The sequence below is a fragment of the Alphaproteobacteria bacterium genome (assembly GCA_019746225.1).
Lineage (GTDB): Bacteria > Pseudomonadota > Alphaproteobacteria > Paracaedibacterales > VGCI01 > VGCI01.
Window position 1 is genome coordinate 1 of the sequence record JAIESE010000026.1, and the last position, 57,671, is coordinate 57,671.

The following is a 57,671-nucleotide window of genomic DNA, read 5'->3' on the forward strand; positions in this document are numbered from 1 at the left end:
TAGTGCGAGCGGACTGGAAACAATTGATCCAAGATTTGGTGTCCGAAATTCAAGAGATGGACACCACCTTAAGTTTGGCAGAACAGCTCAATGAGATTTTAGGGACCCTTGCGTGCCATAATAGTGTGCGGGCGGGGCGCCAACTCTCCATCGAAGAAATGAATGCACTTCTTCGTCAAATGGAGGCCACGCCCTACTCCGGCCAATGCAACCATGGTCGACCAACTTACGTCAAACTCCACCGTGCGGATATTGAAAAACTTTTTGGTCGGCGATAGTTGCAGCAAGAAGTTAGGAATATTCAAGAGATAGCCATAAATAATCCTAATTTCTTTATATTCTAACTCTGTTTTCCCCTGAAGATGTCCCTTAACACCTACTTGTAGAGTTAAACTTGAAAGAAGACTCTTGATACTTGTCCAGGCTCACCTTTTTCCCGACTTATTGGAATAACAATAATGGTCAGATCAAGGGGATATAATCTTTAGTTTTTGAATGCGCGCTTTTGTCGCGAAATCATTTGACTGAAGTTTTTTCGTAAATTTTTCAAAGCGTTACACTCTCTTCCCTATAACTCTAAATAATAATATTGCGTTTTAGATAAGCTCGATTTAAAAATTTGCCTTGCAACCATTTGTATGGTTCAGTTACAAAGTGTTAGGGGCTATGGATAATAAAAAAAATAAGAAATTAGCCCCGTATACCTCTCCTCTAAATAATAATGAAAAAAAATATTTTTTCTGAGGCTTCTAGAAATAGTGGGCCTTTCTTTTTGTTCACATGTATACTCATTGTGAAAGGATGAGTGTCCCTATGAAACCAACTAATTCTCAACATACGTCTCTCCACACCCCCCCCAAAAATGACATACCTGCTCCCATCAATGACACCCTCAAATCTATGATTCGGGTCAATCAGGCGGGCGAATATGGAGCCACCCGCATCTATGCAGGGCAATTGGCAATCCTAAAGGGAACTCCAGTTGGCGAGACGTTGACGGAAATGGCTACCCAAGAAAAAGAGCATCTTCAAAAATTTAATCGGATGATCATTGAGCACCAAGTACGTCCCACCCTCTTGCAGCCTCTGTGGCATGTGGGCGGCTATGCTTTGGGCATGCTGACCGCCATGATGGGGGAGAAAGCCGCACACGCCTGCACGATTGCTGTTGAAGAAGTCATCGATGAGCATTATCAGGGACAGCTAGAAGAACTGAACGCCTCACCTGCATCTTCTTCGCATGCCCCTTTGGCGAACCTCATTGAAGCGTGTCGGCAAGATGAACTGGCCCACAAAGAAACCGCCATTGAACTCGGCGGGCGCGATGCCCCCGCTTATGAGCTTTTAACGACGGCCGTGAAAACAATCTCCCGAACCGCGATCTGGCTTTCATCGCGGATTTAGGGCGTTCCTCCTTAAAGGAGCTTTGTTGAATAATTGCCTAATTTAATGCCTCTTTATACTATGCAAATGAAAATAATCGTCGTCATTGCGAGGCGTTAAGCCGTAGAGATTAGCGGAGGCAAACGAGGTGGCAATCCATGCATTTGATTCTTCGAGGTATTCTATGTGGACGAAGGGATAGAATACATGGATTGCCACGTCGCATTCGCTCCTCGCAATGACTACTGACTCCCCACAGGGTCTTTCAAACGGGGATGCGCCTCATCCATAAGAGCATCAACCCAGCTGTCGCAGGATTCTTTGTCTTTATAATAGAGACATTCTTTCAAACCAAACTTCGCAGAAGGCCCTTTGGGTAAGGGCTGACCAAGCCCGCCAATCTTGAAAGCCTCGTTATCATAACTCCCGGGGTCCCCCTTCTCGTCCACCAAAACCGCTTTTGAGGAATGGGGAGCGGACCTTCTGTTCTTAGGAAACCCATCCCGCTTGAGGCGAATCACACACGCCGGCTGGGCGTGATTCTGGCATATTTCCTGATGAGCTACTCCCCTTTCATGAGGATCTTGCGTCGTCGTGTTGTCTGTTTTTAAATACCTTAAAGAAGCAGCTAATGGATTCTCAGCAAGAGGCCTTACCACACAGGTATATCCGAGTGTCTTTAACTGTTTTAAAATTTCTTGATGGCTCAATGCTTTGGTATTGAGTTGTTTCAGACTGTTACACAAAGCCCCATTTTCAACTTGTTCGATTTTTTTCTTAATGGGGGGATTGTTTGCCAAATATCCCTTATCCCAAGCGCTTTCAGAGGATATGGCAGAAACGGAAAGCTGTTTTATCACCAATTCTTGAGGGGATAACTGAGTCTGTGAAAAATAGTGCTGATAAATCCCAAGACCTACGATCGTCGGAATAAGGAACAACCAGAGATATCGGTTTGATTTGAGTTTCATAAAGACTCCCCTAGAATTTTCCTTATCTTCTACCTCTACATCAGAAAGCTTCCTTTCACAATTCCATTTTCTGGACTATCAACGCCACCACGACCTCATCTTCATTGACGTCCCGGCCAAAATCATGCTTTATAGGGAGCAGTTACATTTATCAACCATATAGGTTCCTTGTTTATGACCGAAACATTGCCTGCGGTTCCCCCGATTGCTCCGTCTCTGTCGCGCCTTCCTAGCCATGTTGCCATAATAATGGATGGCAATGGACGTTGGGCAGACCAAAATAAGGTTTCGACGATTTCTGGCCACCGGATAGGAGCAGAAGCCACTCGCAAAATCGTCCGTCATGCGGCAACTCGAGGCATCAAATACCTTACGCTTTATGCGTTTTCTTCTGAGAATTGGTTGCGTCCGAAAGGTTGGGTTGAAGAACTTATGGGATTGCTGCGATACAATCTCAAAAACCAAATTCAAGAATTAGCCGACAATGGGGTTTGCTTGAAAGTGATCGGGGATCGCACAAGACTGCCTCCCGACATTGTTTCTCTTATTGAAGAAAGCGAAGCCAAAACATCTCAAAACAATCAAATCACGCTTATTATGGCCTTAAGTTATGGGGGGCGAGACGAGATCCTCTTCGCCACCAAGAAAATTGCCGAACAAGTCAAAGAGGGCTCATTATCTATAGAGGACATTACTCCAGACACCTTTAGTCAGAACCTATACACAACTGGCATTCCAGACCCAGATCTCCTTATCCGAACAAGTGGTGAGAAAAGGGTCAGCAATTTCCTCCTCTGGCAAATGGCTTATACTGAGTTTGTCTTCTCTCCAACCCTCTGGCCTGACTTTTCACCAGACGATTTTGACCAAGCCCTTGAAACCTTCCAACAGAGAGAGCGTCGTTATGGTGCCGTTATCGCGTCCAAAAAGTAGTTTCGAAGACAGTAATTTTGGTAAACGTATTTTATCAGCCGCCATTGCAGGCCCCATCGCTTTGGGAGCTGTGATCTTGGGAACTCCTTATGTTGATATAATATCCATTGTTCTTTTGGGAATCCTTTTGTGGGAGTGGTCAAAAATGTCAGGCCTTCCCTGGTCTCACCCCATGAATGGCGTTGTAATCGTGCTGCTTGGCTCCCTTATGTTCGGGCCTGGCACGTTTCTGCCGGCCTTCTGCATTGTTTCTGCCGGCATATTGTATACCATTTATTACCATCACCAAATTGGGGCACGTCTTACCCCTTCCTTGATTTTATTCTCCGGTCCTTTATATGTTGGACTTGGAATGGCCGCAATTTTGAGCCTGGCCAAGTTTAACCCCCTTCTCTTGTTATGGGCTTTAATGATTGTTTGGGCAACCGATACAGGTGCTTTTGCTGTTGGCAGCCTTGTTGGGGGGCCAAAATTGGCACCCCGAATTAGCCCCCACAAAACCTGGGCCGGGCTCATCGGTGGCTCTATTATTGGATCAGCCCTGGGGTTCATCATTGCTCCCTATTGCCAAGTTGGCATCGAAAACCCAGTCTTTCTCATTTGTTTAACAATCGTTGTTACACTTGTTGGACATACAGGAGATCTTCTGGAGTCTGCTGCGAAACGGCTGTTTAAAGTTAAAGATTCAAGCCACATCATTCCAGGACATGGTGGTCTTCTCGACCGAATTGATAGTTTGTTGCTGGTCGCGCTCTTTCTGATCATGCTTAAATTTTTCAAAATATTCTAAGGTAAATTGATGTCCCGTTCTGTTACCATTCTCGGAAGCACTGGTTCTATTGGAAGAAGTACCATCGACCTTCTTCTCAAAAATCCGGAAGCATTTGCGGTCGAGGCTCTGGTTGCAAAAAAAGATGTCGCAACTTTAGCCACACAAGCATTAGCGCTGAATGCTAAAATGGCCGTCGTCGAAGATGACTCTTATTATAGTCACTTGAAGGAAGCCTTAGCAGGAACAGGGATTACTGTGGCTGCAGGAATGTCTGGTGTTATTGAAGCTGCTCAAGCGCCTGCTGAATGGGTTATGTCTGCAATCGTTGGTATCGCTGGATTACGCCCCACTTATGCCGCCATTGAACGCGGAGCAATCATCGCCTTGGCCAATAAGGAATCCATGATATCTGCAGGACCTGTTGTTTTAGAAGCTTTGAAAAAATATAAGGCAACCCTTTTGCCCGTGGATTCAGAACACAACGCCATATTTCAAGTATTCCAAGAATCCCACCGGGCGCATGTTGAGAAGCTCATCCTCACCGCATCGGGAGGTCCCTTTCGAACTTTTTCTCCTCAAGAAATGACTCATATCACCCCAGAACAAGCCTTAAAGCATCCGAATTGGTCCATGGGGCCAAAGGTCACGATTGATTCTTCTAATTTAATGAATAAGGGATTGGAGATGATTGAGGCTGCTTATCTTTTTGGTTTCCCAGAAGATCAAATTGACATCCTTATCCATCCTCAGTCTATTGTTCACTCTTTGGTTGCCTATCGGGACGGATCCGTCTTGGCTCAGCTGGGTATTCACGATATGCGCGTCCCCATTGCGTACACATTAGCTTGGCCTGCCCGCATGGAAACGGACTTACCCCGTCTCGATCTGTGTGCCATCCGTCAACTGACTTTTGAGGCCCCTGATGCGAAGAAGTTCCCAGCGATATCTCTTGCCAGGAATGTTCTCAAAATGGGCAAAAATCGCCCAACGATCTTAAATGCTGCCAATGAAATTGCCGTTCAAGCTTTTTTGGATAAGAAGATTTCTTATCTTGATATTGTTTCGACCTGTAGTGATGTCCTGGATCAAATATGCGAATCGACTGCCGTCTCAATTGAAGATATTTTGCTGATAGATCAACAAGCTCGGCATGTGGCCGAAAAAGTTATTCACAAAAAAATGACATCTTAGTGCTTTTGCGGATTTTCATAATGATCATAATCAGCTAAGGTTGCAAATATTCGAACTTTTATGAAACGAGGTTTACGCTCATGGCTTCCCTGATCCCCTCTTCCCTGATCAACTTTGCGGAACATGTAATTCCTTTCCTCATCGTTTTAACCATCCTTGTTTTTGTTCACGAACTTGGCCATTACCTCGTCGCTCGCTATAATAAAGTGAAGATCGAGGTTTTTTCTATTGGGTTTGGCCCTGAATTATTTGGTTGGAATGACAAGGCTAGAACGCGTTGGAAAGTAAGCATGATTCCTTTAGGGGGATACGTGAAATTCTTTGGGGATGCGGACGCCAGCAGCCGGCCCGATACTGAGTCCCTAGAGAGCATGAGTGCTGAAGATAAATCCAGCACCCTTCACAGCAAGCCTGTTGGCCAACGCATGGCTGTGAGCGCCGCAGGCCCATTTGCAAACTTCTTGTTTGCCATTGTGGTTCTTGCAGGATTGTATATGGTAAAAGGGGAACCCTTCATTCCAGCCACCGTTGGAGCTGTTGCTCCTGGCAAGCTTGCAGAAAAAGCAGGACTTAAAGAAGGCGACAAAATTCTAAAACTAAACGATGTGTCTGTTTCAGACTTTCATGCTTTACGAAAAGTGATTGTCAACAATAAAGGGAAAGAGGTTGATATTCGCATTTCACGTGACAACCAAGAGCAAGTCATACATGTAAAAATGGTTGAAACAGTTAATGGTGTAGAAAAACCCGTTGGGGTTTTAGGTATCGGCCCTACGCTTCCCGAATATCGTGACGTAAACCCCCTTAGCGCAATTACTCATGCCGTTGGCACAACCTGGACCGCAAGCGTTGATACATTGATCGGTATTGGCCAAATGATTTCAGGAAAGCGTTCCGCTGACGAAATGGGTGGTATACTCATGATCGGAGATTTGGCAGGCAAAAGCGCCAAAGGCGGTGTTGCGGCTCTTCTCGTCTTTATGGCCTTTTTATCTATCAATCTCGGCCTCATTAATTTGCTCCCCATTCCTGTTCTCGATGGAGGGCACATATTGTTCTATGGTATTGAAGCTATTGTTGGCAAACCTGTCCCGGAAAAGATCCAAGAATATGCTTTTATGGTTGGGTTAGCGATTGTTGTCAGTGTCATGCTTTTGACCACATGGAATGATGTCGTCCGTTTTATTTTGAACTAAAGGGTATATAAAATGTTTTCAAGAAAAAGAATTATAAAGTTATTCGCTGTTAGCAGTCTAATTTGCGCAACTCTTACAATGGCTGTCTTTGCAGACACAATTCAGTCAATACAGGTCACTGGCAACAAGCGTATTGAGGCTGAAACGGTTAAGTCAAATCTTTCCCTTAAAGTTGGTGATTCGTTTGATGACATCCAGCTCAATCAAGCCTTGAAGGATCTTTTCGCGACAGGCTTCTTTGCCGACGTTAAAATACACCGCTCTGGCAGTGGGCTCGTCGTTGAAGTTATTGAAAATAGTTTAATAAATCGCATTTCCTTTGAAGGCAATTCAAAATTAAAAGATGATAAGTTAACCGAAGAAATTCAGCTGCGTCCAAGAGAAGTGCTATCCCGCACAAAGATTCAAGCAGCTCAACAGCGTATTCTTGAGATTTATCGTCGGATGGGGCGTTTTGATGCCACCGTTGAGCCCAAAGTGATTCGTCTTGAGGAAAATAGAGTCGACTTGGTTTTTGAAATTAATGAAGGAGAAGTTACTTACGTTCGCAAAATTAATTTCATTGGAAACAAACATTTTACGTCCTCTCGACTCGAAGAACAACTGTACACAAAACGCAAGCACTGGTACCGTCTCTGGGCAAGCGATGACACTTTTGATCAAGATCGCTTTACAGCAGATCAACAAAACCTACAACAATACTATTTTGACATGGGATACCCAGATTTCCGCCTCGTGTCAGCGGTTGCTGAATTGAGTCCTGACCATAGAGATTTTTACTTAACCTTTACCGTAGATGAAGGAGAAAAGTATACCTTTGGAAAGGTTGAAATTGTTTCCCATTTGAAGCAAGTCAATGCAAATGATCTGAAATGCTATATCGATATTCAAACTGGGGATCAGTTTTCACGCAAACAAATTGAACGAAACGTGACAACATTAAACACCCATGTTGGAACCTATGGCTACGCTTTTGCCGACATTCAACCTCGAATTGAAAAAAACAGAGAAAAGAAAACAGTCGATTTAATTTTTGAAGTCAAAGAAGGCCCGCGTGTCTATATTGAACGGATTGATATCCTTGGTAATGACCGTACTCAAGATGAAGTCGTCCGCCGTGAACTTAATATGCTGGAAGGGGACGCTTATAACACAACAAAAATAAAGCGTGCTGAAAAGAATCTTAAGGATCTAGGCTACTTTAAGAAGTCAGAGATCGTAACAGAGCAAGGTACGGCTAATGACAAAGCTCGGCTACTTGTAAAACTGGAAGAACAGCCAACCGGTGAAATGGGCGTCGCAGCCGGTTTTTCCACCCTAGATGGTATATTAGGGAACATTAAATTCGCTGAGAGAAACTTCATGGGAACTGGCCGCATTGTTCATGCCAGTGTCACCATTGCCCGCCGCAACCAAGAATATGATATTGGTATTACAGACCCTTACTTCTTAGGGTATAATCTTGAGGCTGGGTTAGATATCTTCCGGGTTCGCTCTACACGATTAGAACACTTTATCTCCGCATCGAATGGTATTACACCTCACATTGCGTACGTTATCACCGAGAACTTGTCACAAACTCTGACTTACGTATTAAAAGATGACCATGTCAGCCACGTTACACCAGATGCCTCGATCTTTATTAAACAACAAGCTGGTAAATTCTTAACTTCAGCCGTTGGTCAATCCTTGCTCTATGATCGTCGGGATAGTCGAATCGACCCAACCTCAGGCTATTTTATTTCCCTAAGCAACCAATATGCAGGTTTGGGTGGCAAGGTGAATTATCTAAGAAATACCCTCACGGCTTCTTTGTTTTATTCTCCTGTTGAGGAAATTGTCTTGAATGTCCGGGGCTCTGCTGGAGATATTGAAAAAGTTGGCAAAAAAATAATCCGTATCGTTGATAGTATCATGCTTGGAGCCGATTCGTTCCGTGGATTTGAGTTTGGAGGTATAGGCCCACGTGACCGGATAACGGGCGACCCTCTGGGTGGTACGCGCTTCTGGACGGGAACAGTTGAGATGCTATTCCCCATTGGACTGCCAAATGAATTTGGTGTTAAAGGAGCGGTCTTTAGTGACTTTGGTACTACATGGAAGCCCGGTGCATCAGGCCCACAAATCATCGATAACCGCTCAATTCGTGCCTCTGTCGGTATTGGCTTGTCTTGGACATCACCATTCGGGCCTTTGAAAATTGACTACGCAATACCAGTAAGGAAGCAGAAATTTGACCAAACACAACGCTTCTTGTTCGGCTTCAGCTCACGCTGGTAAAAAGGATTATTGGTCTTGAAGGAGGGCGGATGATAAGGGGGAAATATAGGTTGTGGGGACTCATTTGTCTTGGCCTTGTGGGGGCAATAGCCTTGAGCACCTACCATAACCTTTATGCCCCTTTGCCCTTCTTGCGTCCCTCCCCCAAGCAACCCACTGTTCTCGTGTCTATGGGTGTTGTAGACATTAACCGATTTAAGAAAAATTCAAAAGTTTTTCAGAAATTTCAGTCAGTTGTGGAAAGCTTAAATGAATCTGTTCATAAGGAAATATTCGAGAAAGAAACAAAACTTCGCAGCGAATATGAACAATTTAAAAAGCAAGAAGATGAAACGAAAGAACCCACCCAAGAAACTTTAAAGCAAAGGTTGGATCTTGATAAAAAGCATGCTTCCCTAGAGAAAATATTTCGCGTCCGCAAAGAAGAAATTGACAGTGTGTTAAGCAACGGCCTTACCACCATAAAACAAACTCTTAAAGAAATCGTTGATGACCTTGGCAAATCCTACGGATTAAATATTATTTTGAACAAGTCCATTGGGGAGGGAAGTCAAATGGAACAATCCATCGTTTTGTATTGTAACCAGGGACTAGATCTCACGGATGAAGTTATCAAACGTTTAGATAAAAAACTTATCTCAAAAAACTTTGAAGAATAATTTATTTAGCTAATCTTCATACTTAAATCAACCTGGCACATACCAGTTCAAGCTTAGTCTCACCCTAATTTTGGGGTACGCCCCTTGTAAGCACAAACCGATACTTTAAAAAAAATCTTCCAAATTGATGTTAGGGAATATTACACCCTTGTCTCCTTTGTCTAATCTGCTCATACTATAAAGAAAGGATTTTTGTTAAATTTTTTGTAACACGCGTGGGTATGTGAAAAAGGGGAGGATGACAGGATGACAAAGACACCTGTAATACCAGAGATTCAGTGGCATGAAGGCATGTTGCTATCCCCGCAACATTTTCAACAAATGGAATTGCGTAACGCCCAGATCCTTAAATATCATTTGCATCGTTTGTCGCCCTTTTATTGGGGAATTCACCATCTCAAACTTGATCCTGTTGTTTTGAGCTCAGGACTCTTCAGGCTTCTTGAAATTGATGCTGTCATGCCTGATGGACTAATCGTCAACCGACATAGTGACTCTGATGCACCTATAGAACTTGATCTTACTCCCCTCAAAGAGGATCTTTCAAAAGAGGAGCTAACGGTCTACCTTGTTGTTCCGGAGAGAACAGTTTCAGGTTCTCCTATTTCGGGTGAATGGCCAAGGTACATTTCGGCGGATGGTGCGGAAGTCATTGATGACAATGCGCCCGACAATGTTATTCGCATTCCAAGATTAATTCCAAAGGTAAGTTTAATGGCAGGCCCTGTCCCCCCTGCCCGTTATGAATACATCCCATTGGCACGTATGACCTATCAGGATGAGTCTTATATTTTAACCCCTTTCATCCCTCCATGCTTTATAGTTCACCAAAACTCTCCCCTTGGAGATCGCTTGGCCACACTAGCCATGAAAATGCGTGAGAAATCATCTTATTTAATCGAAAAATGGCAAACTCAAGTTGGAACAGAATTGTTAAAAGAAACAGGGGAGCTTTTGCGTCCTCTTGCAGAATCCATCCCAATCCTTGAAGCGATTGTGGGTACAGGAAAAACTCATCCGTTTGACTTGTACTTAACCATGTGTACGATTGCCGGACGTCTGGCCACTTTACGCCTGAGTCAAGCTATTCCCTCTTTTGCCCCATACCACCATAATGATATTTTAAGCACAATGGTACCGATTCTGGATTGGATGGATCGTGTTACAAGAAGTATTGAGCAAACTTATGTCATCGTTCCCTTTATTCAAAATGATCGATTGTTCTACCACAAGCTTAGTTCAACTTGGTCAGAAGATAGCCTCCTCATCGGTGTGCGCATTCCGACCACTATGGATGCTGCTGAAATGTCCGAATGGGTCCGTGAGTGCGTCATTGCTTCTGAAAGCCATCTTGAATCTGCCCGAATGCGTCGTGTAACAGGGGCTGCTCGACTTATCATTGAAGGAGATGAGCTGGCGGATCTGATGCCCGGAAGCGGCTTACAACTGTATCGCGTTCAAATGGATCCTCAATATATTAAGCCAGGTGAAAAACTCATGATTTTCCACGCAGCTGACCAACCAAATATGCGTCCTTCTGGAATTGTTTTGTATGCAAGAGGTCCCTATTCCCTTGAAAACGAACCCACTGAGCAAGAGGGCTAGGTCAATACTATGAGTCGGGTAAAAATAGCCTCCCAATCTTTTCTGGTCCATAACTTTCACGAGTTTTTCAATCTGCTCTTGAGGCAGAAGGAATTAGCTTTGCGCGCCAACGAAGGCAATGACCCCTTTAAACTTTCTCAGATTCCGCAACAGCTTGAAGAAACCCCTCCAGATACGAAGGAACCCGTTGACCCGATAAAGCTCGCTGAAGAAATGCTAACAAAGCAGCTCCTCAATCCTGAAGAACCCTTGCCCGAAGAACCTGCTCCTGAAAAGGCTAAACCGGTAGAACCTTCAATTCTTCAAAAAAAACAACAAGAAGAGTCCGATAATTTATTGGTGAATACCATACAGCGACGCTTGAGTTTGATTTTGGAAGACCAAGCCATCCAGTCAACCATTCAAGCGGGAGAATTTGCAGCCAGTTCCTACCAAGATTCCCTTTACGCGATGGTTGCCTTTGCTGACGAGATTTTCTTGAATATTCCCTGGGCAGGACAAAAACATTGGGAAAATAACCTGCTCGAAAGCCGCTTTTTTCAAACGCAAATAGCAGGGGAACTTATTTTTGAGAAAATAGAAGAACTTGTCTCCAATAATGACCCGATGCGCGCAGATTTGGCCATTGTCTATCTGTTGATCTTAGGTCTTGGCTTTAAGGGCCGATATCGAGGTGAGGAAGCCAATGTTGAACAATTGTCCTTATATCGTCACCAGCTCTACAGAATGGTTAATCGACATCCATCAACCCTGTATGATCCGGGACGCGCCCACTTAATGGAGGATTGTTATGAACACGTCTTGGATTCGACGATTAGTCGAGGTTTGCCAGAAATTCGGATGTGGTTTCTGACCTTCTTAGGCATTCTAGGCGTTTATCTCTTTGCTTCTACTGTCTTATGGTACAAACTTGTCAGGGATATGGATTCATCCATCGGTAATATCCTTAATCAAGCTCAACAAATGGGGCTTTCATGACGTCGTTTTTTCACTCCCTTTCTCATCTGGGAAGTCGAATTCCTGAAATCATCCTCATCTTGACCATTCTTGCCGTTGTGCTGATCCTGGTCCTTGGGTTTATAACGACTTATTCCATTAAACAAGCAGAGAAAAAGGGTCCGGCAAAGCCGAAAGAGACGACCCCTAAGGAAAAAATAACCCCTGAATATAGAATGCCCCCCCTGGGTGGACTTCTGGCGCAATTTTTGACCTTACGCGGAACATTTCGCGTCGGGGACATTAGTTTGTCATTCTTACGCGTCCTTGCTTTTTTGCGTAGTCGCCTTGATCGACTCACCTATAAATATCAGCTTCCTTGGTATTTAATGGTCGGAGCGAGCGCGTCCGGCAAGTCAACCTTACTAGAATGTTCTGGTATGAGCCTGCCTGTCGGTATGCCAGATTTTGGTCTCAAGAATCCTCACACAGCTTGCCGTTGGTGGTTTTACAACCGAGCCGTCGTTTTAGATATTCACGGATCTTTGGTGATAGAAGAACACAAAGCAGCAGCAGATGAACATGGTTGGCGAACCATTTTGAACTTGCTCGGAAGATATCGTGCCAAACGTCCTCTCGATGGTATTATCCTCACCATATCTGCATCAGAATTGTATGGGAAGGAACGCTTAAGCCCCGAAAATATCAATGCACGTGCCAAGTTTCTTTCACAAAAACTCACAGCTGCCCAACATCTCCTCGGTCTTCGTTTGCCTGTTTATGTGATCATCACAAAATGTGATATATTGCCCGGATTCCAGAGCTTTTGTCATGAGCTTCCCGTCGCCCAACACACCAACATGCTTGGCTGGTCTGTCCCGTATGCTCTTCACTCCGCTTATACACCCCAATGGGTGGATGAAGCCTTTCAAACCATTTCTGATGATCTATCAAACGTTCAATTGGAAATGTTTGCCAACGGTGTTGCTGCAGAAAACGGAGACGGTATCCTCATCCTTACAAATGAGTTCACATCCCTTAAAGATGGTTTAAAACTTTACTTAGATCATATTTTCAAAGGAAGCGCTTACGAAGAATCCTTGATGTTGAGAGGGATTTATTTTACCGGCGACAGCGGTTTTGTGCCCTCAGGGATTTTGATGACCGAAGACTTAGAAAATAAAGAAGAGGACACTGAATTAAGGAATGAATTATCCCTCTCTACCCAACCTCGTTCTATCGCGGATGATTTCCCACAACTTTGGGATGAACACAATGATACCCCCAACCGCCTAACTCGACTCAGTCGTCTCACGAGTGGGCAAGTATATACAACTGAGGAGTCTCAATATTCTGACTCTCCTACGCATCATATTTTTTTCGGGAAAGATATTTTTGAAGATAAAATATTCTTCGAATCTGGCCTTGCTTATCCTATCTATAGTCGTCTTGTCTCTGCAAATCGCAACATAAATTTCGCCAAAGCTGGAATGGTTGCTTTTGTCGGTATCGGAACATTTGGTATGATAAATGCCTATGAAAATTTTATGAAGAACCGGGACTACCTGATGCCTGTCTTAGGAAAAGTCAATTCCCTCTTGCAACAACTTCCAACTGCCCAAGCTGGAGAAACCAAAGCCCCAGAGGCGATGTTTACGAATCAAGCAAAAAGCTTGCTCGAAATGATGAATCACATCCAACGCGCAAGTTTCTTTTCTTTCTTCATTCCATCATCTTGGTTCAGCCCTCTTCAAGATCAACTGAATAGCTCCTTAAAGATATCCTATGAGCAAATTATCTTACGGACCATTTATATGGATCTTCTCTTGCGTGCCCGGGACATCTTGAACATACGTCCCGGTGATACTGCCCTTGGATCCCAACCTAAGACGACAGCGATCGGCACGCTCCTCAATCCCTTAACCACGTCCGAATACCAGCAGTTTAAGAACTATGTGGACGAAATCGGCATGTTGGTTCAAAACATTGATAAATACAATCGCTTGCGCGAGACACCGGAACCGAGTGTATTGACTGAATTAATTGAATACACTTTTAATATACAACTGCCGCCAGAGTTTTCTGCCTCCTATGAGAAATTCCGAAAGGTTCTTCAAGAAGCGCCCTATCCACCCATTGATTTAAAATCATACTACCCTATTGCTCAAAATACGCTTCAAGCATTGTATATGAATTTTTTAAGTGTCTTATTCTCACCGGGAGATCCCATGTCCCTCATCGGTCAGTTGCGCTATTTGACGTCAACAATTGCAAAAGCTCAAACAAATGCACCCCTTAACCTTGATTTGATTCGTGGATTTATCACGGGCCTTGGTCAAAGCCTTCCAAACCTTGGAGAAGTCGGACACAACTGGATTGATGGGGAATACTTTAATCCCGGCCCAGAATTTTCTGAGATAATGGGAAAAATCGACAGTCTTCCCCCATTTGGTTCAGCTATTGTTGAGCAACTTGCCCAACAAACAAGTACTGTCTACAAAGCCTTCCACGAAGAACTTTTGCAAATGAATACCCTTTTGATCAATGCGGCGGCCCCGGGGGCAAAACCATCTCTTCCGTCAGAAGGTATCTTTAACTTAGAGAAAAACCTTCATAAGCTGTTTGCCGAACCCTTTATGGCAAAAACGAGTGGACAAATGTTTACAACACAAGTTCCCGAAAACAAACTTGCATTGTGGAACCACAATCTCATTGAAGACACCATTAATTTGATAAAGCGATACGAAGCTTTTGTGGAAAAGGATCTGAATTCTTTTCCCATCCACTTAAGGGAAACCTTTAAGCAAATTGCGTTGCAGAATCTTCAACAGAATGTCATTAGTGACATCGCAAGATCTCAAAGCTTTATTGATATACCAACGGGCATGCAAGTTGGAGACACTAATGAGGAGGTCTTGCGCACAGCTATCGGTGACATCAGCAAAAGCACTCCTGCATTTATCAAGCTATTGGAAACTTTGAACAAAATGCAAAACGGCACGGTCTTTGTTGAGATGCAAAACCTATTGGGGGTTTTGGCAACACGACTTCTTGAAAAGGTTGATGCTCTCTTAATTGCATATCATCCTTACACCGTTCGTGATAATAGTTTTGATTGGTGGGATGGAAAATCATCGGTATTTTTGGATGGATTTGGTGTCAAAGACCCAGATGAACTGAAATCATACCTTGACCATCAGCGCCAACAAATTTCTCACCTCGCAATTGATTATGCTCAACCCCTGATCAAGCTTCTCGGTTCGGATATGATGAAGGCTTTTGCTGGCAAGAGAGCCCTCATCAATCGCTGGACACGAATTATTAATGACCTTTCCGATTTTGATAAGAAGAAGCCGGATAATGCGGTATCCACTCTTGAAAACCTTATTGAAAAGGATGCTAACAATCTTTCCATGAGCAATTGCTTTGAAAAGTTTACCCTTGTCAGTGCTAAAAAAACATCCGGTGACTTCTTCAAAGATCGGCGTCTCCAACTTCAACGTGCCCTTATGTCACGATGCGAAATTGCCAAACGTCAGGACTCGATCAAGAATTATGAAAAGTTAGTTCAAGTGTTTAATGATTCCTTGAAAGACAAGTTTCCCTTTGTGGGAGAAGGTGGCACAACGACTGATCAAGCAGAGGCCGATCCAGAGGATATCAAGACCTTCTTTAAGCTATTTCACGATTATGGTAATACCCCAAAACATGTGTTAGACCAAATCTATCAATTAGGTGCATCCGCGAAAGAGCCTTACCAATTCTTAAAAGATATGGAAGGCGTTCGGGAGTTTCTTCAAGTATATCTAAACTCTAAGCTACCTGGAGATACCCCTTCTTTTGACTTTACCATCGACTTCCGGGTCAATAAGGAAAAGGAAGTCGGGGGGAATATGATTATTGAATGGTCAATTGCCCCAAGTGAAAACTCTACCATCACCAATAATGATAAAAAGAAAACGGGTCGATGGACGTATGGGAGTCCCGTCACCGTAACACTCCGGTGGCCAGATTCAGCAGAAATGCAACCATTTCTCGATGAAGCACAACCCTATATGGCGGTTGATGAACAAACGGTCACATTCACCTACCCTGGTCAGTGGTCAATGTTACAGTTGCTGCGATCCCAGCAATCAAGCAGTAGTGATTTTGAGTCCATGAAAGATCAAAACCCCTATACCTTGCGCTTTGAAGTCCCCAATGGTCCTGAAGAAAAGACAGTTGTGTATAATCGTATCGTTCTAAATAAACCTGGAAAAGGCAAAAAACCAGGAGCTGTAGTCTCCGTTCCTACTTTTCCAACGGAGGCACCTTCCCTGGATCAGAATATTCTGGATATGTCAGAGAAGCCTGCTATCGTCCAAGGTTTGGTAGAACCAGACCCTGAAATTATTGAAGACATTGAGAAGAGAGAAAAGGAAGCAAAGAAGGAACCTAAAAAGAAGAAAGCTGAAGAAGAAGCCCCAGAGGAACCAGCCCCAGAGGAAAAACCTGCCAAACCCGAAAAGGGGGGTTAAGGGATGACAGCCTCTACGTCTTCACCCACTTTGAGGAAAGGATTCCTCAATCTTCCAGATGTCTTCAAGGATTTATCTCCTGAAAATCCTGTTGGACCCTACTTACGATATGACCCTGTATATGATGATATTCGCCTGGCTAGAATAGAAGACGATCCCCGTCTATCTATGGGGATATGGAAAACGGAGCTGAAACGCGCGGATTGGAATCTGGTTGAAAATTTATGTATTGAGACACTTACAACAAGATCTAAAGATCTTCAGCTTGGGGCATGGCTAACAGAAGCCTGGACAGCCCTTGATGGTGTCGAAGGGTATGTCCGCGGTATCCAGCTTTTAACCACCTTAACAGAGACGTTTTGGAAAGTTATTCATCCTCAACCTCAAGAAGATGATGATATGGAAAGTCGTCTGATGATATTTGAATGGATGGACACCGTTTTTTCAGACCGTCTTCTCCTCGTGCCCTTAACAAAATCAAAACTTGATCAAACAACTTTTGGCTTGGGATTTTATAAGTCGGCTCAACACAGCGATGCGACCCAAAAGCGTCTTTCTCCAAACAATGCCCCAAGCCAAGTTGATCCTTCAAAGACCATTGGGACACTTGAGGATTTCCAAAGGAGCATCGATCAAACATCGGATGCCTATCTCTCGACGCAACTCGCGAGTGTTTTAGAAGCAACTCAAGCATCACAAACCTATAAAACATCTCTTGCGGGTTTATTGGGGAATACCTCTCCGAGCTTTTCAAGAATTATCAGAACATTAAAGGAAATGGAACGCATTTTAACCAACAACCTTCAAACACGCGTACCCCCGACCCCAGAGCCAACTCCAGAACCGGAATTCCCTCGAGAAGAACCCATTGAGGAAATTGAGGAACCAGAGTTGATTGAAGAAGAAGTAGCTGAAGAAGAAGCAGCTGAAGAAGAAGTAGATGAGCCAGCGCCTGAAGAAGAGCCTGAAAATGAAGTCGTTATTCCTGAACAAATTGAAGAGGCACCCGCAAAATCCGTTCAGATTAAAACGCGAGAAGATGCTTACCGTCAACTCGAGCTCATTGCTACGTTTCTGGAAGAGCATGATCCTCAAAGCTTTGCTCCCCGGCTCTTGAGGCAAGTCATAGGATGGGAAAATGAAAATATTCTCGATATCTTGAAAGAAATTGCCAAGACACCCAAAGAATACGAAATCCTTATGAAATTCCTTGCTCGTTCGCCTAAAGAATAGACCTTATATCAACTCTTGATCACAAGGCCTTCACGGTCGGTTGAGACCGTAATGGTGCTCCCTTCCGAGATGCTTCCTTCAAGCAATTTTAAGGCCAGAGGATCTTGAAGGGTCCGTTGAATCACGCGCTTCAAGGGACGGGCGCCATAAAGGGGGTCAAAGCCAGCTTCAGCGAGCCATTCCAACGCTTTATCATCCAGAGTCAGGCCAATTTTTCGCTCCGCCAAACGATTCGTCAAGTTTTGGAGCTGGATTTTGACGATTTGTGCCATGTTTGAGCGGCTTAAACGATGGAAAATCAGCACCTCATCGAGGCGGTTTAAAAATTCTGGCCGAAAGTTTTGTTTTACCGCCATCATGACTTGATCTCGCATGTGTGGCGTTATATCCCCTTCAAGATGGTCCGCAAGCGCATCCGCCCCAAGGTTGGAGGTCAAGATAATCAAAGTATTTTTAAAATCAACGGTGCGGCCTTGCCCGTCGGTTAGGCGTCCGTCATCTAGGACTTGGAGGAGGATATTAAAGACATCCTTATGGGCCTTTTCCACTTCATCAAAAAGAATGACCTGGTAGGGGCGCCGACGCACCGCTTCGGTAAGCTCCCCTCCTTGTTCATAACCCACATAGCCGGGAGGCGCCCCAATCAGACGTGAGACTGCGTGCTTTTCCATATATTCTGACATATCAATACGAATCATATTCGTCTCGTCATCGAAAATGAACGCCGCAAGAGCCTTGGTTAACTCCGTTTTTCCAACGCCGGTGGGGCCTAAAAAGAGGAAAGATCCCATAGGGCGGTTCGGATCCTGCAAGCCCGCACGGGCGCGGCGTATGGCATTGGTGATGGCTTGAATGGCCTCATCTTGCCCAATGACGCGTTGGCGCAAGGCATTTTCCATGCCCAAGAGCTTTTCTTTTTCCCCGGTCAGCATCTTCTCAACAGGAATCCCTGTCCAACGCTCTACAATGGCGGCGATGTCCTGGTCAGTGACCTCTTCCTTTAAAGAGCGTTGCGTTTGTTTGGATTCAATCTCCAGAAGCTTGTGTTCAAGATCCGGAATCAGCCCATACATAATTTGGCCGGCTCGTGCAAGGTCACCCTTGCGTTGAACCATCTCCAACTCAGAGCGCAAGGAATCGAGTTGTTCTTTCAGTTTTTGGGCTTGGGAGAGGACTTCTTTTTCCGCACGCCACACCGTACTCAAACTCAAGGACTTTTCTTCGAGATCGGCCAGCTCCGTTTCTAATTTGACCAGACGTTCTTGTGACGCCTTATCACTTTCTCGCTTCAAGGCTTCCCGCTCAATTTTCAGCTGAATGATGCGCCGATCCAACTCATCAATCTCTTCCGGTTTTGAGTCCACTATCATGCGTAATCGACTGGCAGCCTCATCCATCAAGTCAATGGCTTTATCTGGCAAAAAACGGTCGCTGATATAGCGGTGGGACAAGGTGCATGCAGCCACAATGGCGCTATCAGAAATGCGAACGCCGTGGTGAAGTTCGTACTTTTCCTTCAGTCCGCGAAGGATCGAAATCGAATCTTCAACTGTGGGCTCTGCAACAAAGACGGGTTGAAAACGGCGGGCAAGAGCCGCATCTTTTTCAATATGTTGGCGGTATTCATCAAGGGTCGTGGCGCCAAGACAGTGGAGTTCGCCACGGGCAAGGGCCGGCTTCAACATGTTGCTGGCATCCATGGCTCCATCAGCCTTCCCTGCCCCGATGAGGGTGTGAAGCTCGTCAATAAAGAGAATAATATCCCCTTGAGCATGGGTAATTTCATTGAGGACAGCTTTCAGGCGTTCTTCAAATTCACCCCGATATTTAGCGCCGGCAATAAGAGCCCCCAAATCAAGGGACATGAGCTGCGTTTCCCGTAAGGTTTCAGGGACATCGCCGTTCACGATGCGTTGCGCCAGCCCCTCAACAATCGCGGTTTTCCCCACGCCTGGTTCACCTATAAGAACAGGATTATTTTTTGTGCGACGGGAAAGTACCTGAATGGTCCGTCGGATTTCCTCATCCCGCCCAATCACCGGATCAATCTTTCCCTCTCGCGCCGCTTGGGTGAGATCCCGCGCATACCGCTTCAAGGCATCATAAGAGTCTTCTGCACTGGCGCTATCCGCTTTGCGACCTTTTCTCAATGATTCTATGGCCTGGTTCAGAGTATCGGGGGTTACATTGGCTTTGGCAAACAGACCCTTTGTAGGCTCGACCATAGAAAGAGCCAAGAACAACATCTCTGCGGTTACGAATTTATCACTTGCTTTGTCTGCTGCCTTTTCGGCAGTTTCAAATACTTGAGCAACTTCAGGAGCGAGATACACCTGGCCTGACCCGCCACCGGAAACCTTTGTTTGCTTCGCCAAGGATTCTTCTATAAACGATAACAGCCTTTTAGCAGCATCTTTTCCAGGGGCACTCAATTCACACAACTGACCGCACAACCCTTGGTCATCATCGAGGAGGACCTTGGCAAGATGTTCTGGCGTGATCCGTTGGTGGCCTTCTCTCAAAGCCAACATTTGGGCTGATTGAATCATGCCTTGGGCGCGCTGGGTATAGCGTTCTGTGTTCATGGGTAAGCCCTCCTATAAGCCGCATTAAATCCACCTGATGGGAAACATTCATTTAACGCTAAATTATAACAGAAATTTTACAAAAGAGGGAGGATATTATGAGGTGTTATTACAAATCCATGCATGGAATATAGCTTGATGTTGATACCCACTTTTGAAGAGCACAGAGGTAGAATAGTCATTAAAGCAGGGGTTTAAAGGAAGCTTCCCTCTTGTATCCCCAAAAAGTCACAGACTTCCTTAAAATACAAGAGGGAGTAGTCATATTATTGGTTTGCTTGAGCAATCGCCAATTCTTGTTCAATAGATAATTCAAAGTCATTTGCTGGAGGAATCATTTCTTCTGGAATAGAAGGTGTCTCAGAGCGCGGAAGCACGAGAATATTCTCTTTATATTCATTGTTGAGGCGCAAATAATGCTCAGCTTGTTGGAAATAACTTTCAGCAAGCACCCGATCACCAGTCAACATCGCTTCACGAGCGAGTGTTGTGTATTTTTCAACTGAATTCTGAACATTAGTACGAATATTTCCACGTAGATTATCCCCTTGAGAATAGTCTGATTGGTTGTTTTTCATAGAACCTGACTGTTTTGAACGAGTTGTTGGTGCTGGACGTGTACGAGCACGATTCATCATCATTTGTTTCATCGGGGGTCCCCATTAATTTAAAGCCATTTGGTAAATTTTTAGCCGAGGTGATGTCGTTTTTTGTTATCAACCTCAAACTATATTAATACTCTATCCTAATTTTTTTCATTTGGCAACACAATTTTGCATGTCTTTTATGCTAATAAGGCAGTCATTGAATCACAGGTGAAAATTAAACACCTTTCTATTTTATTAATGTCAGGGGAAGATGCGACACACTTTGTGAATGAAAACAATGCTTTAACGTCATTCGACTGCCCCTTCCCTATTTCTAGGACAATGGTTGTCCCCTGTTTAGCGAGCCTTGGAATTTGTTCTGAAAGTGCCCGATAACAGCTTAATCCATCCTCTCCCCCATCCAGGGCTAATTGCGGATCATACAAAGCGACTTCAGGAGGAAGGGGTTCAGATGACCCAATATACGGCGGATTACTTATAATGACATCAAAAGTGCCAACAATAGCCTCCCCCCAGCTTCCAACCATAAAAGCGGATCGTTCCTCTAAATTAAGACGTGAAGCGTTTTCTTGGGCAATCAAAATTGCCCGTTCACTGAGATCAACACCAACACCCGTTGAATGGGGATATTCATGGAGAAGACTTAAAAGTAGGCAACCTGTTCCGGTCCCAAGATCAAGAATTCGCAAAGGATGAGTCTTGTCTGGGACGCAAGCAACCACAGCTTCAATCAGGGTTTCACTGTCGGGTCGAGGGTCCAGCGTATCCCTGGTTACCCGAAAGGGAAGGCTCCAAAATTCACGATGTTCCTTAATTTTAGACAGAGGCTCCTTTTGAAGACGCCTTTCGATAAGCGCCTTAAAGCTATTCTCTTCCTCCTCGGATATGAGATGTTCTTGAGAAACGTAGACTTCTTCATAGGTTGTGTTGAGGGCATGGGCCAACAAGAGTCGGGCCTCTCGCATTGGATTTTTGGCAACGGCTTTAATCTCTTTAGCCGCTTCATTGATTCTAAACTGAAGCGTTTTCATTGTTTGAGGTCAGGTGATGATGTTCGAATGACAAAAACAAGGCATATGGAGGCAAGGACGGTGAAAACCGCTCCCCCATAGAAGCAACCTTGTATAGCGAATGCATCTGCAAGCCGTCCAGCGATAATATTCCCAATCAGAACGGACCCACCGATGCAGAAGTAATAGAGACCAAAAGCCGTACCGCGAAGGTCAGCCGGCGCTTCGTCTGCAATCATCGCTGACAACAACCCTTGAGTCATGCCCATATGAAGTCCTACGGTCATCACGCCCAGCAAGGCTCCCCACCACGTTGAGGCGGTTATTAAGATCAGATTTGCGATAAACAGGATACTCATGCCGATCAAGAGGAGTTTTTTCCGATTGACCTTGTCTGCGAGCTTCCCCATGGGGTACGCAACAACCGCATGCACCAGCTCATAGGCCACAAAAAGCAAGGGCAACATGGCAATTTCCCACCCAACCGACTTTGCTTGTAAGTTTAAGAAGGCTTCGCTAAAGCGCGCGAGCATTAAGATGCTTGTCACACCAAGCAGGAGCCAGAAGCGGTAAGAAAGAAATTTGATATCCCGAAAATTCCACCGCAAGGTTCTTTTGGGAATTTCATGGCGAATTTTAGGTTGCCGAATAAAAGCGAACAAAATAATCAGCGCGATAACGCCTGGAATGGATGCCAACATAAATACAGTCCGAAAACTGTTGCCTGACAAAACCATTAAGCCTGTCGCTAATAGGGAGCCGAATACAACGCCTAAAGGATAAAGAGTTTGACGAATACCGTAGCTTTTTCCGTGGGTTTGGTTGGTTGAAAGGTCGGCGATCAATGCATCCGTAGGGGAGGAGCGAATTCCCTTGACCAAGCGATCAATACATTTTGCAAAGAAAACAAGGTTATAGCTGGTGGCCGCCGCAAACATAAACTTTACCAAAACACCGAAAAGGCTTCCAATCGCAATCATGGGCTTTCGGGTCCTAAACACATCGCTTAAGACCCCAGAGATGATCTTTGAGGCAAACATCAACGCAACAGCCACCCCTTCCAAGACGCCGACTTTTGTATGAGACGCGTGAAGCACTTCCGTTAAAAAGGTTGGCAACAAGGAGGCCACCATGATTGTGCTTGTGCTCCAAAAGAAATGCATCCACCCAATCGCCCAGATGGCGCGGTCTCCGAATGGCAGCAGGCTTGCAGAAGCGTCTGAAGACCTTGCGTTATGTTGAGCCTTATGCGGCATCATCATTTCCTTAAAAGTGATTGGCTAAAGTAAGACATATATTTCAAGTATGTACCCTGTTTTGCTGGAAATTGCAATCAAATGAGTAGAAGGGGGTCTGAAAAACGTCATCTCTCAAAGTCAAATATCAAAGTATCTGGCTTAAGTCAGTTTCTTTTTCTTGTTGTAATCCGACACTTGTGAAATGAGTGTCAGCGAGGGTTGGGGGGATTGTTCGCGTATGGTTTTAAGGGCACATTTAATTTCATTACTCATAATTTTATGGTCCCAAATGGGATCGTTTTGAGTTTGAAGATATGACCTCAGCCAAAAGGCAAATGGGATGGATCCGGGGCCTCTGTGCGCAACCAGATTTTTGCAATTTAAGTCAAAATTGGCATTCAATTTCCAAGCAAGGCGCACCGGCAAAGATGATCTTAAATCATTTGAATAGTAGATGGCATTAGAATACATCGAATGGCTGGTCCATAGAAGAACGAGGGCTGCACTCACCGTGGTCGCAAGATAAGAGAAACGAAATCGGGGAGACGCTGGGGTTAACGGCTCCTCTTTCAGTTTGACAGTGATGGGTTTGGGAATATCCATGGTCATTACAGCTGAAATAAACAAGGGAAAGACAGAGAGCATCATAAACCAGCCGTGATGAAGAAGCATGACGATGAGGCAAGCTGTGAAAAGGAAACCTTTTTGTACTTCTTGTTCCGAGGTGCTTTTTTTGGGACTGAAATAGCTTTTTGTCATTAAAAAAGGCGAAAGAGGAATGAGAAAGCAGAAGATGGCGCCCAAAACCCCAAGAGAAGCAAAAGCATCTGACGTTTGATTTAGGCTCGATGCATCATATCGCCCAATCCCTTCCCATGCCGCTTCTTGAGCACTTGCCGCCTTAAGAGCAGGCAGCTGTCTTATAATCCCATCACTCATCTGCCCCCACCCCATGCCAGTAAAGAGATTTGTAACAGGTGCTTGGATAAAATCTTGCCAAAGAACTTTTACAGAAATAAAACGAGAACTTAAACTTGGCAAAACATCCCATGAAAAAGCGATATATTCAACGAGCAACAAACAAAATGGGGCAGCGAGAAGAACTGTCAGCAAGGATAGCCATTTCTGTTCTGGGTGTAAAATTTTTGATATAAGAATGTAAGCCAAGGGGCCTAGGATAAGAGCCCCAATCGCAATTTTATTTTGGGATAATAGAATGGCGATAATAGCAGCAAGTTTTAAGATAATGGACGCCCGTTTCTGGTGACTAAGACTCAAAAGAAATAACACAGCTCCAACCCAGCCTAAGTGCGCAGTGAAATGGTATAAGCTCCAATCTCCCGTCGTGTTGGCATAGGTTGGATGAGCAAACACCACAAGACCGATGTGCGCAAAACACGCAAGTTCGGTGCTAATTCGGATAGCTTGTATATGGCCTTTATGGGGATCATTTTGCCTCAACCATAAAAAAAGAAGAAGAATCATAGACAGAGAAAGCCAAAGCCATCCGCCAATCATTTGTTCTGGATGACCAAACCAGGAGAGTTGATAATCATAGGAAAATGGAAGTGTGATAATGGAAAGGAGAGCCAATCCCATAACCCCAAGCAATATTGGGTTATGTTGAAAGCTCTCAAACTTCAAAACCTTCTTCAAATTATTGAGAGGTGTAGAATACAAATTCAGGCAAATCAAGATTACCGCCGCCACGACACCGAGGGAGGCTATAGCCAAAGCCACACCTTCTGTATCTGTCCAGACACCTATTCGCAAAGGGGGGAGGGCAAAGATAAAGACCCATGGAAAAAGAAGGGTTAATCCCAAGCACCATCTCACAAGAGCGTTGTGAATCAATTCTTGGTTAAGAGCTCCTCGATCAAGTCTCAATCTGTTCACCCTCTAAAGATTGAATCCGAAGATAAATCATTCATCCTATGCTCATTTTGGAACTTGAAAACACAATATACAATTAAAAATCTCCATCATCGGTGAACTGCCGATGAAGGAGATTTGATGATCATTCGCTGTAAAACAGCTTTCAACTGAATAAGCCGATTTCAATTTTAACTTCTGTTTGGCAAGTGATATGGTTTTTATGCGTTCTAAGGCATTGTGTGTTATCCGCTGACGCATAGGCATGGATTCTCCCTTGACCAGCTCTTGACATTTTCATTTTATATGGCTTTTGCGCAGCTGTTGCGTCTTCACCACCAAATGCAAAGAATCCGACGATTAGTCCAAGGGCTGACAAAGTCGCTACTGTTTTAGATTTTGATACGGACATTTCAGTTAACTCCTAGATATGAATGTTAAAACTTTCTCAAGATTGGCCAACGGCCCAATCATTAACATAGCCTAGCATCTAAACCTTAATATTAGGTAAAGCCTAGGTTCTACAACCCTTTGCGTGGCGTAACACTTTGTAACATTCTAGTGTTTGCCCTTCACAAATAAGTGGGCCATCCTAAAGATAGGTTTAATTTATGGTTGAGAGTTTTATATCGTGGAACCGATGGGAATTGCTTCTAAAAGCCTCAAATCTACGGCGCCTCAAAGGCTGCCGATAGCTGTTCCATTAAACCACCCTACTTGGCAGCATACGATTGCAAATCCTATTTCATGCTCTGGCATCGGAGCGCATTCAGGGAAGCCAGCCACCCTCACCCTTCGCCCCGCCATTGCCAATTCCGGATATGTATTTATGCGCACCGATGTGCCTGAACATTCCCGCCGCATTCCTGCCCGTTGGGACACGGTATCCAACACAGCGATGTGCACCACAATAACCAATGCCCAAGGGATTTCCGTTTCAACGATTGAGCATGTGATCGCGGCTCTCGCAGGCTGCGGTATTCATAATGCCATTATCGAAGTCGACGGGCCTGAAGTTCCCATTATGGATGGCAGTTCCCGTGAGTTTGTGGAAATGATTGAAAAAGCTCATACTCGCCAACAACGCCAGACTGTGCGACGAATCAAAATTTTGAAGACGTTGGAAGTGAAAGTCGGCACGGCAACAGCTATCCTAAAACCAAGTGATGAAACCGAATTCACGATGCAATTTAACGCCAATGGGCGTCTTGCCAATCAATCTTGGACGTTGACCTATTATCCCGATCATGACGATTTTGGAGATCTTCTGTCTCAAGCACGGACTTTTGGCTTTTATGAAGATGCCGAGAAACTCTGGGCTCAAGGCTTGGCCAAAGGATCTTCCCTTGAAAATGCTGTTGTGATTAAAGACGGCGAAGTCATGAATGAAGAAGGTTTGCGGTATTCTGATGAGTTTGTGCGTCACAAAATGTTAGATGCAATCGGCGATTTTGCCTTAGCAGGTGCCCCCATCCTTGGACAATTCATTGGCCATAATTCGGGTCATGCGGTAAATAATCAGCTGTTGCGCGCTCTTTTTGCGGACGCTTCAGCCTGGTCTTATTAAGCATCAACTTTCTTAGAATAACTTTCCTTATACCACTTGAGAACACCAAATAAGCTGATGCCGAGCCAAATGATCTCTATGAACACGGCTGTTAAATTCCATGCATTGGCTAAGGAAAATAATATCAAAATGGCGCCAATTAAATTTAATAGAGAATAGATCAGACTATCCGCGGACATCTTTTTGGCTTGAAGAAGAAAATAGGCAATTAAGATCGCAATAGCCCCAGAAAACCCAACAAAATCATGAAACTCCATAATCATACTCATACTCCCTTTGTTGTTTCTGACGCGCTTCACCTTTTATAGCAGAAGACACCTCATATTAGCAAGGTTAAGGGATTATGGGATTTGTCATATCGTAAAGCGTATAGAATAAGTCGTGTAAATTTGCTAAGTAGTATACAATGCCTCGCTTAAGAAAGGTGCCTTGATAAAAAGATGGACAACCCGCTAGTCTATACCTGTCCCATGCATCCCGAAGTCCACCAAAATAGCCCTGGCGCATGCCCTATCTGTGGCATGGCTCTTGAGCCGGAAAGTATTTTGGCGAGCGATGACGATCTAGAATACCAAAACATGACGACGCGATTTTGGGTGGCTGCCTCTCTGTCCATTCCCTTGCTTCTTCTCACCATGGGAGGGCACGTTCTGCCCTTAAGCTGGATTCGCTTTTTGTCGCATACATCTTATGGTCAAGGACTCCAATTCCTCCTTGCGACCCCTGTCGTTTTGGGGTGTGGGTGGCCTTTCTTTCAACGCGCTTGGATATCCGTTCGAGATCGCTATTTAAATATGTTCACCCTCATTGGGATGGGGGTTGGGGTTTCCTACCTTTATAGTGTTGTGGTTTTGCTATTGAACTTTAGAGGTTCCACTTTTGATGTTTATTTTGAAGCGGCTTCCTTCATCACAACTCTTGTTCTCTTAGGCCAAGTATTTGAATTACAAGCACGCTCCCACACACGTCAAGTAATTCAACGGCTTCTCGGCTTGGCGCCACCAACGGGTCGCCTTGTGAAGGGGGGCCAAGAATATGATGTCCCGTTAGAAAGAGTCATGGCAGGGGATCTGTTACGTGTGCGCACTGGAGAGAAGATCCCGGTGGACGGAGTGATTTCTGAAGGGTCAAGCGTGATTGACCAATCCATGATGACCGGAGAGCCCGTCCCCGTTATCAAAGGCCCTGGTGATGTCCTGATGGGTGGCACCCTCAATGGGACGGGGTCCTTTATCATGCGCGCAACGGCTGTTGGACAGGATACGGTATTGTCTCGAATAGTAGAGATGGTCTCAAAGGCCCAACGCACGCGCGCCCCCATTCAACGGCTGGCGGATACTGTTTCTGCGTATTTTGTACCTCTGGTTATCTTCATTGCGCTCCTGACGGGCACAGGCTGGTACATCTTCGGGCCGGATCCAAAGATCGCTCATGCTCTCATGACCAGCATGGCCGTTGTCATCATCGCCTGCCCTTGCGCGCTCGGATTAGCAACACCGATGTCCATTATGGTCGGAACGGGATGTGGGGCACGGGTTGGTGTGTTGGTGAAAAATGCGGAAGCTTTGGAAACATTGGAAACCGTCGACACTCTTGTTATTGATAAAACAGGAACGTTAACCACGGGAAAACCTTACCTTATTGATCTTATTCCTTTAGGCCGAGATAAACGCAATGCCCTGCTGATCCTTGCCGCAAGTTTAGAGCAGGGAAGTGAGCATCCTTTGGCTGAAGCCATTATAAGGGCCGCTCAAGAGGAGAACTTGAACTTGTCAAAATGTTCAGATTTTCAGTCCCTCACAGGCAAAGGCGTGAGGGGAATTATTGATGACCATGAAGTTGCCTTAGGGAATATGGCGTTCATGCAAGATTTAGGTATTGAAATGACCTTTATCCACCCGGGCATTGAAAAGGCACGTGCAAAGGGACAAACGGTCATGCTGCTGGGGGTCGACCGCAAGATGGTGGGCATCTTAATTTTAGCTGATGTTATCAAACCAACAACGGCTTATGTGATCCAAGTATTAAAGGAGCAAGGCATACAAGTTATTATGGTGACTGGCGATAATACGATAACGGCCCATGCCATCGCTAGGGAAGTAGGCATTGATCATATCGAGGCGGAAGTGCTCCCTCAGAATAAACATCATATTATTGAGGAGCTTCAAAGGCAGGGTCACAAAGTAGCAATGGTCGGGGATGGCATCAATGACGCTCCAGCTCTGGCGCAAGCTGATGTTGGTATTGCTATGGGTACGGGAACAGACGTGGCCATTGAGAGTGCCGGCATTACGCTCATGTCAGGGGACTTGATGGGAATTTTGCGCGCGCGACACCTCAGTCAAGCGACCATGAGGAATATTCGTCAAAACCTCTTCCTTGCCTTTTTCTACAATACTCTCTCAATCCCCCTCGCCGCAGGCCTTTTGTATCCCCTGTTTGGATGGCTTCTCACCCCTATTGTTGCAAGTATGGCAATGACCTTGAGCTCTGTGTCCGTGATCCTCAACGCGCTTCGCCTGTCTTATAAAAAAGAGAGTGTCTGAGAGAATTAGTTTCCTGTTGCGGAACCATTGCGTGAGCTTCATGCCACACCAAACTAATCAGGACAACATAGAGGACGAGCGTTCCAAGATATAATTTACCGTATTGCATCTTCATCTCCTTTAAATTTCCAAGTTAGTTGAACAATTGTTCAACCAATATCCATTTATACATTCACGGGGAAATCTGTCAACACTTTTCTTGAACGAATGTTCAATTTATTCCAAAGCTAGGACAACTAACCCTCAATAGGTTATAATTAGGAGAACTCTTCATGAAATTAGATCCACAAAAATAGCTATGGCCGTCATTGCGAGGAGCGTAGGCTTAATGACGACAGAGAGTTGTTTTAAGATATTATTCTTTTCAGTAATCTTATTAATTTACAAAAATTATCATAGGACGTGAAAGAAGATGTAACTTCGTAACCCAACTTTTCATAGAAGCACCTGGCTTCCCAGTCCATGGTGGTTCGGGGAAACATGGTGCTCCTTTGTTCCACCCGAAAATCTTCGGCGGCCTTGATTAATCTTTGGCCCCAACCTTGTCCCCGATATGCTTCTACAATATAGAGTTGATCAACATAAAGAAGCCCATAATAGCAAAAGCCATTCACACCCCCAACGGTCTTGGCCTCAAATTATTCATCAACCTCGACCTTATCTCAAAGTCATCTCGTTCCATCAATTATCCTTGAAGCACCCCAGAAAATCGCCTATACATAAGGAAAGCCTGTAATGTCCTTTTATTCAGAAAATAGTAATTCTTAAGAAAAATTTGGAGTTTAATAATCACCAATTTTGCCGTTAAAGTCGCCGGTATTCGGACAACCTATCAATCAGGCCAAGGATCCTTGGATGTTCTGAAGGATGTGTCTTTTTCTGTAGCGCTGGGTCAGATTTTTGGCATCATCGGACGCAGTGGGGCTGGAAAAAGTACGCTCTTACGCTGCTTAAATGGATTAGAAAAACCCACCGCGGGGGAAATTTTTATTCATAAACAATCCCTGGTGCATTCAACGAAACTTCAAAGACGAGAAATTTTACACAAAATGGGCACCGTCTTTCAAAGTTTCAATCTCCTCAGCCGCCGCACCGTTCTTCAAAACATAGCTCTGCCCTTAGAGTTCATGGGTGTTTCTGCTGATAAAATTACCGTAAAGACGCGTCAAATTGCAGACCTTGTTGGGTTAAGTGACAAACACAATGCCTACCCCAGCCAGCTCAGCGGTGGCCAACGCCAACGGGTCGCAATCGCCAGGGCTCTTGTGTCTGATGTGACTTTGCTTTTGTGTGATGAGTTTACGAGTTCTCTTGATCCAGAAACTTCCTTAGAAATTCTGATGCTATTGCGCGATTTGAATCAACGTCTTGGCATAACAATTGTTCTTGTTACCCATGATATGTCCGTCATTCGTGAAATTTGCGACCAAGTCTGCGTTCTCGATCAGGGTAAAGTTGTTGAGATGGGGTCTGTCGAATCGATCCTCTTAAAACCAAAACACGAAGTCACACAATCATTGGTTAGCCACTTGTTTACCAAAGATTTGCCCCGTGCGATTCATGATTCATTACATGCAGCACCTCAAAAGGGAGACCATGTCGTATTGCGTCTCTTGTTTTCAGACTCAACAGCGTCTCAACCTGCGATTGCTTCCATTGTTCAAATGTATAACGTTCCGATCAATATCATTGCTGGCAACTTAGGACACATACGAGAAGTCACCTTTGGATCGTTGGTTATTACAATGCCAACCGATGACCTCTCCCAAAGAGAATCTTTATTAACCAAAGCCTTAAACTATTTTAGTACCCATAAAATAGCTGCAGAAATATTAGGATATATACCCGCGCCATGACATCCCTCCTTCTTCAATCCTTGTTAGAGACGATTCTCATGGTGGGTGCCTCCGCCCTTATATCGATCTTAGTGGGTATACCGCTTGCTGTATTGCTAACGATAACGAGCCCTGATGGTCTTTACCCTCATGGGTTGATAAATCATGTACTTGGCGGGTGCATTAACGCCATGCGGTCTATCCCCTATATTATTTTGGTCGTTCTTATGATGCCCATAACACGCCTTATGGTTGGCTCGTCTATTGGAACGCTTGCCGCCATCATTCCCTTAAGCTTGGCAGGAGCCTTGCTTGTCACCCGAATGGTCGAAGATTCGTTGCGCAATATTAAACACGAATTGATCGAGGTTGGTTTAGCCATGGGCGCCACCAAACGACAAATCATCACCAAGATCCTTCTTTATGAAGCCATGCCCTCAATGACTGCTGGCATCACGACGGTTCTGATTAATTTGATTGGTTTCTCCGCTATGGCTGGTGCCGTGGGCGGCGGCGGGTTAGGAGATTTGGCTATTCGGTATGGTTATCAACGTTATGACTTCACATTAATGATGATTATAGTTGTAATTTTGATTATTCTTGTTCAAGGAATTCAAATGATGGGAGACTTTATCTCTCGACGGCTTGCTAAATAAAGGATTTATAAAGATGAAACAAACTTTTTCTGTACTTTTTGCCACGCTCTTCTTTTCACTCTCTGCCCCCGCCTTAAAGGTCGGCGTCACTGCGGGACCACATGCGGATATTATCCATAAGTTAAGTGAGCTTGCAAAGAAACAGTCCTTGAACGTTGAAATCATTGAATTTAATGATTTTATTCTTCCCAACGAAGCTTTGAGTGCCGGTGATATTGACCTCAACAGCTTTCAACATGAACAATACCTGAATGGCCAAATCGACACGCGGGGCTATAAGTTTAAGGCAATTGGGAAAACGGTTATTATGCCTTTGGGGTTATACTCATCCAAACTAAAATCCTTAAATGAGCTGTCGAAGGGGGCCAAAATCATTATCCCAAATGATCCCACAAATGGGGGCCGTGCCCTGAAATTGTTGGCAAAGAACGGTGTGATTGAAGTAAAAGACGTTGCCAATCCTTGCATTCTAGATATCACCTCAAACCCAAAGAACATCTCTTTCGTCGAAATCGAAGCCGCTCTCGTACCCCGCTCGCTTCCAGATGTGGATGCTGCTATCACCAACACCGATTGGATCCTTCAAGCTGGACTCAACCCCAAATCGGCCATCGTCCAAGAAGATAAGAATTCCCCTTATGTGAATGTTCTCGTTGTGCGTACCCAAGATGAAGGGAAAGAGGATATTCAAAAATTTGTGAAGCTCTACCATACACCCGAAATTCGCACATTTATTGAGGAAAAGTATAAAGGCGCCGTCATTCCGGGGTGGTAGAATGTATAACCCTTGGTTTTTAAAGAGTAGCTACGGTTGCACGGCTCAATGATAACCCTTTGTCTGTATACCACAAATCCGGCCCCTTACAGGTGATGCAAACCACTTCTTCGCCAACAGTGATATTATCACTTAAAATGGGTTTCAAATCGTGTTTACGCAAGATGCTAATGATATCTGGAGATTTTGCTAGAGCATTGTGTTGTGCGTCCGTTAGGAGGAGATTCTCATTCTTTACCTTCACATGAATGATATCCTTCTCTTTCGTCTGAAGCACAAGTTTGCCCATGAGAAAGCCCCCTTTCAATTCATAAGACCACTCTCGAATGGTTCCCTCACATCGAATCTGTCCATCAACCATTTGAATGAGATCATCAAGCCCTACCTGCATGCCAATTCTAATAGCTTGAGAAACCGTCCCAGGCAGGGCAACATTCTTTGCCTCCCGTCCAGTCAAAACAATAGGGATCAACAAGACAGTAGAGTTTGGATAAAACTCAACCTGAGCTCGACCCTCTGCCTCAAGATCTGTGTAAGAGGAGCTCATAAGCATACTCAATCTGCCATTTTCAAGGTCTCCTATATAGGCTGCCTTTGGGGACATATCGAACACGTTAGGACTAATCATAGATATTTCAGGAAATGCTCTGCCCATTAAATCACCATCTAATACAGGTAAGCCAAAATCACCCGCTACACAAAAAGGGGTTAGAGCATTGGCCCCACCAACTTCTACGGGCATTAAGGCTCTCAGAGGTTTGCCCAAATCCTTTATCACCATATCCAATACGGGGCGCATTTGAAGCATTGATGTCTGTCGCCTCTCCAAGGGAAGAACCGCTCCAAAGAGAATCATAGCAGCAACTAAATCTTCATCTTTTAAATCTGCCAATGTTAAGAGTGGGATTGGGCCCCACTTTGATAAAGCTCTTTGAACAGTAGGTCTCAAGTGTTCTTGATCCCCTCCCCCTCCAGAACCAAGGAAACTACTCCCCCAACACAACGCGTTTAAATTATTAGCGTTGATTTCCGTAAACATATTTTGCCCCTTACGCGAACTCATTATTCAATCATGTTGTCAAAAAAAACATCATGCAGATTTCTCATCATCTCCAGAGAATGCTTCTTGTCGAAATTACTTTATACATAGTTGGAAACACGCTTATAGAATGTGTAAATAAGCATAACAAACTCGCAACCAATATATAATTTTTGCACCACAAATGGGCTATTTAAGCAGATATACCGCCTAAAATTCTTGGTTCAAAATCATTCACGGATGACTCTAAATCTACGACACGTTGCCCCTCTTGGTGGTATAACTATATTCTTTGATAATGAGGAGGTTGTCAACAAGGCGTGGGGACTAAACTGGATAAAATTTCAAATTAATTCTTCATTAGTAATTTTAACTTTAAGCAAACAATCTAACTTTCTCCACAACAAATCTATGGCGGAAATCAAGCAATCAGCTTTGTGCAATAGTAAAGAATCTAACCCCTTTTTAACTATTTTATGGTAGAATTAAAAGTTGTATAGGAGGAATCATGCGTCAACAGTCTCTATTAGTGCTTTTCATCGTTTTATTTACGATAGGGTCGTCTTTTTCCGTGCCTTCAGCTAATTTTAATGTCAGTTATGCGCCGATCGTAAAAATGGCAGCACCGGCTGTTGTGAGCATCTCTACCTCCCAAAAAATGAACATTTCCAACTCACTCCTCGGCAATGACCCCTTTTTTAATTTTTTCTTTGGCGTTGACCCTTCTAACCCTCAACTCTCTCAAGCTCCAAATGTAACAAGATCCCTTGGTTCTGGTGTCATTGTTGATGCAAGTGGGATTGTTGTTACATGCTCCCATGTTGTTGATAATGCTGAAAAAATAAGCATCAAGCTGAGTGATAACCGGGAATTTGAGGGGCAGATCATCGCCAAAGATAAGGCAAACGACCTCGTCGCCATACGCTTAATCGGACTCAACAACCCATCGGCTCTGCCAGTTGTCGTACTCGAAACCAACAACGTTGAAGTTGGCGATCTTCTTTTAGCTATTGGGAATCCTTTTGGCGTCGGACAGACCGTAACCAATGGAATCGTATCCGCCATCGCTCGAAATGTTCGGGGACGGATGCTGATCCAAACAGATGCTCCCATCAACCCCGGAAATTCTGGAGGTGCTTTGATCAGTATGAATGGAAAATTGATTGGGATCCCCAATGCCATTTTATCAAAAACAGGCTCCAGCCACGGAATTGGCTTTGCCATTCCAGCAACTCTTATTCAAAACCTCCTCGACAGCATTAACAATGGGGGGGTAATTCGACGCCCCTGGGCTGGAATTGATGGCCAACGCTTAACGACTGACTTGGCCACTAGCCTTATGTTGCAAACACCGCAAGGCGTCCTGGTTACCTCCATTCATCCCTTGAGCCCTGCGAAACCCGCCGGTCTTGCTCAAGGTGATGTCATAACTGGTATAAATGGGCAAACCTTGTCAAATCCAGAGGAGTTTATATATCGAATACAATCTATTCCTTTTGGACAAAACATTGTTCTTGATGTTGTGCGTAATCAAAACCCATTTCAAGTTTCATTCCAACCCATTTCCCCTCCTGCGATTCCTAAACCTGATACGCGTCGAATTCCAAAAGAAATCCCTTTGTTGGGAGATCTTGAAGTTGCCAATCTCTCCCCTGCCCTCGTTTCCGAATACCAACTACCGATCGGGACACCCGAAAGAGGCATCATCATCACAGATACGGGAAGGAACATGATAGCCCTCCAGTTAAAACTGAACCAAGGTGATTGTATTGAACAAATCAATCAACGCCGAATTGAATCTGTACAAGACTTATTTGAAGCAATACCTAATTTGCAAAATCCAGGATCCATTATTTTTCGTCAAGGTAATCGTCGAATTGAGGTGAATACAAGACAATGACAGATTTATTTGCGCTCAAAACACCGGAATACATAACCCCCCTTGCAGAAAGCATGCGCCCATCAACTTTAAATGAGGTTGTGGGACAAGAACATCTAACGGGACCTGAGGGGACCCTCCATCATTTCTTAAAGACCCCCCGCTTGCCTTCTCTCATTTTCTGGGGCCCTCCGGGGACTGGTAAGACAACCCTGGCACGCCTCATTGCCCAAGAACGAGACCAACCCTTTATACAACTGTCCGCTGTGTTTGCTGGTGTGGCTGACTTGCGCAAGGTATTTGAAGGCGCTTCAAAGGCAGGAAGCACAATATTATTTATTGATGAAATCCATCGCTTCAATAAGTCTCAACAAGACGCTCTGTTAGGGCCGATGGAAAGTGGTGTGATCACTCTTATTGGCGCCACTACAGAAAATCCTTCATTTTCCCTTAATTCAGCCTTGTTATCCCGCGCCCGCGTTCTCGTGGTAAATCCTCTCGAGCCGCAAGCCCTTGAGGCTCTTATTCTTCGTTCTGAAGAACATATAGGACATCCCCTCCCTCTAACCGCAGAAGGGCGATCAAGTCTCGTGCATCTCGCTGATGGGGATGGACGCATGCTCCTCAATTTGATCGAAACAATTCAAGAGCAACCCCTTGATAACCCATTAGCCCCACATGATCTTGCCCAACTTCTTCAACAGCGAGCTGCCATATATGACCGATCCCAAGAATTTCACTATAATCTCATCAGTGCCTTTATTAAGTCTATGCGAGGATCAGATCCCGATGCAGCTCTTTATTGGATGGCCCGGATGATACATGGGGGAGAAGACCCTCTTTTTATTGCACGTCGGATGGTGCGATTTGCCTCAGAAGATGTGGGGTTAGCAGACCCCCAAGCTCTTATTCATGCTGTCGCTGCGCAACAGAGTTATGAGAAACTCGGCTCCCCTGAAGGAGAACTCTCCCTCGCTAACGCCGCAACTTACCTGGCAACGGCTCCAAAATCGAATGCGGTTTATATGGCATGGAAAGGGGCAGAAACTGCTGCCAAAAACTCAGGCTCTCTCATGCCCCCTAAACATATTTTGAATGCGCCTACAACACTCATGAAAGTTGAGGGATATGGGCAAGGGTATGAATATGACCACGACACCCCCCATGGTTTCTCTGGACAAAATTATTTTCCAGAAAAACTAGGACATCAGACTTATTACCATCCAGTTGAACGAGGTTTTGAGCGAGATATCCAAAAGCGCATTGAGTACTGGAATAAATTGCGAAACACCCTTACGATTAAAAAATAGGAGAAGATGATGCCCATTTATGACATAACAGACTTAGCTAGCTATCGCGAACGCGGCCGTCGGATTTTAGGGATAGACCTCGGTGAGAAAACCATTGGTGTCGCCATTTCCGACGCAACTTGGAGCATTGCCACTCCTGTTATGGTCATCCGACGGACCAACAAAAATGCAGATATTGCCTCTGTGTTGAGCCTTGCCAGTCAATACCACGCTGTCGGCATCGTCGTTGGATTGCCCGTCAATATGAATGGATCCCATGGCCCCCAAGCGGAGAAAATGCGTGAGTTTGCAAGGTCTTTATCTGAGCTTTCTGAAGTATTAGTAGCCTTGTGGGATGAGCGGCTCTCCACGGCTGCAGTCAATCGCACCCTAATTGATGCGGACATGTCCCGTAAACGTCGCGGAGAGGTGGTTGACAAGCTTGCTGCTACCTATATCCTTCAAGGTGCGCTCGATCGCTTGAAAACAGTTGAAAACTCGGGCCTTCCCTACTCGCGCTTCTAGCTTCTTTTATGTGAAAGAATCCCTAATCAGCAAAAGTTGAAATATCCTTTAAGGCCGTTCCATAGCTTTAAGAGCTTCTTTGGTAAATTCGTAAAAGGCCAGGATCTTTGGAGAATCCTGCATCCGTTTATGATATGTATAATAGAAAGGAACCCGATGATCGGGCATATCCGGAAATACATCAACTAAAAGGTTCTTTTCCATAAGCCGACGGTCATAATAGTAAGCACCAATACCATATGCGTGTAATAATGCCGCCCGCATGTTCAAACCATTATTCACGCCAATAAAGGGCTGATCATATTGATCAGGAGCGTTATCTTTGACCACTTGAAGGTTCAGTGTTTCCTTATTCTCACCCGTATACCCAATCAACCGATGATCCTTTAATTCCGCATACGTTTTTGGTGTTGAATGCTTCTCGAGGTAACTTGGTGCCGCATAGATACGCTGTATCATATCCAACAAGTGATGTTGAACAATGTCAGGATCATGAATAGAAAGTGGGAGCACGCCAACGTCTGCATCTCCAATTTTAAATTCAAACATATCCGTGACTGATGAAAAGTTGAAACGCAGTTTTGGATACTTTTGAGAAAAAGATTCAAGAGACTCCATTATCAAATCTGTTGTCCCAATTCCAGTGGCAATTTTTAAAGTTCCTTGTGGCTCAGCATCTTTCTCACGAATGACAGCTGTCTCTTGCTCTAACTCACCAACAATTCGCTGACATAACTCAAAATAAATTTTACCATGTTGACTCAAATCTAACCCACGAGAATGACGAACAAAAAGTTCCATGCCAACTTCTTTTGCAAGCGCTGTCATTTGACGACCCAAATTGGGCTGTGTCGTCCCCAACTCTTTTGCCGCAGCGCTGAGGTTGCCCCTTCGCGCAACAACCATAAAGGACCGAAGATGATTTAAATTAAAGTCCATAAAAGCATCTCCCCTACTTAAAGACATATACAAAGCAATTAATTCATGTGAAACCTTAACACAGATTTAAGCTCAAAATATTTAAGAAAGTGATAACAAATAATAAAAAATTGAAAATTGTTTAATTATAGGGACGTATATTGAAGAGGGCTTTGAAATTTAAATACCTAAGAAAAAAGTTTTTCTTCGCATATTGTTTCTTAAACTTAATGACAGTTTATAGAATTTCTTCTGCTTGGTTATCTATAAATAGGGTTAATACAGTTCATCATATGATCATACTTGACTGTATCAAATATGACTATTGTTGGCTTCGATGTAAATGACATCATTTTCTCAAAATAAAATGCATATAGAACTTAAATTACATTTATATCAATAAGGTATAACATTAATACTTAAAATAAAGCCGGCTTCTAGATTTAATTTAGTTTGCTATATCTAACTTTTTAATTTATATATATCCTGCAGCTTACTAATTAATCATTAAAAGAAACTTCACTATATTAGTGAGGCTCTCAGGATGTCTTATTACTAAAACCTAAATGATATTATATATCACACTTAGTTTCTTACAAAAATCGGAGCCCAACCAATTGCATTTAAATTTGCTTCAAAATTAATTTTTTCCATTTTTTTCTCCACGTATACGAATTAGGTCTTTTAGACGCTTTGTGACTTCTTGAAATCGCCACATCTTCATAATTAATTGCTACACCATATCCATGCAAGAAAATTTGCTCAAAATTTTGGTGCCCGCCTGTCCACTTAGATAAAATTTTGTACAAAGTAGGGGCAAAATATTAGCATAAGACTGGCCCCCAAGAGGCGACTGATTCGATGTGCGTTAAAGCGTCACATAGCGTATTCTATGGGATTGCACTTCTTATACACGACAAAACGGGGAACATTCGTAAAAGGACAGTTTGATTGCAATGACTGCGTAAATTCTCATAGGAAAAGGCCACCAACATAGGGGCTTGCCCAACTTCTTCTATTATGGAATATAATTATGACCGCTCCATTACCCTTAAGGCTTCTTTTGCAACTTCATGAAAAGCCTGAACCTTCGGAGAATCTTGCATACGTTTATGATAAGTATAATAAAAAGGAACCCGATGATCAGGCATATCCGGAAATACATCGACTAAAAGGTTCTTTTCCATAAGCCGACGGTCATAATAGTAAGCACCAATACCATACGCGTGTAACAAGGCCGCCCGCATGTTCAAACCATTATTCACACCAATAAAGGGCTGATCATATTGATCAGGAGCGTTATCTTTGACCACTTGAAGGTTCAGTGTTTCCTTATTCTCACCCGTATACCCAATCAACCGATGATCCTTTAATTCCGCATACGTTTTTGGTGTTGAATGCTTCTCGAGGTATCTAGGTGCCGCATAGATACGCTGTATCATATCGGTTAAATGATGTTGTACGATATCAGGATCATGAATAGAAATAGGAAGCACACCGACGTCTGCATCACCAATTTTAAATTCAAACATATCTGTAATAGACGAAAAGGTGTAACGTAGCTTTGGAAATTTATGTGAGAACAATTCAAGGGCTTCAATAATCATGTCTGTCGTGCCGATACCGGTTACAATTTTTAAGGTCCCTTGTGGCTCAGAATCCTTTTCACGAATGACGATTGTCTCATGCTCTAACTCTCCAACAATTCGTTGGCACAACTCAAAATATTCTTTACCATGTTGACTCAAATCTAACCCACGAGAGTGACGAACAAATAGTTCCATGCCAACTTCTTTTGCAAGCGCTGTCATTTGACGACCCAAATTGGGCTGTGTCATCCCCAACTCTTTTGCCGCAGCACTGAGGTTGCCCCTTCGCGCAACAACCATAAAGGATCGAAGATGATTTAAATTAAAGTCCATAAAAGCATCCTCCCCGTGCGACCTGACCGTTACAATTAAATCATAAGGTACAATAGCTGAGATATATGCTTAATTGAATTAAGAAAATAAAGCAATTGTAAATTGCTACATCATTATTAGAGAATTACATTAGTCATTTTGACAAAGGAATTGTTGATTTAATTGAAACTAAGAAAGTTAAAGTTATAAAACTACTCAAATTCATAAATTATCTAACAATTAAGATAATATATTAATGCCACGAACATTATAAAACTAGGTAAAACAATACATTGGCACATATATTAATTACAAACAAACATAAAGCCAAAATTAAACAGGTGCATTGTTAAACAAAACAATACTTTAATTTATTCAAAGATTGAATACTTTAAATGTCTTAGATATCATCCTATCAGATATAGATTTACATTAAAATATTTAAAGAATACAGCCGGCTATTAAGTCTACTTCAATATTTCAAACTTAGTTTTTTATGTCAGAGTGTATTGAAATATTGTCTTACATACACTTCTTACTTACTCATGCAGGCTTTTCATGATAGCCTGCATTCAAAACTTGATAGAGAACCTATCTAGTTCCGTACAAACATTGGGCCCCAAGCGACTGCACTTACATTAGCTTCGTAGTTGATTTTTTCCATTTTTTGTCTCCCCTTTTAGATTTTATCTTCGCTAGATGCTTGGTGACTTTTTTGATTTAGCCACACCTTCATAATTAATAGGTTCACTTTTGGTATGCAATAAAAATTGCTTCAAATTCTGACCTCCGCGTGTTCATTTACCTAAAATTTTGTACAAAGTAGGGAAAAAATATTAAAGAAACTGTGGGTCTTAAGAGACACCTCATATGGTACGCGACAAAGCGTCGCATACCGTAGTTGTGCGGGGTTGAAATTTCTTATCCGCGAAGGGGTGGTGTTATCCGTAAAAGAGTAATTTGATTGCGATGGCGGCGCAATATCTCAAACTTAAAGCCTGCCAACATAAAAGCTTGCCCAACTTCTGGTATCAGTCGAACTTCGTATAATACGAGACCTGCGATGGTTGCTGCTTCTTCGTCTGGCAAGTCCCATTCGAACTGACGATTGAGGTCACGAATTGTGACGCTTCCATCAACAATATAGGACCCGTCTTCCTGGGCACGAACACCGCGCACGGTCACATCATGCTCGTCAGAAATATCACCAACAATTTCTTCCAAAATATCTTCAAGCGTCACAATCCCCATGATGGAACCATACTCATCAACCACGAGGGCAAAGTGCTCCCGACGTTTACGGAAGGCTTGGAGCTGCTCCAGAAGATCTGTACTCTCAGGAACAAACCAAGGCGGGCTTGCAATGGTCGTGATGTCCAATTGATTCACTTTGCCGTCTTGGGCTTGAACAGCACGCAGAAGAGCCTTAGCATTAATAACACCGATCACATTGTCGGGATCATCTTTAAACAATGGGACCCGTGTAAATGGGCAAGCCAAGACCTGTTCTACGATCGCCTCTGGAGGGTCTTCGGCATCGACCATCGTCACGTTTTTGCGATGAATCATAATTTCACCTACTTGGACAGATCCCAAATCCAAAATGCTCTTGAGCATGGCCCGTTCATGAGGCACATCTTGCCCTGGACCGTGATGCAGGTCTATGACACCGCGTAATTCTTCCAAGGTTGCATGGGAAGCGGAAGATACCCGAACTTGAAAGCGAAACAGTTGTAGGGTGATACGCGCGATATAGTTGATGGCTACCGTCAGTGGCCGAAAAATCTTACAAATAAGTCCCATTGGTTTGGCCAGAAATATGGCGACGCGTTCCGGTTGATTTACGGCAATAATTTTTGGCAGCGTTTCTGCATAGATCACGATCAGACCGCCAATAATAAGCGGAGCATATATGACCCCTCTGCCATCTTGAAACACCCGATCCACAACTTCCGTCATAAGAGAAGTCGCAAAAGTCATAAAGAAAGTGGCGCACATCAGAAGGGCGCTCAAAGTCAAACCAGGTGTTTGTTGTAAGAAACGAATGTTCAGGGCGTTTTTGTCGCCGCGTTTGGCCATATGATGTAACTTAGGCTTAGAGGCGGCGGTAATCGCCGTTTCGGAAGCTGATAAAAACCCAATCCCAATGAGTAATAAAAGTATAATAAATCCAAGGAGTAATGTCATGATCTATGGCAACAATCTTGATCAAAAATTTGCGTTGTAATGAAAATAGGGTCTAATTGTAACGTATACAGTCTACTCAAGCTCTTTATTCTCTTTTTTTCTTGTCCGCAAGGAACGGGAAGCTGTGGTTGAGGCTAACTGAAACTCTGTCATCTCTTCTGCAGCTTCTTCTTCACTATCCGTCTTCTTTTGGCCCTTTTGGTCTTTACTGACGTAAACGTAATGAATAGATTTATTACGGACCAGTAATGGTCTATTTGAGGCTGTTGTCTCTAAGCCTGGACTTAACCTTCCTGGATATGGCTTTACATAGACCGGCATGGGCGCAAGATCTGTATCATGATTTCCAACGATTGCATGAATAGCACTCAAAAGACTTTTGCACTTGTCAATATGAGAGGCATTCTGGGGATGACGGTCTAATGACTTTAAAAACTCCTGAATATCCTGATACAGATTTGCATAGTACTCCTGATCCGGGCGTTCCTTAGAGCATTTTCTTAATCGAAGAGAAAACTCTTCTAAATCAGTTCGGCACTGAAAAGGATTTATCGAAAGATTAGAAGGCGCATTATCTGCTAAAACACTTGAGGACGCGAAGATGCTACTTCCTAAAATAAGGGCTAAGGCCAAAGCATTCTTATATCGTTTCACCATCAAGTTTCTAGCCATTTTTAACCCATTCTTATCCTTTGTACCTTTATAATCATAGAAAGTTTGCGTTAAAAAGTAAAGGCAACATTGTTTTTCACCCTTAAGACCCTACTTACAAATGGGTTAAAAACACGACTTCATCCCCATAAACCGAGTCATTAGACCTATTGGGGAGGTTGGTGTTATTAGTGAGCAAGATATAGTGAGGCTAGGAAAATAGACCATGGCAAATACGCGCAAATATCTGCTTTTCTCTATCATTCTCATGCTCTTTCTCCCAACTTGGGCATTAGATGAGTTCATTGAAGAATATAATGAAGGTACAGAACTCCAGGATTTTACTCATGTTCCTCGAGAGCTCAATAAACTTACCGATCGTGGCCTGGGAGAATGGTATTTGACTTGCAATCGCCTGTTCGCGTTGGCTGAAGCTGATCAACCCCCCCCTCCCCCCCTAGACCCCGAAATCGTCTTTCAAGAGCTTCTTACAAAACAAGCAAAGCCTATTAATTGGTCTGTCATACCAAAAGTTGGCGTCAACGAAGGGGGTCATCATTACGTTTTGAATCCGGAAGCGATTGCGCTATGGAGTATTAAAATAAATGGTGCCATCCTCCCTCAGGGTGATCCAGGCGCTATACACCAAACAACTTTAGAAGGAGATCTTCAAACGGCCCAAAAGGAGAATGTTGAAAGCATCCACAAAACAATCTCTCATAAGCTTTTGAACTACAATGACATCTTTGGCACCTTGGCATCGGTACTTGAAAGTACTCTTTCGCCTGATTCTTGTTACATTAGTTATGTGTCTGGTTTGAATTATGGTAAGAATCCCTATTCTGAATGGCATAGCTTTTATGCAAAGAATTTGATAGGAGAACTCCTTGGGCTCTCCTGGAAACCTAAAGTAGGCCCAAATGGAAACGAGGTTTGTCCCCTCCTCCTCAGAAGTTCAATTGAGGAAAGTGTTAAGATATTCTATAGTCTCATTGACTTTGATGAATTACTATCGACATTAGTGTTTAGACTAAACAATGTCGTCTTACCCATGGCAAGGTACCAGTTTACTACCTTGAGTACGAATTATGTGTTGGTCTCAACTGTAATTGACGGACCACAAAATCTAGGTCGGAAAATGAAAAGAATACAGGATTTCATTCAAAAGCAGATTACCCGAGAAGAAGTAATCAGCCTCTTAGTGGAAATGGGTATTTTACAGACCAAAAAAGGAATGCCCCATGAATAAGGTAACATCTATTTTCTTGGATCAACCTCCGAACTTCAAGACGAGTGTTATTGCGGCTGCTTGTTATTGCGAATGCAAAGGCAAAATACTTCTTTTGAGGCGAAATCCTCATAAATCTCTTGGAGATACCTGGGGTGTTCCCGCAGGAAAACTTGAGGAAGGAGAGACTCCCCGCAAGGCCGCTATTCGAGAAGTGTTTGAAGAGGTGGGATTACATCTACGGGAGGAACAACTCAAGGAGTTGCCAAAGATTTATGTACGTCGCCATGGAGCAGATGTTGTTCTGTACAGATTTAGAACGGTATTTTTGACCTTGCCCTCTTATTCCTTAAATTTAGAGGAGCATTCATGTGCTCAGTGGTTTTCAATCCAGGAGGCTCTGGAGTTGCCACACATTACAGGCGGTGTAAAAGCGCTTGCTTACTATGAAATGAAAGGGCGGGAGTGAGGGTAGCTTAAAAGATCGACCCCATTTCTGGAACCTGATACCCTCAAAAAGCCTTCAAGACGTACTGAGCTGGATAATTGTCGCGAATATACTCAGCTAAGGCCGCAATGACCCGGTCAACGGTGGTGTTGGTTGGTTCATCAAAGGTTTGGACAACAACATTGGCTTCCCCGTAAATAGGGTAACGCTCGGAAATAAAATCTTCCAAAGTTGCGCGATGGCGACTTGAATCTTCTAATAAAGGCCGATCGGTGCGCCTGGAAACACGGGCGACGAGGGTGTCAAGGTCCGCTTTCAACCAAACGGAGATGGCTTTATCTTTTATTTGGGCACGTGTATCGGGATTCATAAATGAACCGCCACCGGTTGCCAAAACATGGGGTTCCTGTTCAAGGAGTCGATTTATAACACGGAACTCCCCATTAATGAAGGCATCTTCTCCAAAGACATCGAGAATTTCTTTGATATGGCATCCTGCTGCTGACTCAACTTCCATGTCTGAGTCAAAAAAAGGCACTTCGAGTCGTTTCGCAAGACGTCGTCCAATGCTGGTTTTTCCTGCTCCCATAAGGCCTACCAAGACAATTGTCTTAGGTGGACGAAAGCTGAGAGGGGCCCCTTGTGACCGATAATTTGTTTCTTCTTTCATGATTGAAAAATATACAGGACATATACGCTTAACTCAAGAAATAAATACACAAAAGTGAAAAGTGGAAAAGGGGACTTACTTCGTAAAGTAGACTTCTACGTACACACTAGGCATAGCAGTCAAATTGAGTTGCTCCCCAACTTAATGCTGCTTCATGTGCTTTTGTGTGACTTTTTGAATAGGTTCGAGGCGGGTTAACTTAGTTTTAATTACTTAATGGTATGATGTTAATAAATGGGCCTTATATAGAGATACTTTTTCAATGAACTTAAAAATAACTTGTATACTAATCGCTACGACATTAAATGTCTCAGGAGTGGATCTAATCCCTGACTCTCCGCGCTCCCCGCGCCACTTGGATGAGCGTTATACGCTGCCAAGAGAGGTACATGAATCTTTACAAAGAATAAAGCACTTATTGGGAGAATTAACAATTGGAAAAGGTGATAAGGGCGATTTCGATTTGGCTAGGCTCCGCTATTTCGATAGTCGGGGCCCGCAAAATAAGGAAAAATACACCAAGCTAATCCAAAGAATTACTTTTCTTTTGAATCGAAAAATTGAGGTAATCGCCCAACGTGATTACAACTACGAACAGTTAGCTAAATTAGAACCGCTTACGCAGGATGATCTAGAACTATTGCATATCCTTAAGAAGGCTCTTACCGAAGTAGAAAAACCATTGTGGGAATATTCCAGCTATTTATCCTCTGCGAAGAAGGGGGTTGACTATACTGAGAGCCAAAAAGTAATCGTCACAAAGATCGTCTCTATCATTGACAAGATTTTTGGAGAATCAAAAGTCAGCTTTACTTATACCAAAGTGACACGCGCCCAGCGCGGAATGTTAGAAGAGGCGATCAAAGACTCCTCATCAATTCAATTAAGCCTTAAGGAAATTGAAGCAAAAATAAAAGAGCATATGAACAATCTCTATGGGATCTATTGGTCGCTAGGTTTAACGCAAGGGGGAATAAGTTTTCCACCCTATTCCTCTTTGCCAAATAGCAAAGTTGAAATGGAGTCCTTGATGTTGACCTTCTATGAGCAGAAAGCTCGGCTTATGGATAAGCTCTTAGCTGTAGACATTCTCCAGCACCTTTCAATTCTTGACTTCGCCATTGATGCCTTTAATGAACATTTCTTTAATGGTGGAAAACCGCCTGTTGTGGAAGGGGTAAAAGATGCGCTCGTGAAATTGGGTGCTCTGGTTATTTCAGTCCCCTATGGCCTATATAAAAGGTACGCAACAGAACCAACAGAAGTTCGGGTCACGAAGATGGCTGAATTGAGCAAGCAAATTCAAAGTTTATGTCTTCAGTATTTAATAAAGAGTGATAGCACATTTGTCCATCGGACGCTTGAACACCTAGATCAAGTAGAGATGAAGTTAAAAGAAAAATTAGAAAATTACAAAAGAAAAGATGAAATATGGATTTTATCTCTCGATGGCGGCGGCATTAGGGGTATTATCGCTGGGACAGTCCTTGATGATATATCGAAAAAGTTAAAGGTTAAAATTCCAGAAATCTTTGATTTATTTGCTGGTACGTCTACGGGAGGCATTATTGCCCTTGGTCTGACGATTCCACTCCAATATGGTTCTGAGGTGGCAGCGCATCAAGCTGGAGAAGTGCTCAACCTCTATCTACAAGAGGGGAATAGTATCTTCCCAACGATGAACTTTATCACAAAAACTTATGGGCAAGCTAAAGACGCCGCCTATCTGCCTGAAAATATTGAAAATCTATTCTTCAAATATTTTGGGACATATCCTATGAGCGCAACCACTAAGCCGGTTATTGTGGCAACCCTTGATAAGAAGAATAAAAGGACAGAAATAATTTCGTCTTTTCATGCGATATCAGATCCAGCTTATGATTTTCCTATTTGGCGCAGTGCTCGTTCAACAAGCGCAGCACCAACCTATTTTCCTCCTCATCTCACTAAGTCCTATGGCGGTTTAGCACGGGAGTTCGTAGATGGTGGTGTAACCACGAATAATCCAGTCCATGAAGCTTTAATGGAAGCCAGAAAGATATATCCTGCTGCCAAAAAAATTAATATAGTTTCTATTGGTACTGGTAAGGCCTTGTTTCAAGAGAAAAGTAAGCGTGGTGGCAGTGGCGGATTAAAAGGGGCATTAGATACCTTTTCCAATGCTATGGAAGATAGCGAGAAAAAAGCTGAAGAATTGTTGAAACGAGATTTAGAAGAGCTCAAACAAAATGGGTATATCGTTGCTTATTACCGTTTAAATCCAGATCTACCAGAGAAAATTGATTTGGATGATGTTGGTAAAGATAATATTTTCAAATTAAACACAGCAGCGAAAACCGCTTTAGATTCTGAGGAATACAAAAAACTCCAAACGGCTCTAGAAGTTCACCTGGCTTCTAGACAAAAAAAATGAGATTTCAATTAACTGTGTCAAGCCTCAAGAATTAAATGGTCGGACAATAGAAATGCTTTGAATCAAAGTATCCCGACTTCCATCCTCAAGTATGAATTTTACAGCTCTGTTTCGACTTCCTCAAGCACTTTGGCACGATATCCCCACGTTAATGCGAAGAAGAATGTAGACAGAAGCGCGGCCGTGATGAAGAAGATAAATCCACCATTCCATCCATAATTATCAGCAATCCAACCAACACAAATGCCGCTTAAGGCGCTCCCCACATAGGCAAATGTACCTGTAAGACCATGGGCCATCCCGACCGCCTTTTTGGATGCTATGTCAGCAGAGGCAACTCCCGCAAGGACTTGAGGACCATATACAAGGAAGCCAAGAACTATCATTGTAAAGGCACTCATGAGCTGATTGCCTGCAGGTACCCACCACAAACAGCTCAGACAGACGATGAGAAGGGTCATATAGATAACACTGACGGGCCCCCGACGACCACTAAAGTAACGGTCGGAAACCCACCCAGCTGCCACGCCCCCAAGAATGCCCGCAAGATCATATCCAACGACTTGCCACCCGGCTGTCATTAAGGTCGCTCCTTTAAGTTCTTTCAAAAACGTTGGTGCCCAACTCAAAATGCCCAAGCGAACGATATAAAAGAACATATTGGCCATACAAACATAGTAAAGAAGATGATTACTGAACGCGAGCCGGATCAATTCTCTGGGAGGCAGATGTTCCTCTTCCTCTTCTTGAGAATCCTTAACCAACCCTTTGTGTTGTTCAATTGAAGGTAAGCCGATCGATTGGGGGGTATCGCGCAGTCGGTTAAAGAGAAAACATGCAGCCCCCATGACCAAAATGGCAGGGACAAAAAAGGCGGATTGCCAACCAAAATTCGCAATAAGTACGCTTGACATAAAAACGATGACGGCTCCTCCCAATTGGTGAGCCACACTGGTGAATGCCCATTTGGTTCCTAACTCTGTTGGGCTAAACCAATGGGTTAACATTCGGGTAATCGGTGGCCACCCCATAGATTGAAACCAGGCATTAATGGCATATACTACACCAAAGAAATAAAGGCTTGAGCCAAATCCTAAAAGAAAACATGTCGCTGCAGACCCCACCAACCCTATGGTCATAAAATAGCGGGCATTGGAGCGGTCACTGAAATAGCCGTTCACAAATTTACCAATTCCATAAACAACCATCCAAATGCTGATGATGCCGCCCAGCTGGGTTTTCGTATACTCATATTCCCCCATCAAAATAGGCATTGCTATCGAAAATTGATTCCACCGAACAAGGTAAAAAGCCGAATATCCAAAAATCATGCTGTACAGGATACGCAACCGCCAATAGGCATAACGCTCATCAACCGATTTTGCCACCTCAGCTTGAGGGGGAAAATCTAATTGCTCCGCAACAGCGGACAAGTTCACATTTTGCAATTGTTTCATGCTTTCTTCCTACTTTATTTTAAGTACGTGAGAAGGGATTGACCTTTTGAAATGCAGAATTTCAATTCACACATGGGTATCTCAAAACAATCCTTGTTGATAACAATTCCACACCCTAGCCTAACACAACAGGAAAAAAAAGAAAAAACATTGCTTCGTTTTTAAAAAATAGCTCTATAATGAGGCTACAAGCGAGAAAGAGGTTATTCATGACAACGAACCGAAATACAAATAGCCTTCCCCGGAAGCCTGATATTCACACCCTTGGGAAATTGCTGCCCTATATTTGGCCGAAAAATCTGCCTCAAATTCGGGCACGGGTTATCTTTTCGATACTCTGTTTGATCACGGCAAAGGGCGCAACACTCTTGGTTCCCTTGATATTTAAGAATGCGATCGACGCCCTTTCGCCCGCCCACCAAGGCTTGATAACTGTTCCTGTCATTCTCATTATCTCCTATGGCCTCGCGCGTCTGGTCTCGGCTCTTTTTGCGGAACTTCGAGATGGCATTTTCGCGTCTGTTACCCAACGCGCCGTGCGCCAAGTGGGCCTGGCCGTCTTTCACCATTTGCACCAGTTGGGCTTACGATATCACTTAGAACGCCAAACCGGGGGTCTAAGTCGTGCCATCGAGCGTGGCACGAAGGGCATTGAGACGCTTCTTCAGTTTTTGACCTTCAACATCATCCCCACCATTGTAGAGATTCTGCTCGTCGGCATCGTCTTGTGGGTTCTTTATGACTACCGCTTCTCCCTCATCACCTTGTTAACGATGGTCGCCTACATCCTGTTCACCTTAACGATTACTGAATGGCGCATCACATTTGTCAGGACCATGAATGCAACGGATTCCGAGGCTCACACCAAAGCCATCGATAGCCTCCTCAACTTTGAAACCGTCAAATATTTTGGCAACGAGGCGCATGAAGCTTCTCGATTTGACTCCGCCTTGAAGCGATATGAGACTGCGGCCATCAAGAGCAAGCTCTCCCTTGCCTTTTTGAACATTGGCCAAGCGGTGATCATCTCTTTCGGGTTGGTAGCGGTAATGATGATCGCGGGACAAGCCGTGACAGCGCAAACGATGACCGTCGGTGACTTTGCTGCCGTGAATACCTACCTCCTACAGCTTTACATCCCCCTTTTCACCCTCGGATTTGCCTACCGTGAAGTGAAATTGTCCCTGGTGAGTCTGGAAGAGATGTTTGATCTGCTCCATGTCCCAGAGGAGATTCAAGACCTGCCGGAAGCACTTGAATTAAAAGTGAATGGCGGAGAGATTGAGTTCGACCATGTCAGCTTTGCTTATGCACCGGATCGCCCCATCTTGAAGGATATCTCGTTCCATCTGCCTGCGGGTAAAACCGTGGCGATTGTTGGCTCCAGTGGGGCGGGAAAGTCCACGATCGGGCGGCTCCTTTTCCGGTTCTATGATGTCACGAAAGGGCGTATCACCATCGATGGTCAAGACATCCGCAGCGTCACTCAGCACTCTTTGCGCAAAGCCATCGGCGTCGTTCCTCAAGACACTGTCCTCTTTAACGATACGATTGAATACAACATCGCTTATGGAAATCCGGCGGCCACCCAGAAGCAAATTGAAGGAGCGGCGCGCCATGCACATATTCATACCTTTATCATGAGCCTGCCTCAAAAATTTAAAACGCGTGTAGGAGAGCGCGGCCTGAAACTCTCGGGCGGCGAAAAGCAACGGGTCGCGATTGCCCGTACTCTATTGAAAAATCCCCCGATTTTTCTCTTTGATGAGGCAACGTCAGCCCTGGATACCCACACGGAGAAGCAAATTCAGGCCAATCTTCTTGAGCTTTCGGCCAACCACAGCACGGTCATCATCGCCCACCGCCTCTCCACGGTCATTGACGCAGATGAGATCCTGGTCCTTGATCAAGGCAAAATCGTCGAGCGTGGCAAGCACAAAGACCTCCTGGAACGCGAGGGGCTCTATACCGCCATGTGGCAGCGCCAGCAGCAACAAAACCAGGGGGAGAGTGTTTAGTGCCATCGCAAAATGAAGGAAGAGCCAAAGAATTCCGGGCAATAAAGCAGCGCCTAATTATTACTCAGGTTATTACCTCATTCGATATGTGTTGTGGAGTGACCATAAGCCGATTGAGTTGAATAAGGCTATCGAAACAGCCGCTGCGTGAAGTTATTACAAGGAATAATACCCCTCACCCGCCTCTTCACTTTGTTCAGAGTCGACCTCTCCCACAAGGGGAGGGGTAAAGAACAGCCTTCTATTTTAACCAAGAAAATAATATACTTTTTAACTCGTGTATTTTCACCTCTCCCCTTGTGGGAGAGGTCGACACGGAGCGAAGCTACGTGGCGGGTGAGGGGTGGCAACAGGAGAATAATTCACCAAATCAAATAATTTCAGCCAACGCAGCGCTCGCAATGATTTGATTTATTTATGTTATTCTTATATTTTTGTATGCCTTTTGGCCTGTGGAATAGCCCATATCTCTCATTTTGTCATCCCATTACTCAAGCAATGGAATAGTTTACATCTCTCACCCGAAAAGCTACACACACCCCCCGAGTCTATTGCCAGCCCGGGGGTTTTTATTTGAGGCGACCTACCCCTTCACCCGTTCGAAGACAGAATCCACGCCCTCATGAAGCAGGGTGACCATCATTCGGTCTGATTTCCCTTTCTCCTGAGAGAAAATCACTTCACCTTGGTCGTATCCGCTGAAACCAAAGGAAAGATCTGATCCCGGAAACTGAAAGGCATTTCCATTCCAATGGTCAAGCTTGACCTTGGGGCGATCCTTGTAGGTTAGAGTGAGCGCATCCCCCTCTTTTCCAATTTCGAGTCGCCCATACAAGGCATTTTCATATATTCCAGTATAATCATCTAGGTTTCGAGCCGGCGCCAGGCTTTGTAACATCTCAACACGCCGATGCTTTTCATATTTTTCCCGATAACTCTTACTTTCTTCAAATAATGTTTTAGCCCAATCTTGTTCATCGGGCACTTTCAAATACAAATCCATAAATTTATGTGTGATGCCCTCAGGAAAGAGACTCACTCGCATTCCCCCCATGTTCGCCAACACCGCGATCCCGAGCTTCTCTTCGGGGATCATAAATATAAGCGAGCGGGTCCCGCGCATACCCCCCATGTGACTGAGCACTGAAACACCGGCATAGTCTTGAATGAACCATCCCATGCCATAGTGAACTTTTGTGACACGATTCTTGGGAAATTGGCGGTGACCTTGCTTGGCAAGATCCACATGGGGTGTTCGCATTTCATTCAGACTTGCGGCGCTCACAACCGCTTTCCCATCAATTTCCCCGTTGTTAAGTTGAAAGATCATCCATTTCCCTATATCCAAACCTGTAGATATGATCCCGCTAGAAGCGGGAAAGGTAAGTATTCCAGGATTCCCATTCGGCATGTTGCGTGTCTTTTGTAGGGCAACATCATGAAACGTAGGCTCGGGGGCTTTTTTTCGAAATATCCCCAGAATCTTTTCCCATAAGGTTAACGGAGCCGCCGTGCCTAGCCGCGTTTCCTGCAACCCCACTGGCTCAAATAACTCTTCTTGAAAAAGCTGAGCTAAGGGTTTGCCCGTTACTTTCTCCAGAATAGGCCCCACAAGGCCCACCGTGACGTTTTGATAAGCATAAGTGTTTCGAAATGCAGCCGAATCTATGGGAATATTTTTCAATGCCAGCATGATTTGAGAGCTGTCCCAGCCCAATTCAATCAAAGAATCTCCCGCAAAACCTGGCAACCCTGAGCGATGGGACAATAAATCCTCAATCAAGAGGTCTTGAGATACTTTAGGGTCTTGCAATTTGAGGTCAGGCAAGTATTTCGAGACTTTATCTTTCCAATGAAGCTTCCCTTGATCCACCAACCGCGCTATCAGCATGTTGGTAAATGTCTTTGTAACCGAGGCTAATGCAAAGGGCGTGTGCTCATCAATCGGTTCCTTTTGGCCGACAATTTTGACGCCAAACCCTTTGATATAAGCAATTTTTCCATCTTTCACAACAACAACGACTGCACCCGGAATACCTTCGGCTGCCATTGATTTTTCAATATAAGCTTCTAAAAGGGGAAAGACTGAATTGAGGGGGGCTCGCTCTTGTCCCCATGTTGGAAACAGAATGAGAAGTGCAACGAAACCGTATTTAAAAAAGCGCCTCATTAAGAACTCCTAAAATTTAACATATAATTAGTCCTAGCATGAATTCCTTATTCACTCAACATCTTGATAATAAAAAGTAATATAATTTAATTTAATCTTGAACATTTACGATATTTTAACAAATCCTCTTTAAAATAAAAATATAGAGAAATGTTAGGAATTAATAAGACACGATGGAATATGACGAATTATATGACGAAAGCCCATACGTTTCTAAAGAAGTCCCACGACGAGGAGGAACAATGACGACCGCACGATCCACATATTTGATTTGTTTAACAATACTTGCGGGCATTAGTGCCCTACTCTATTACGGGTATGTTCAAGACCAATTCGTGATCACAAGTGGTGGAAATTTTATCTCCATCTTCGATCGTAAGAACCATACGTTAAATGTGTGTGACAAGGGCAATTGCACGATGGTTACACCGAGATTCGAGAACAATCCTTACATGACACATGGAATGACCCCACAAATTTCTATGCCGACACAAACGGGCATGACTGGTGGACAACCTGGCGGACAACCTGGAACACGCCTTCTTGGTTCTTTTCCGCAACAACCAGGAATGGGTGGCAATCCTCAAATGAATCCTCAGATGATGCAACAAATGCAACAAAGAGAGATGCAACAAAGAGCCATGATGCAACAGCAGGGGCAGAATCCCCAGATGATGGGACAGCCTCAAATGGCAGGAATGAATCCGCAGATGAACCCTCAGATGAATCCTCTGTTGATGCAACAGATGCAACAACGAGAGATGCAACAAAGAGCCATGATGCAACAGCAAGCGGCAAACGCCCAGATGATGCGCCCTCAAATGGTAAGTGGGGCCCCTCAAGGAGCCCAAGCACAAGTGGCAGGTGGCGCTCAACAACCCGCCGGCCAATCCCAAGTCCAGGACGTGAAACCAGCGGATGAGGAAGAAGCAACTACCGAAGAATCAACGAAAGAAGAAGCTACGACGGAAGAAGAAGCTACGACGGAAGAAGGCACAGAAAAGAAGACTGAAGAAGAAACGACTGAGGAAACTGAAGAAGAAGCTGCGCCCGTTTAAGGACTTTCCTCTTCGACTCATTTTTGTCATGATACCCCAAAGATACCATCTTTGGGGTTTTTCATGTCGACACAAACCTTGTCAAGGCCCATATCCAAGGTCTTCTTTGATTTGATTCTTCCGCCTCGATGCTTTGGGTGCGGAGATCTCACAAACAATCACCACACATTATGTTCACATTGCTGGAAAAGCTGCACTTTCCTTTCTTCTCCCTGGTGTACCCTATGTGGATGGCCCTTTCCCTATGAAGTACCGGACCAAACCGTATGCCCCTCATGCCATCGCCTTCCCCCCTTATTTGTTCAAAGTCGAAGCGCCCTGGCTTATACTGAAGCGTGTCGCCGTTTTATTTTAAAGTTCAAACAAGGAGATGGAACTTACCTCGCCCCAGGACTTAGCAAGCTCATGATTCGTGTTGGACAAGAAGTCTTGATGAATACGGATCTTCTTATTCCTGTTCCCTTGCACTGGATGCGGCTGTTTCTTCGACAATATAATCAGGCAACGCTTCTTTCCAAAAACATCTCTCATTTAACCTATATCCCTACATGCACGGATGCCCTCAAGCGCCAACGCCGAACATCTAAACAAGGACACCAAAACCGCAAGGAACGATATACCAACATACGTGGCGCCTTTCAAATTCCCCCTGAAAAGGTTTCCGTTATTAAAGGACAACGCATCACGTTAGTGGATGATGTTTTCACCACGGGTGCAACGGTCACTGAGTGTGCCCGCGTTTTATTGAATGAGGGTGCAAAAGAAGTTCGCGTCTTAACCCTGGCGCGTGTTATAAAACCATTATAACCAAGGAGTAATACGATGACCAAAGTCATAATATATACAACGCCCCAGTGCTATTATTGCGTGAAAGCCAAAAAGTTATTTGATAAATTGGATGTGCCTTACCTATTATGCGACGTTTCAGAAGATGTTGATTTGCGCAAAGAAATGCTGGAGCGTTCCGGAGGCCGGACCTCCGTTCCTCAAATTTTTATTGGCGATGCCCACATCGGGGGATTCGATGATCTTTATGCCCTCTATAAGGCTGGAAATCTAGCGAAACATTTAAATCATTGAATTTTTTCTAAAAGCTGGTATTTTTAAAGAAAGAACCGTTAACTCTATATTTAAGGATATTAAAATTATGAGATTTGTTGCCCCTTTCCTTTTTGCCTTTATTGCCATGTTTTCCCCCACGAATGCAGAGATACAAGGAGAAGCTAAACCAAAAGTGGTCATTTATACCATCCCAAACTGCCCTGGATGTAGTTGGGCAAAGTCTTTCTTTAACACTCGCGGAATACCTTTTGAAGAAATCGACATCAAGGGTCGTCCAGATCTTTATCGGGAAATGAAGATAAAGGCCGAGGGTAAATTGGATGAATCTATGACGGTCCCTCGTATTTTTGTAAATGGGAAACACCTTGGGAGTTCTACAAACTTGAGTGATGACAGTCTAAAAGCCCTTATGAGTGAGCCTGTCAAAGCTTCAGGAGTGAAAGAGAACGAACAACCCTTAAAGAGGGCGAGCAAACGTACAGACTCTTAACCATAGCCTTTCATAGAACTGAAAGCTAGAAAGTAGAAAGATTGTAGCCATGATTAGAGTCGGTGTCTTGGGATCTAAGGGTCGCATGGGCCAAGCTATCATGACCGCTCTTGCAAATCATCCTCGTTGCAATTTGAGTGTTGCTGGAACAAGAGATAACATAGAGAGCCTTTTTGAGGCCAGTGACGTTGTGATTGACTTCACATCAGCGGATGCTTTGCCCAACCACCTCGATTTAAGCTTGAAGCATATGAAACCACTTGTGGTCGGCACGACGGGTTTACAACCTCACCACAAGCAACTCCTGCCTACTTTGGCAACGAAAGTTCCTTTGGTCGTTTCCTCTAACACGAGTATTGGCATCACAATTTTAACAAGCCTTGTTGAAAAAGCAGCCCATGCCTTAGGTGAAGATTTTGACATTGAAATCTCCGAACTGCATCATCGTCATAAGAAGGACGCACCTTCAGGAACCGCCCTCATGCTGGGGCAAGCGGCCGCAAAAGGACGCGGTAAATCCTTAAAGACCCTCCAATGTAGCCACCATACCACTGGGACACGAAAACAGGGAACCATCGGTTTTTCGGTACAACGGGGAGGATCAATCATCGGAGATCATTGTGTGCGCCTCATTGGCGAGGAAGAAATGCTTGAGTTGTCCCACCGTGGGCTCTCCCGTTCCGTCTATGCCAATGGCGCTCTTCACGCCGCGCGTTGGTTGCTCGATCAAAAGCCGGGCCTTTACTCTATGAAAGATGTATTGGGGCTTTAAATTATTCTAGAAACGACAATTATAGTATGCTTCTCCAATACATAAATCATGATAATTCTTGATATTCTTCTTCAAACAGTATATACATAGTACTAATTTTTATCATATTCAAATCAACAAATTCACTCAAAAGAGGAATGCAAGATTATGAAATTGAAATTTTTAAAAATACTTACAACGAGTTTGGCGTTAAGTTTTTTGATACCTTCGTATCATGTCCGTGCGGCAGAAAAAGAGGAAGACCTTACGCAGACACGTCTCATTAAAGAAAGACAAAATGAAGAATATGCAAAGTCATTATTTGTAGATTCAGTTTTGAAGAATCCAGAGTTTCAAAGTCTTTTTCAGGCCTATACTAATAGTTCTCTTGAAGAGGATGTGTCTGAATTAGAAAATAAAATGAGGGATCATTACAACAACTATTGTCAAACTCTTTCAGCTAAATGCGAATATCCCTATGTCCCATCAGAGGCACGTTTAGCTTTTTTAATTTCTGAAGATACCCCTATAAGAAGCAACGCTTGGACACTCGAGGATGAACTCGTAAAAATATACGACCTACAAAAAGACAACGACCTTTGTCCTTCAGTCTCCTATCTAGACATAGGCCTTATGATCGGTGGTTATTTGTTGCCCAAGTATCAGGCTCTTTGCATAAAAACCCTTAAACCATCAAAGCTTCATAATGTCTCGGAAGAAGATAAGGCTGAAATCATTAAATTTCTTTCAGACCATGGAGATGAAATTGGTTGTATTGCCGATTCACGGATTATGCTCACGGCATTTAGACTCGTAGGTTTACTTCCAGAAGAAGCTTTCCCAACATTCGACAATTTTCCTATGATGTCATTCAAGTCCTTTCCTTGTGTAAAACATTGTGGTGGTGTCTTTCAGGGCAAAATGACAATCAAGTTTGAGGATTATACTAGAGGGATATACACCCAAATTATGCAAATGCATCAAATGCAAGTGCAGTACATGCATCCACCCCATGGACAACAAAATGCTGCTGCACAAGAGCGAAGCTTAGCGCAGAAGGTTGAAAGAGCTCTTTCTTCCCTTGCCATATTCTTTAAGAATTGGCCAAATTTTGACATTAATACAGATTGTGCAGATATAGATAAGCAA

General features: G+C 43.9%; 47 protein-coding genes (1 of these 47 running past the window's edge). 30 read left to right on the forward strand and 17 right to left on the reverse strand.

Annotated features, from left to right (window positions below; all coding sequences use genetic code 11):
• Positions 1-278, forward strand: a 278-nt coding sequence (locus tag K2Y18_04770; protein ID MBX9805051.1) for a DNA mismatch repair protein MutL, incomplete at its 5' end; no start/stop codon positions are given.
• Positions 279-813: 535 nt separating this feature from the next.
• Positions 814-1,404 carry a demethoxyubiquinone hydroxylase family protein gene (locus K2Y18_04775; protein MBX9805052.1) on the forward strand — a complete coding sequence of 197 codons (591 nt, stop codon included), beginning with the start codon at positions 814-816 and terminating at the stop codon, positions 1,402-1,404.
• A gap of 221 nt (positions 1,405-1,625) precedes the next feature.
• Here K2Y18_04775 and K2Y18_04780 read toward each other — a convergent pair whose 3' ends face one another.
• On the reverse strand, positions 1,626-2,354 hold the full coding sequence (locus tag K2Y18_04780) for a hypothetical protein (protein MBX9805053.1): 729 nt from the start codon (positions 2,352-2,354) through the stop codon (positions 1,626-1,628).
• A gap of 174 nt (positions 2,355-2,528) precedes the next feature.
• Between K2Y18_04780 and K2Y18_04785 the strand changes: the two genes are divergently transcribed.
• The 10 genes from K2Y18_04785 to tssA all read left to right on the forward strand — a co-directional run bounded on the left by K2Y18_04785 (position 2,529) and on the right by tssA (position 17,676).
• Complete coding sequence (locus K2Y18_04785) at positions 2,529-3,287, forward strand: isoprenyl transferase (GenBank protein ID MBX9805054.1); 759 nt, start codon at positions 2,529-2,531, stop codon at positions 3,285-3,287.
• Positions 3,259-4,077: a phosphatidate cytidylyltransferase gene (locus K2Y18_04790; protein ID MBX9805055.1), complete on the forward strand. Its 819-nt coding sequence runs from the start codon at positions 3,259-3,261 to the stop codon at positions 4,075-4,077. The genes K2Y18_04785 and K2Y18_04790 overlap by 29 nt, the downstream gene beginning before the upstream one ends.
• A gap of 9 nt (positions 4,078-4,086) precedes the next feature.
• The gene (gene dxr, locus K2Y18_04795) at positions 4,087-5,250 is read left to right on the forward strand and encodes a 1-deoxy-D-xylulose-5-phosphate reductoisomerase (GenBank protein ID MBX9805056.1); all 1,164 of its coding nucleotides are present in this window, start codon (positions 4,087-4,089) and stop codon (positions 5,248-5,250) included.
• An 80-nt stretch (positions 5,251-5,330) separates the two neighbouring features.
• Positions 5,331-6,446 (forward strand): RIP metalloprotease RseP, encoded by a 1,116-nt coding sequence (rseP, locus tag K2Y18_04800; GenBank protein ID MBX9805057.1) that lies wholly within the window; start codon positions 5,331-5,333, stop codon positions 6,444-6,446.
• Positions 6,447-6,458: 12 nt separating this feature from the next.
• Positions 6,459-8,726 (forward strand): outer membrane protein assembly factor BamA, encoded by a 2,268-nt coding sequence (gene bamA / locus K2Y18_04805; GenBank protein ID MBX9805058.1) that lies wholly within the window; start codon positions 6,459-6,461, stop codon positions 8,724-8,726.
• 29 nt (positions 8,727-8,755) lie between these two features.
• Complete coding sequence (locus K2Y18_04810) at positions 8,756-9,385, forward strand: OmpH family outer membrane protein (GenBank protein MBX9805059.1); 630 nt, start codon at positions 8,756-8,758, stop codon at positions 9,383-9,385.
• A 246-nt stretch (positions 9,386-9,631) separates the two neighbouring features.
• Positions 9,632-10,990, forward strand: a complete 1,359-nt coding sequence (gene tssK / locus K2Y18_04815) for a type VI secretion system baseplate subunit TssK (GenBank protein ID MBX9805060.1) — start codon at positions 9,632-9,634, stop codon at positions 10,988-10,990.
• A 9-nt stretch (positions 10,991-10,999) separates the two neighbouring features.
• On the forward strand, positions 11,000-11,968 hold the full coding sequence (locus K2Y18_04820; protein MBX9805061.1) for a DotU family type IV/VI secretion system protein: 969 nt from the start codon (positions 11,000-11,002) through the stop codon (positions 11,966-11,968).
• Positions 11,965-16,443, forward strand: a complete 4,479-nt coding sequence (locus tag K2Y18_04825; protein MBX9805062.1) for a hypothetical protein — start codon at positions 11,965-11,967, stop codon at positions 16,441-16,443. Before K2Y18_04820 ends, K2Y18_04825 begins: the two co-directional genes overlap by 4 nt.
• 3 nt (positions 16,444-16,446) lie before the next feature.
• Positions 16,447-17,676, forward strand: a complete 1,230-nt coding sequence (gene tssA / locus K2Y18_04830) for a type VI secretion system protein TssA (GenBank protein ID MBX9805063.1) — start codon at positions 16,447-16,449, stop codon at positions 17,674-17,676.
• Positions 17,677-17,684: 8 nt separating this feature from the next.
• Here tssA and clpB read toward each other — a convergent pair whose 3' ends face one another.
• The 6 genes from clpB to K2Y18_04860 all read right to left on the reverse strand — a co-directional run bounded on the left by clpB (position 17,685) and on the right by K2Y18_04860 (position 25,401).
• Complete coding sequence (gene clpB / locus K2Y18_04835; protein ID MBX9805064.1) at positions 17,685-20,261, reverse strand: ATP-dependent chaperone ClpB; 2,577 nt, start codon at positions 20,259-20,261, stop codon at positions 17,685-17,687.
• Between the two features lie 266 nt (positions 20,262-20,527).
• Positions 20,528-20,896: a DUF4167 domain-containing protein gene (locus K2Y18_04840; GenBank protein ID MBX9805065.1), complete on the reverse strand. Its 369-nt coding sequence runs from the start codon at positions 20,894-20,896 to the stop codon at positions 20,528-20,530.
• Positions 20,897-21,045: 149 nt separating this feature from the next.
• The gene (gene prmC, locus K2Y18_04845; protein MBX9805066.1) at positions 21,046-21,900 is read right to left on the reverse strand and encodes a peptide chain release factor N(5)-glutamine methyltransferase; all 855 of its coding nucleotides are present in this window, start codon (positions 21,898-21,900) and stop codon (positions 21,046-21,048) included.
• Positions 21,897-23,135, reverse strand: coding sequence for an MFS transporter (locus K2Y18_04850; protein ID MBX9805067.1), 1,239 nt, complete (start codon positions 23,133-23,135; stop codon positions 21,897-21,899). Before K2Y18_04850 ends, prmC begins: the two co-directional genes overlap by 4 nt.
• Positions 23,136-23,276: 141 nt before the next feature.
• Positions 23,277-25,004 carry a hypothetical protein gene (locus K2Y18_04855; protein ID MBX9805068.1) on the reverse strand — a complete coding sequence of 576 codons (1,728 nt, stop codon included), beginning with the start codon at positions 25,002-25,004 and terminating at the stop codon, positions 23,277-23,279.
• 151 nt (positions 25,005-25,155) lie between these two features.
• Positions 25,156-25,401, reverse strand: coding sequence for a hypothetical protein (locus K2Y18_04860; GenBank protein MBX9805069.1), 246 nt, complete (start codon positions 25,399-25,401; stop codon positions 25,156-25,158).
• A gap of 228 nt (positions 25,402-25,629) precedes the next feature.
• Here K2Y18_04860 and lpxC point away from each other — a divergent pair, with 228 nt between their 5' ends.
• A complete protein-coding gene (lpxC, locus tag K2Y18_04865) occupies positions 25,630-26,556 on the forward strand; it encodes a UDP-3-O-acyl-N-acetylglucosamine deacetylase (protein ID MBX9805070.1) in 927 nt (308 codons plus the stop codon).
• Here lpxC and K2Y18_04870 read toward each other — a convergent pair.
• Positions 26,553-26,813, reverse strand: a complete 261-nt coding sequence (locus K2Y18_04870; GenBank protein MBX9805071.1) for a hypothetical protein — start codon at positions 26,811-26,813, stop codon at positions 26,553-26,555. The two genes, lpxC and K2Y18_04870, sit on opposite strands and share 4 nt — an antisense overlap.
• Positions 26,814-26,996: 183 nt before the next feature.
• Here K2Y18_04870 and K2Y18_04875 point away from each other — a divergent pair, with 183 nt between their 5' ends.
• On the forward strand, positions 26,997-29,102 hold the full coding sequence (locus tag K2Y18_04875) for a copper-translocating P-type ATPase (GenBank protein MBX9805072.1): 2,106 nt from the start codon (positions 26,997-26,999) through the stop codon (positions 29,100-29,102).
• Positions 29,103-29,449: 347 nt separating this feature from the next.
• Here K2Y18_04875 and K2Y18_04880 read toward each other — a convergent pair whose 3' ends face one another.
• On the reverse strand, positions 29,450-29,716 hold the full coding sequence (locus K2Y18_04880) for a GNAT family N-acetyltransferase (protein MBX9805073.1): 267 nt from the start codon (positions 29,714-29,716) through the stop codon (positions 29,450-29,452).
• Between the two features lie 237 nt (positions 29,717-29,953).
• Here K2Y18_04880 and K2Y18_04885 point away from each other — a divergent pair, with 237 nt between their 5' ends.
• The 3 genes from K2Y18_04885 to K2Y18_04895 are packed head-to-tail and all read left to right on the forward strand — an operon-like array spanning position 29,954 to position 32,368.
• Entirely contained in the window at positions 29,954-30,958 is a 1,005-nt protein-coding gene (locus tag K2Y18_04885) for a methionine ABC transporter ATP-binding protein (protein MBX9805074.1), read from the forward strand.
• Entirely contained in the window at positions 30,955-31,593 is a 639-nt protein-coding gene (locus tag K2Y18_04890) for an ABC transporter permease (GenBank protein MBX9805075.1), read from the forward strand. Before K2Y18_04885 ends, K2Y18_04890 begins: the two co-directional genes overlap by 4 nt.
• Positions 31,594-31,606: 13 nt before the next feature.
• Positions 31,607-32,368, forward strand: coding sequence for a MetQ/NlpA family ABC transporter substrate-binding protein (locus K2Y18_04895; protein MBX9805076.1), 762 nt, complete (start codon positions 31,607-31,609; stop codon positions 32,366-32,368).
• A 19-nt stretch (positions 32,369-32,387) separates the two neighbouring features.
• On the opposite strand, the gene K2Y18_04900 is transcribed toward K2Y18_04895, so the two are convergent.
• On the reverse strand, positions 32,388-33,407 hold the full coding sequence (locus K2Y18_04900) for a DUF917 domain-containing protein (protein ID MBX9805077.1): 1,020 nt from the start codon (positions 33,405-33,407) through the stop codon (positions 32,388-32,390).
• A gap of 508 nt (positions 33,408-33,915) precedes the next feature.
• Here K2Y18_04900 and K2Y18_04905 point away from each other — a divergent pair.
• From K2Y18_04905 to ruvX, 3 genes are read left to right on the forward strand one after another with little or no spacing between them, the layout of a single operon-like run.
• Positions 33,916-35,307 carry a trypsin-like peptidase domain-containing protein gene (locus tag K2Y18_04905; protein ID MBX9805078.1) on the forward strand — a complete coding sequence of 464 codons (1,392 nt, stop codon included), beginning with the start codon at positions 33,916-33,918 and terminating at the stop codon, positions 35,305-35,307.
• Positions 35,304-36,596, forward strand: a complete 1,293-nt coding sequence (locus tag K2Y18_04910) for a replication-associated recombination protein A (protein MBX9805079.1) — start codon at positions 35,304-35,306, stop codon at positions 36,594-36,596. Before K2Y18_04905 ends, K2Y18_04910 begins: the two co-directional genes overlap by 4 nt.
• A 9-nt stretch (positions 36,597-36,605) precedes the next feature.
• A complete protein-coding gene (gene ruvX / locus K2Y18_04915) occupies positions 36,606-37,100 on the forward strand; it encodes a Holliday junction resolvase RuvX (protein MBX9805080.1) in 495 nt (164 codons plus the stop codon).
• A gap of 48 nt (positions 37,101-37,148) precedes the next feature.
• On the opposite strand, the gene K2Y18_04920 is transcribed toward ruvX, so the two are convergent.
• The 4 genes from K2Y18_04920 to K2Y18_04935 all read right to left on the reverse strand — a co-directional run bounded on the left by K2Y18_04920 (position 37,149) and on the right by K2Y18_04935 (position 42,778).
• The gene (locus tag K2Y18_04920; protein MBX9805081.1) at positions 37,149-38,039 is read right to left on the reverse strand and encodes a LysR family transcriptional regulator; all 891 of its coding nucleotides are present in this window, start codon (positions 38,037-38,039) and stop codon (positions 37,149-37,151) included.
• Between the two features lie 1,010 nt (positions 38,040-39,049).
• On the reverse strand, positions 39,050-39,940 hold the full coding sequence (locus tag K2Y18_04925) for a LysR family transcriptional regulator (GenBank protein ID MBX9805082.1): 891 nt from the start codon (positions 39,938-39,940) through the stop codon (positions 39,050-39,052).
• A 900-nt stretch (positions 39,941-40,840) separates the two neighbouring features.
• Positions 40,841-42,106, reverse strand: coding sequence for a CNNM domain-containing protein (locus tag K2Y18_04930; GenBank protein ID MBX9805083.1), 1,266 nt, complete (start codon positions 42,104-42,106; stop codon positions 40,841-40,843).
• Between the two features lie 72 nt (positions 42,107-42,178).
• A complete protein-coding gene (locus K2Y18_04935) occupies positions 42,179-42,778 on the reverse strand; it encodes a hypothetical protein (GenBank protein MBX9805084.1) in 600 nt (199 codons plus the stop codon).
• A 205-nt stretch (positions 42,779-42,983) separates the two neighbouring features.
• On the opposite strand from K2Y18_04935, the gene K2Y18_04940 reads away from it, so the two are divergent.
• Positions 42,984-44,006 carry a hypothetical protein gene (locus K2Y18_04940; GenBank protein ID MBX9805085.1) on the forward strand — a complete coding sequence of 341 codons (1,023 nt, stop codon included), beginning with the start codon at positions 42,984-42,986 and terminating at the stop codon, positions 44,004-44,006.
• Positions 43,999-44,454: an NUDIX hydrolase gene (locus K2Y18_04945; protein MBX9805086.1), complete on the forward strand. Its 456-nt coding sequence runs from the start codon at positions 43,999-44,001 to the stop codon at positions 44,452-44,454. Before K2Y18_04940 ends, K2Y18_04945 begins: the two co-directional genes overlap by 8 nt.
• Before the next feature lie 43 nt (positions 44,455-44,497).
• On the opposite strand, the gene K2Y18_04950 is transcribed toward K2Y18_04945, so the two are convergent.
• Entirely contained in the window at positions 44,498-45,103 is a 606-nt protein-coding gene (locus K2Y18_04950) for a shikimate kinase (GenBank protein ID MBX9805087.1), read from the reverse strand.
• Between the two features lie 262 nt (positions 45,104-45,365).
• Here K2Y18_04950 and K2Y18_04955 point away from each other — a divergent pair, with 262 nt between their 5' ends.
• Positions 45,366-47,516 (forward strand): patatin-like phospholipase family protein, encoded by a 2,151-nt coding sequence (locus K2Y18_04955; protein MBX9805088.1) that lies wholly within the window; start codon positions 45,366-45,368, stop codon positions 47,514-47,516.
• Positions 47,517-47,614: 98 nt separating this feature from the next.
• Here the strand turns inward: K2Y18_04955 and K2Y18_04960 are convergent, their stop codons facing one another.
• The gene (locus K2Y18_04960; GenBank protein ID MBX9805089.1) at positions 47,615-48,973 is read right to left on the reverse strand and encodes an MFS transporter; all 1,359 of its coding nucleotides are present in this window, start codon (positions 48,971-48,973) and stop codon (positions 47,615-47,617) included.
• A gap of 209 nt (positions 48,974-49,182) precedes the next feature.
• Here K2Y18_04960 and K2Y18_04965 point away from each other — a divergent pair, with 209 nt between their 5' ends.
• Positions 49,183-50,991, forward strand: a complete 1,809-nt coding sequence (locus K2Y18_04965) for an ABC transporter ATP-binding protein/permease (protein MBX9805090.1) — start codon at positions 49,183-49,185, stop codon at positions 50,989-50,991.
• A 583-nt stretch (positions 50,992-51,574) separates the two neighbouring features.
• Here the strand turns inward: K2Y18_04965 and K2Y18_04970 are convergent.
• On the reverse strand, positions 51,575-53,161 hold the full coding sequence (locus K2Y18_04970) for a serine hydrolase (GenBank protein ID MBX9805091.1): 1,587 nt from the start codon (positions 53,159-53,161) through the stop codon (positions 51,575-51,577).
• A 242-nt stretch (positions 53,162-53,403) separates the two neighbouring features.
• Between K2Y18_04970 and K2Y18_04975 the strand changes: the two genes are divergently transcribed.
• The 6 genes from K2Y18_04975 to K2Y18_05000 all read left to right on the forward strand — a co-directional run.
• Entirely contained in the window at positions 53,404-54,219 is an 816-nt protein-coding gene (locus K2Y18_04975) for a hypothetical protein (protein ID MBX9805092.1), read from the forward strand.
• A gap of 63 nt (positions 54,220-54,282) precedes the next feature.
• Positions 54,283-55,026 (forward strand): ComF family protein, encoded by a 744-nt coding sequence (locus K2Y18_04980; protein ID MBX9805093.1) that lies wholly within the window; start codon positions 54,283-54,285, stop codon positions 55,024-55,026.
• A 15-nt stretch (positions 55,027-55,041) separates the two neighbouring features.
• A complete protein-coding gene (grxC, locus tag K2Y18_04985; GenBank protein MBX9805094.1) occupies positions 55,042-55,299 on the forward strand; it encodes a glutaredoxin 3 in 258 nt (85 codons plus the stop codon).
• 106 nt (positions 55,300-55,405) lie between these two features.
• A complete protein-coding gene (locus tag K2Y18_04990) occupies positions 55,406-55,771 on the forward strand; it encodes a hypothetical protein (GenBank protein ID MBX9805095.1) in 366 nt (121 codons plus the stop codon).
• A gap of 49 nt (positions 55,772-55,820) precedes the next feature.
• Positions 55,821-56,543, forward strand: a complete 723-nt coding sequence (dapB, locus tag K2Y18_04995; protein MBX9805096.1) for a 4-hydroxy-tetrahydrodipicolinate reductase — start codon at positions 55,821-55,823, stop codon at positions 56,541-56,543.
• A 147-nt stretch (positions 56,544-56,690) separates the two neighbouring features.
• Positions 56,691-57,671, forward strand: the 5' portion of a protein-coding gene (locus tag K2Y18_05000) for a hypothetical protein (protein MBX9805097.1). The gene runs 375 nt beyond the window's last position; only the first 981 of its 1,356 coding nucleotides appear in the window; the start codon lies at positions 56,691-56,693; the stop codon falls past the right edge of the window.

Bases quoted from the DNA above. Each gene is read 5' to 3' on its own strand.
- K2Y18_04780 (MBX9805053.1), bottom strand. From the start codon at position 2,354: ATGAAACTCAAATCAAACCGATATCTCTGGTTGTTCCTTATTCCGACG.
- K2Y18_04960 (MBX9805089.1), bottom strand. From the start codon at position 48,973: ATGAAACAATTGCAAAATGTGAACTTGTCCGCTGTTGCGGAGCAATTA.
- bamA (MBX9805058.1), top strand. From the start codon at position 6,459: ATGTTTTCAAGAAAAAGAATTATAAAGTTATTCGCTGTTAGCAGTCTA.
- K2Y18_04775 (MBX9805052.1), top strand. From the start codon at position 814: ATGAAACCAACTAATTCTCAACATACGTCTCTCCACACCCCCCCCAAA.
- K2Y18_04920 (MBX9805081.1), bottom strand. From the start codon at position 38,039: ATGGACTTTAATTTAAATCATCTTCGGTCCTTTATGGTTGTTGCGCGA.
- K2Y18_04875 (MBX9805072.1), top strand. From the start codon at position 26,997: ATGGACAACCCGCTAGTCTATACCTGTCCCATGCATCCCGAAGTCCAC.
- K2Y18_04820 (MBX9805061.1), top strand. From the start codon at position 11,000: ATGAGTCGGGTAAAAATAGCCTCCCAATCTTTTCTGGTCCATAACTTT.
- dxr (MBX9805056.1), top strand. From the start codon at position 4,087: ATGTCCCGTTCTGTTACCATTCTCGGAAGCACTGGTTCTATTGGAAGA.
- tssA (MBX9805063.1), top strand. From the start codon at position 16,447: ATGACAGCCTCTACGTCTTCACCCACTTTGAGGAAAGGATTCCTCAAT.
- K2Y18_04935 (MBX9805084.1), bottom strand. From the start codon at position 42,778: ATGGCTAGAAACTTGATGGTGAAACGATATAAGAATGCTTTGGCCTTA.
- K2Y18_04930 (MBX9805083.1), bottom strand. From the start codon at position 42,106: ATGACATTACTCCTTGGATTTATTATACTTTTATTACTCATTGGGATT.
- K2Y18_04870 (MBX9805071.1), bottom strand. From the start codon at position 26,813: ATGGAGTTTCATGATTTTGTTGGGTTTTCTGGGGCTATTGCGATCTTA.
- K2Y18_04890 (MBX9805075.1), top strand. From the start codon at position 30,955: ATGACATCCCTCCTTCTTCAATCCTTGTTAGAGACGATTCTCATGGTG.
- K2Y18_04900 (MBX9805077.1), bottom strand. From the start codon at position 33,407: ATGTTTACGGAAATCAACGCTAATAATTTAAACGCGTTGTGTTGGGGG.
- K2Y18_04785 (MBX9805054.1), top strand. From the start codon at position 2,529: ATGACCGAAACATTGCCTGCGGTTCCCCCGATTGCTCCGTCTCTGTCG.
- K2Y18_04965 (MBX9805090.1), top strand. From the start codon at position 49,183: ATGACAACGAACCGAAATACAAATAGCCTTCCCCGGAAGCCTGATATT.
- prmC (MBX9805066.1), bottom strand. From the start codon at position 21,900: ATGAAAACGCTTCAGTTTAGAATCAATGAAGCGGCTAAAGAGATTAAA.
- K2Y18_04950 (MBX9805087.1), bottom strand. From the start codon at position 45,103: ATGAAAGAAGAAACAAATTATCGGTCACAAGGGGCCCCTCTCAGCTTT.
- K2Y18_04850 (MBX9805067.1), bottom strand. From the start codon at position 23,135: ATGCCGCATAAGGCTCAACATAACGCAAGGTCTTCAGACGCTTCTGCA.
- K2Y18_04975 (MBX9805092.1), top strand. From the start codon at position 53,404: ATGACGACCGCACGATCCACATATTTGATTTGTTTAACAATACTTGCG.
- K2Y18_04905 (MBX9805078.1), top strand. From the start codon at position 33,916: ATGCGTCAACAGTCTCTATTAGTGCTTTTCATCGTTTTATTTACGATA.
- lpxC (MBX9805070.1), top strand. From the start codon at position 25,630: ATGGGAATTGCTTCTAAAAGCCTCAAATCTACGGCGCCTCAAAGGCTG.
- K2Y18_04790 (MBX9805055.1), top strand. From the start codon at position 3,259: ATGGTGCCGTTATCGCGTCCAAAAAGTAGTTTCGAAGACAGTAATTTT.
- K2Y18_04840 (MBX9805065.1), bottom strand. From the start codon at position 20,896: ATGAATCGTGCTCGTACACGTCCAGCACCAACAACTCGTTCAAAACAG.
- clpB (MBX9805064.1), bottom strand. From the start codon at position 20,261: ATGAACACAGAACGCTATACCCAGCGCGCCCAAGGCATGATTCAATCA.
- K2Y18_04860 (MBX9805069.1), bottom strand. From the start codon at position 25,401: ATGTCCGTATCAAAATCTAAAACAGTAGCGACTTTGTCAGCCCTTGGA.
- K2Y18_04895 (MBX9805076.1), top strand. From the start codon at position 31,607: ATGAAACAAACTTTTTCTGTACTTTTTGCCACGCTCTTCTTTTCACTC.
- ruvX (MBX9805080.1), top strand. From the start codon at position 36,606: ATGCCCATTTATGACATAACAGACTTAGCTAGCTATCGCGAACGCGGC.
- dapB (MBX9805096.1), top strand. From the start codon at position 55,821: ATGATTAGAGTCGGTGTCTTGGGATCTAAGGGTCGCATGGGCCAAGCT.
- grxC (MBX9805094.1), top strand. From the start codon at position 55,042: ATGACCAAAGTCATAATATATACAACGCCCCAGTGCTATTATTGCGTG.
- K2Y18_04990 (MBX9805095.1), top strand. From the start codon at position 55,406: ATGTTTTCCCCCACGAATGCAGAGATACAAGGAGAAGCTAAACCAAAA.
- rseP (MBX9805057.1), top strand. From the start codon at position 5,331: ATGGCTTCCCTGATCCCCTCTTCCCTGATCAACTTTGCGGAACATGTA.
- K2Y18_04980 (MBX9805093.1), top strand. From the start codon at position 54,283: ATGTCGACACAAACCTTGTCAAGGCCCATATCCAAGGTCTTCTTTGAT.
- K2Y18_04925 (MBX9805082.1), bottom strand. From the start codon at position 39,940: ATGGACTTTAATTTAAATCATCTTCGATCCTTTATGGTTGTTGCGCGA.
- K2Y18_04810 (MBX9805059.1), top strand. From the start codon at position 8,756: ATGATAAGGGGGAAATATAGGTTGTGGGGACTCATTTGTCTTGGCCTT.
- K2Y18_04940 (MBX9805085.1), top strand. From the start codon at position 42,984: ATGGCAAATACGCGCAAATATCTGCTTTTCTCTATCATTCTCATGCTC.
- K2Y18_04970 (MBX9805091.1), bottom strand. From the start codon at position 53,161: ATGAGGCGCTTTTTTAAATACGGTTTCGTTGCACTTCTCATTCTGTTT.
- K2Y18_04945 (MBX9805086.1), top strand. From the start codon at position 43,999: ATGAATAAGGTAACATCTATTTTCTTGGATCAACCTCCGAACTTCAAG.
- tssK (MBX9805060.1), top strand. From the start codon at position 9,632: ATGACAAAGACACCTGTAATACCAGAGATTCAGTGGCATGAAGGCATG.
- K2Y18_04825 (MBX9805062.1), top strand. From the start codon at position 11,965: ATGACGTCGTTTTTTCACTCCCTTTCTCATCTGGGAAGTCGAATTCCT.
- K2Y18_04910 (MBX9805079.1), top strand. From the start codon at position 35,304: ATGACAGATTTATTTGCGCTCAAAACACCGGAATACATAACCCCCCTT.
- K2Y18_04955 (MBX9805088.1), top strand. From the start codon at position 45,366: ATGAACTTAAAAATAACTTGTATACTAATCGCTACGACATTAAATGTC.